At 48.5% G+C, this 57,671-nt stretch carries 46 protein-coding genes and 2 rRNA genes (2 of these 48 running past the window's edge); 26 read left to right on the top strand and 22 right to left on the bottom strand.

The annotated features are described in order from the left end of the window. A 23S ribosomal RNA gene (locus tag AB3G37_RS24035) occupies window positions 1-2,820 on the top strand; it begins 88 nt to the left of the window's first position. Between the two features lie 123 nt (window positions 2,821-2,943). After that, window positions 2,944-3,059 (top strand): 5S ribosomal RNA (gene rrf, locus AB3G37_RS24030). Between the two features lie 310 nt (window positions 3,060-3,369). Here rrf and mobB read toward each other — a convergent pair. Together mobB and mobA are read right to left on the bottom strand one after the other, a co-directional pair. Next, a complete protein-coding gene (gene mobB / locus AB3G37_RS24025; protein WP_369789286.1) occupies window positions 3,370-3,885 on the bottom strand; it encodes a molybdopterin-guanine dinucleotide biosynthesis protein MobB in 516 nt (171 codons plus the stop codon). Then, window positions 3,882-4,466: a molybdenum cofactor guanylyltransferase MobA gene (gene mobA / locus AB3G37_RS24020; protein WP_009638763.1), complete on the bottom strand. Its 585-nt coding sequence runs from the start codon at window positions 4,464-4,466 to the stop codon at window positions 3,882-3,884. The genes mobB and mobA overlap by 4 nt, the downstream gene beginning before the upstream one ends. 180 nt (window positions 4,467-4,646) lie before the next feature. Between mobA and AB3G37_RS24015 the strand changes: the two genes are divergently transcribed. The 4 genes from AB3G37_RS24015 (at window position 4,647) to polA (ending at window position 9,991) form a co-directional block, all read left to right on the top strand. Then, window positions 4,647-4,916, top strand: coding sequence for a YihD family protein (locus tag AB3G37_RS24015; RefSeq protein ID WP_369789285.1), 270 nt, complete (start codon window positions 4,647-4,649; stop codon window positions 4,914-4,916). 92 nt (window positions 4,917-5,008) lie between these two features. Further along, on the top strand, window positions 5,009-5,995 hold the full coding sequence (locus AB3G37_RS24010) for a serine/threonine protein kinase (protein ID WP_369789284.1): 987 nt from the start codon (window positions 5,009-5,011) through the stop codon (window positions 5,993-5,995). Between the two features lie 47 nt (window positions 5,996-6,042). Beyond that, window positions 6,043-6,684, top strand: coding sequence for a thiol:disulfide interchange protein DsbA (gene dsbA / locus AB3G37_RS24005; RefSeq protein ID WP_009638760.1), 642 nt, complete (start codon window positions 6,043-6,045; stop codon window positions 6,682-6,684). Window positions 6,685-7,192: 508 nt separating this feature from the next. Then, complete coding sequence (gene polA, locus AB3G37_RS24000; protein WP_369789283.1) at window positions 7,193-9,991, top strand: DNA polymerase I; 2,799 nt, start codon at window positions 7,193-7,195, stop codon at window positions 9,989-9,991. Between the two features lie 397 nt (window positions 9,992-10,388). Here the strand turns inward: polA and yihA are convergent, their stop codons facing one another. Beyond that, complete coding sequence (gene yihA, locus AB3G37_RS23995) at window positions 10,389-11,033, bottom strand: ribosome biogenesis GTP-binding protein YihA/YsxC (RefSeq protein WP_009638758.1); 645 nt, start codon at window positions 11,031-11,033, stop codon at window positions 10,389-10,391. 323 nt (window positions 11,034-11,356) lie between these two features. On the opposite strand from yihA, the gene yihI reads away from it, so the two are divergent. The 3 genes from yihI to hemN all read left to right on the top strand — a co-directional run bounded on the left by yihI (window position 11,357) and on the right by hemN (window position 14,715). After that, the gene (gene yihI, locus AB3G37_RS23990; RefSeq protein ID WP_369789282.1) at window positions 11,357-11,887 is read left to right on the top strand and encodes a Der GTPase-activating protein YihI; all 531 of its coding nucleotides are present in this window, start codon (window positions 11,357-11,359) and stop codon (window positions 11,885-11,887) included. A 525-nt stretch (window positions 11,888-12,412) separates the two neighbouring features. Beyond that, complete coding sequence (locus tag AB3G37_RS23985) at window positions 12,413-13,096, top strand: response regulator transcription factor (protein ID WP_009638756.1); 684 nt, start codon at window positions 12,413-12,415, stop codon at window positions 13,094-13,096. 245 nt (window positions 13,097-13,341) lie between these two features. Further along, window positions 13,342-14,715: an oxygen-independent coproporphyrinogen III oxidase gene (gene hemN / locus AB3G37_RS23980; RefSeq protein ID WP_369789281.1), complete on the top strand. Its 1,374-nt coding sequence runs from the start codon at window positions 13,342-13,344 to the stop codon at window positions 14,713-14,715. A 51-nt stretch (window positions 14,716-14,766) separates the two neighbouring features. On the opposite strand, the gene AB3G37_RS23975 is transcribed toward hemN, so the two are convergent. The 3 genes from AB3G37_RS23975 to AB3G37_RS23965 form a co-directional block, all read right to left on the bottom strand. Next, entirely contained in the window at window positions 14,767-15,900 is a 1,134-nt protein-coding gene (locus AB3G37_RS23975) for an L-dopachrome tautomerase-related protein (protein ID WP_369789280.1), read from the bottom strand. 168 nt (window positions 15,901-16,068) lie between these two features. Beyond that, complete coding sequence (locus tag AB3G37_RS23970; protein WP_369789279.1) at window positions 16,069-16,761, bottom strand: RraA family protein; 693 nt, start codon at window positions 16,759-16,761, stop codon at window positions 16,069-16,071. Between the two features lie 16 nt (window positions 16,762-16,777). Continuing rightward, window positions 16,778-17,746, bottom strand: a complete 969-nt coding sequence (locus AB3G37_RS23965; RefSeq protein ID WP_369789278.1) for a hydroxyacid dehydrogenase — start codon at window positions 17,744-17,746, stop codon at window positions 16,778-16,780. 94 nt (window positions 17,747-17,840) lie between these two features. Here AB3G37_RS23965 and AB3G37_RS23960 point away from each other — a divergent pair, with 94 nt between their 5' ends. The 4 genes from AB3G37_RS23960 (at window position 17,841) to AB3G37_RS23945 (ending at window position 20,752) form a co-directional block, all read left to right on the top strand. After that, window positions 17,841-18,731, top strand: a complete 891-nt coding sequence (locus AB3G37_RS23960) for a LysR family transcriptional regulator (RefSeq protein WP_009638751.1) — start codon at window positions 17,841-17,843, stop codon at window positions 18,729-18,731. 433 nt (window positions 18,732-19,164) lie between these two features. Further along, the gene (locus AB3G37_RS23955; protein ID WP_369789277.1) at window positions 19,165-19,593 is read left to right on the top strand and encodes a DoxX family protein; all 429 of its coding nucleotides are present in this window, start codon (window positions 19,165-19,167) and stop codon (window positions 19,591-19,593) included. 77 nt (window positions 19,594-19,670) lie between these two features. Continuing rightward, window positions 19,671-20,147 carry a heme-binding protein gene (locus tag AB3G37_RS23950; protein ID WP_009638749.1) on the top strand — a complete coding sequence of 159 codons (477 nt, stop codon included), beginning with the start codon at window positions 19,671-19,673 and terminating at the stop codon, window positions 20,145-20,147. 134 nt (window positions 20,148-20,281) lie between these two features. Then, window positions 20,282-20,752 carry a heme-binding protein gene (locus AB3G37_RS23945; RefSeq protein ID WP_369789276.1) on the top strand — a complete coding sequence of 157 codons (471 nt, stop codon included), beginning with the start codon at window positions 20,282-20,284 and terminating at the stop codon, window positions 20,750-20,752. An 82-nt stretch (window positions 20,753-20,834) separates the two neighbouring features. On the opposite strand, the gene AB3G37_RS23940 is transcribed toward AB3G37_RS23945, so the two are convergent. Both AB3G37_RS23940 and AB3G37_RS23935 read right to left on the bottom strand, forming a co-directional pair. Beyond that, a complete protein-coding gene (locus AB3G37_RS23940) occupies window positions 20,835-21,521 on the bottom strand; it encodes a TerC family protein (RefSeq protein ID WP_009638747.1) in 687 nt (228 codons plus the stop codon). Between the two features lie 8 nt (window positions 21,522-21,529). Further along, window positions 21,530-22,819, bottom strand: a complete 1,290-nt coding sequence (locus tag AB3G37_RS23935) for a CitMHS family transporter (protein WP_009638746.1) — start codon at window positions 22,817-22,819, stop codon at window positions 21,530-21,532. A gap of 804 nt (window positions 22,820-23,623) precedes the next feature. On the opposite strand from AB3G37_RS23935, the gene AB3G37_RS23930 reads away from it, so the two are divergent. After that, complete coding sequence (locus AB3G37_RS23930) at window positions 23,624-24,370, top strand: LuxR family transcriptional regulator (protein WP_009638745.1); 747 nt, start codon at window positions 23,624-23,626, stop codon at window positions 24,368-24,370. Here AB3G37_RS23930 and AB3G37_RS23925 read toward each other — a convergent pair. From AB3G37_RS23925 to glnA, 4 genes are all read right to left on the bottom strand, one after another. After that, window positions 24,342-24,974, bottom strand: a complete 633-nt coding sequence (locus tag AB3G37_RS23925) for an acyl-homoserine-lactone synthase (protein ID WP_369791024.1) — start codon at window positions 24,972-24,974, stop codon at window positions 24,342-24,344. The two genes, AB3G37_RS23930 and AB3G37_RS23925, sit on opposite strands and share 29 nt — an antisense overlap. A gap of 300 nt (window positions 24,975-25,274) precedes the next feature. Beyond that, window positions 25,275-26,687, bottom strand: a complete 1,413-nt coding sequence (gene glnG / locus AB3G37_RS23920) for a nitrogen regulation protein NR(I) (RefSeq protein ID WP_009638743.1) — start codon at window positions 26,685-26,687, stop codon at window positions 25,275-25,277. Between the two features lie 7 nt (window positions 26,688-26,694). Next, window positions 26,695-27,744: a nitrogen regulation protein NR(II) gene (glnL, locus tag AB3G37_RS23915; RefSeq protein ID WP_009638742.1), complete on the bottom strand. Its 1,050-nt coding sequence runs from the start codon at window positions 27,742-27,744 to the stop codon at window positions 26,695-26,697. A gap of 250 nt (window positions 27,745-27,994) precedes the next feature. Continuing rightward, window positions 27,995-29,404: a glutamate--ammonia ligase gene (gene glnA, locus AB3G37_RS23910; protein ID WP_009638741.1), complete on the bottom strand. Its 1,410-nt coding sequence runs from the start codon at window positions 29,402-29,404 to the stop codon at window positions 27,995-27,997. A 434-nt stretch (window positions 29,405-29,838) separates the two neighbouring features. On the opposite strand from glnA, the gene typA reads away from it, so the two are divergent. The 5 genes from typA to fabY all read left to right on the top strand — a co-directional run bounded on the left by typA (window position 29,839) and on the right by fabY (window position 34,781). Then, entirely contained in the window at window positions 29,839-31,662 is a 1,824-nt protein-coding gene (typA, locus tag AB3G37_RS23905) for a ribosome-dependent GTPase TypA (RefSeq protein ID WP_009638740.1), read from the top strand. A gap of 213 nt (window positions 31,663-31,875) precedes the next feature. Beyond that, window positions 31,876-32,478 (top strand): glucose-1-phosphatase, encoded by a 603-nt coding sequence (gene yihX / locus AB3G37_RS23900; RefSeq protein WP_369789275.1) that lies wholly within the window; start codon window positions 31,876-31,878, stop codon window positions 32,476-32,478. Window positions 32,479-32,496: 18 nt separating this feature from the next. Beyond that, a complete protein-coding gene (locus tag AB3G37_RS23895) occupies window positions 32,497-33,369 on the top strand; it encodes a virulence factor BrkB family protein (protein ID WP_037379315.1) in 873 nt (290 codons plus the stop codon). Window positions 33,370-33,376: 7 nt separating this feature from the next. Beyond that, the gene (gene dtd / locus AB3G37_RS23890) at window positions 33,377-33,814 is read left to right on the top strand and encodes a D-aminoacyl-tRNA deacylase (RefSeq protein ID WP_009638737.1); all 438 of its coding nucleotides are present in this window, start codon (window positions 33,377-33,379) and stop codon (window positions 33,812-33,814) included. A gap of 34 nt (window positions 33,815-33,848) precedes the next feature. After that, entirely contained in the window at window positions 33,849-34,781 is a 933-nt protein-coding gene (gene fabY / locus AB3G37_RS23885) for a fatty acid biosynthesis protein FabY (protein WP_009638736.1), read from the top strand. A gap of 135 nt (window positions 34,782-34,916) precedes the next feature. On the opposite strand, the gene AB3G37_RS23880 is transcribed toward fabY, so the two are convergent. The 7 genes from AB3G37_RS23880 to gmk form a co-directional block, all read right to left on the bottom strand. Further along, window positions 34,917-36,602 carry an AsmA family protein gene (locus tag AB3G37_RS23880; RefSeq protein ID WP_369789274.1) on the bottom strand — a complete coding sequence of 562 codons (1,686 nt, stop codon included), beginning with the start codon at window positions 36,600-36,602 and terminating at the stop codon, window positions 34,917-34,919. Window positions 36,603-36,759: 157 nt separating this feature from the next. After that, complete coding sequence (locus AB3G37_RS23875; RefSeq protein ID WP_369789273.1) at window positions 36,760-38,151, bottom strand: NCS2 family protein; 1,392 nt, start codon at window positions 38,149-38,151, stop codon at window positions 36,760-36,762. Window positions 38,152-38,313: 162 nt separating this feature from the next. Next, the gene (gene recG / locus AB3G37_RS23870) at window positions 38,314-40,395 is read right to left on the bottom strand and encodes an ATP-dependent DNA helicase RecG (RefSeq protein WP_369789272.1); all 2,082 of its coding nucleotides are present in this window, start codon (window positions 40,393-40,395) and stop codon (window positions 38,314-38,316) included. After that, on the bottom strand, window positions 40,392-41,087 hold the full coding sequence (gene trmH, locus AB3G37_RS23865; protein WP_009638731.1) for a tRNA (guanosine(18)-2'-O)-methyltransferase TrmH: 696 nt from the start codon (window positions 41,085-41,087) through the stop codon (window positions 40,392-40,394). Before trmH ends, recG begins: the two co-directional genes overlap by 4 nt. 4 nt (window positions 41,088-41,091) lie before the next feature. Then, complete coding sequence (gene spoT / locus AB3G37_RS23860; RefSeq protein ID WP_009638730.1) at window positions 41,092-43,200, bottom strand: bifunctional GTP diphosphokinase/guanosine-3',5'-bis pyrophosphate 3'-pyrophosphohydrolase; 2,109 nt, start codon at window positions 43,198-43,200, stop codon at window positions 41,092-41,094. A 14-nt stretch (window positions 43,201-43,214) separates the two neighbouring features. Beyond that, window positions 43,215-43,496: a DNA-directed RNA polymerase subunit omega gene (gene rpoZ, locus AB3G37_RS23855; protein ID WP_009638729.1), complete on the bottom strand. Its 282-nt coding sequence runs from the start codon at window positions 43,494-43,496 to the stop codon at window positions 43,215-43,217. A 54-nt stretch (window positions 43,497-43,550) separates the two neighbouring features. Further along, window positions 43,551-44,174: a guanylate kinase gene (gmk, locus tag AB3G37_RS23850; protein WP_009638728.1), complete on the bottom strand. Its 624-nt coding sequence runs from the start codon at window positions 44,172-44,174 to the stop codon at window positions 43,551-43,553. Between the two features lie 279 nt (window positions 44,175-44,453). On the opposite strand from gmk, the gene ligB reads away from it, so the two are divergent. Continuing rightward, window positions 44,454-46,175 carry an NAD-dependent DNA ligase LigB gene (gene ligB / locus AB3G37_RS23845; protein ID WP_369789271.1) on the top strand — a complete coding sequence of 574 codons (1,722 nt, stop codon included), beginning with the start codon at window positions 44,454-44,456 and terminating at the stop codon, window positions 46,173-46,175. Between the two features lie 4 nt (window positions 46,176-46,179). Here the strand turns inward: ligB and AB3G37_RS23840 are convergent, their stop codons facing one another. After that, entirely contained in the window at window positions 46,180-46,797 is a 618-nt protein-coding gene (locus tag AB3G37_RS23840) for a trimeric intracellular cation channel family protein (RefSeq protein ID WP_009638726.1), read from the bottom strand. A gap of 331 nt (window positions 46,798-47,128) precedes the next feature. Here AB3G37_RS23840 and AB3G37_RS23835 point away from each other — a divergent pair, with 331 nt between their 5' ends. From AB3G37_RS23835 to AB3G37_RS23825, 3 genes are all read left to right on the top strand, one after another. Then, window positions 47,129-47,749 (top strand): TetR/AcrR family transcriptional regulator, encoded by a 621-nt coding sequence (locus tag AB3G37_RS23835; protein ID WP_009638724.1) that lies wholly within the window; start codon window positions 47,129-47,131, stop codon window positions 47,747-47,749. 68 nt (window positions 47,750-47,817) lie between these two features. Then, complete coding sequence (gene fabF / locus AB3G37_RS23830) at window positions 47,818-49,092, top strand: beta-ketoacyl-ACP synthase II (protein ID WP_009638723.1); 1,275 nt, start codon at window positions 47,818-47,820, stop codon at window positions 49,090-49,092. Between the two features lie 134 nt (window positions 49,093-49,226). Then, window positions 49,227-50,402, top strand: coding sequence for an L-dopachrome tautomerase-related protein (locus AB3G37_RS23825; protein WP_369789270.1), 1,176 nt, complete (start codon window positions 49,227-49,229; stop codon window positions 50,400-50,402). 64 nt (window positions 50,403-50,466) lie between these two features. On the opposite strand, the gene AB3G37_RS23820 is transcribed toward AB3G37_RS23825, so the two are convergent. Then, window positions 50,467-50,892, bottom strand: coding sequence for a hypothetical protein (locus AB3G37_RS23820; RefSeq protein WP_009638721.1), 426 nt, complete (start codon window positions 50,890-50,892; stop codon window positions 50,467-50,469). A 335-nt stretch (window positions 50,893-51,227) separates the two neighbouring features. Between AB3G37_RS23820 and AB3G37_RS23815 the strand changes: the two genes are divergently transcribed. Then, window positions 51,228-53,066 (top strand): MrcB family domain-containing protein, encoded by a 1,839-nt coding sequence (locus AB3G37_RS23815; protein WP_369789269.1) that lies wholly within the window; start codon window positions 51,228-51,230, stop codon window positions 53,064-53,066. 11 nt (window positions 53,067-53,077) lie between these two features. Continuing rightward, window positions 53,078-55,522, top strand: a complete 2,445-nt coding sequence (locus AB3G37_RS23810) for a DUF2357 domain-containing protein (RefSeq protein WP_369789268.1) — start codon at window positions 53,078-53,080, stop codon at window positions 55,520-55,522. A gap of 497 nt (window positions 55,523-56,019) precedes the next feature. On the opposite strand, the gene AB3G37_RS23805 is transcribed toward AB3G37_RS23810, so the two are convergent. Beyond that, the gene (locus AB3G37_RS23805) at window positions 56,020-56,883 is read right to left on the bottom strand and encodes a YicC/YloC family endoribonuclease (RefSeq protein ID WP_009637686.1); all 864 of its coding nucleotides are present in this window, start codon (window positions 56,881-56,883) and stop codon (window positions 56,020-56,022) included. Between the two features lie 127 nt (window positions 56,884-57,010). Here AB3G37_RS23805 and rph point away from each other — a divergent pair, with 127 nt between their 5' ends. Next, window positions 57,011-57,671: the 5' portion of a ribonuclease PH gene (rph, locus tag AB3G37_RS23800; RefSeq protein ID WP_009637687.1), read on the top strand. The gene runs 56 nt beyond the window's last position; the window shows 661 of its 717 coding nt (coding positions 1-661); the start codon lies at window positions 57,011-57,013; the stop codon falls past the right edge of the window.

Raw genomic sequence — 57,671 nt, 5'->3', positions numbered from 1 at the left:
ATATGAACCGTTATACCCGACGATACCCGAATGGGGAAACCCAATGTGATACGTCACATTATCGCATGGTGAATACATAGCCATGCGAGGCGAACCGGGGGAACTGAAACATCTAAGTACCCCGAGGAAAAGAAATCAACCGAGATTCCCCCAGTAGCGGCGAGCGAACGGGGAACAGCCCAGAACCTGAATCAGTTTGTGTGTTAGTGGAAGCGTCTGGAAGGTCGCACGGTACAGGGTGATAGTCCCGTACACAAAAATGCACAAATTGTGAGTTCGATGAGTAGGGCGGGACACGTGACATCCTGTCTGAATATGGGGGGACCATCCTCCAAGGCTAAATACTCCTGACTGACCGATAGTGAACCAGTACCGTGAGGGAAAGGCGAAAAGAACCCCGGCGAGGGGAGTGAAATAGAACCTGAAACCGTGTACGTACAAGCAGTGGGAGCCTACTTTGTTGGGTGACTGCGTACCTTTTGTATAATGGGTCAGCGACTTATATTTTGTAGCAAGGTTAACCGTATAGGGGAGCCGTAGGGAAACCGAGTCTTAACTGGGCGTCAAGTTGCAAGGTATAGACCCGAAACCCGGTGATCTAGCCATGGGCAGGTTGAAGGTTGGGTAACACTAACTGGAGGACCGAACCGACTAATGTTGAAAAATTAGCGGATGACTTGTGGCTGGGGGTGAAAGGCCAATCAAACCGGGAGATAGCTGGTTCTCCCCGAAAGCTATTTAGGTAGCGCCTCGTGAACTCATCTTCGGGGGTAGAGCACTGTTTCGACTAGGGGGCCATCCCGGCTTACCAACTCGATGCAAACTCCGAATACCGAAGAATGTTATCACGGGAGACACACGGCGGGTGCTAACGTCCGTCGTGAAGAGGGAAACAACCCAGACCGCCAGCTAAGGTCCCAAAGTCATGGTTAAGTGGGAAACGATGTGGGAAGGCATAGACAGCCAGGATGTTGGCTTAGAAGCAGCCATCATTTAAAGAAAGCGTAATAGCTCACTGGTCGAGTCGGCCTGCGCGGAAGATGTAACGGGGCTAAACCATGCACCGAAGCTGCGGCAGCGACGCTTAGGCGTTGTTGGGTAGGGGAGCGTTCTGTAAGCCGTTGAAGGTGGTCTGTGAGGGCTGCTGGAGGTATCAGAAGTGCGAATGCTGACATAAGTAACGATAATGCGGGTGAAAAACCCGCACGCCGGAAGACCAAGGGTTCCTGTCCAACGTTAATCGGGGCAGGGTGAGTCGACCCCTAAGGCGAGGCCGAAAGGCGTAGTCGATGGGAAACAGGTTAATATTCCTGTACTCGGTGTTACTGCGAAGGGGGGACGGAGAGGGCTAGGCTAGCCGGGCGACGGTTGTCCCGGTTTAAGCGTGTAGGGGGTGTGACTTGGTAAATCCGGTTACATATCAACCCTGAGGCGTGATGACGAGCCACTACGGTGGTGAAGTAGTTGATGCCGCACTTCCAGGAAAAGCCTCTAAGCATCAGGTAACATTGAATCGTACCCCAAACCGACACAGGTGGTCAGGTAGAGAATACTCAGGCGCTTGAGAGAACTCGGGTGAAGGAACTAGGCAAAATGGTGCCGTAACTTCGGGAGAAGGCACGCTGTCGCTAGGTGGAGGAACTTGCTTCCCGAGCCGAAGACAGTCGAAGATACCAGCTGGCTGCAACTGTTTAATAAAAACACAGCACTGTGCAAACACGAAAGTGGACGTATACGGTGTGACGCCTGCCCGGTGCCGGAAGGTTAATTGATGGGGTTATCCGCAAGGAGAAGCTCTTGATCGAAGCCCCGGTAAACGGCGGCCGTAACTATAACGGTCCTAAGGTAGCGAAATTCCTTGTCGGGTAAGTTCCGACCTGCACGAATGGCGTAATGATGGCCAGGCTGTCTCCACCCGAGACTCAGTGAAATTGAACTCGCTGTGAAGATGCAGTGTACCCGCGGCAAGACGGAAAGACCCCGTGAACCTTTACTATAGCTTGACACTGAACATTGAGCCTTGATGTGTAGGATAGGTGGGAGGCTTTGAAGCGTGGACGCCAGTCTGCGTGGAGCCAACCTTGAAATACCACCCTTTAATGTTTGATGTTCTAACTCGGCCCCGTGATCCGGGGTGAGGACAGTGTCTGGTGGGTAGTTTGACTGGGGCGGTCTCCTCCTAAAGAGTAACGGAGGAGCACGAAGGTTAGCTAATCACGGTCGGACATCGTGAGGTTAGTGCAATGGCATAAGCTAGCTTGACTGCGAGAGTGACGGCTCGAGCAGGTACGAAAGTAGGTCATAGTGATCCGGTGGTTCTGAATGGAAGGGCCATCGCTCAACGGATAAAAGGTACTCCGGGGATAACAGGCTGATACCGCCCAAGAGTTCATATCGACGGCGGTGTTTGGCACCTCGATGTCGGCTCATCACATCCTGGGGCTGAAGTAGGTCCCAAGGGTACGGCTGTTCGCCGTTTAAAGTGGTACGCGAGCTGGGTTTAGAACGTCGTGAGACAGTTCGGTCCCTATCTGCCGTGGGCGTTGGAAGATTGAGAGGGGCTGCTCCTAGTACGAGAGGACCGGAGTGGACGCATCACTGGTGTTCGGGTTGTCATGCCAATGGCATTGCCCGGTAGCTAAATGCGGAAAAGATAAGCGCTGAAAGCATCTAAGCGCGAAACTTGCCTCAAGATGAGTCTTCCCTGGGACTTCGAGTCCCCTGAAGGGACGTTTAAGACTAAGACGTTGATAGGCTGGGTGTGTAAGTGCAGCGATGCATTGAGCTAACCAGTACTAATGACCCGAGAGGCTTAACCTTACAACACCGAAGGTGTTTTAGAGAGACGAGACGAAAGTTTCAATGAAAATCAGCTTGTTCAAAGATTGATTCTGATGGCTGCCCTGAATAATGGGGAAAGCGGTTGGAATGAAACAGAATTTGCCTGGCGGCAGTAGCGCGGTGGTCCCACCTGACCCCATGCCGAACTCAGAAGTGAAACGCCGTAGCGCCGATGGTAGTGTGGGGTCTCCCCATGCGAGAGTAGGGAACTGCCAGGCATCAAATTAAGTACGAAACCTCAGCGCAAGCTGGGGTTTTTTGCTGTCGATGATTTAAGAAAAAAGCGCGAGGGCGGGTCAAGGGCCGGTCAGGAACGCAAAAAAAGAGGGCCCCTGTCTGACGACAGGGGCCCTTTTGCTGTTGCGGAGGGCACAAACTCCGGTCAGCGGCTTCCCGCGGGGTGATAAAAGGCGCTGCGAGCACGAGATGAGGTAGAAAAAAGCGCTGAAAACAGTCGCGTCAGCCGTTATCGCTAAGCAAGCGGGTCGCTATGGAGGCTATTTCACCTAGAGAACAGAGGATTAGAAGCTAGCTTGATGACCGATCACTCAACCAGTTAACGATAAACTCGCCTATTTCGGCAATATTATTAAGATCCAACAGCGGCAAAGACCATTTGAAAAAAGTATCAGTGGCGATAGCAATGACAAAATCGTCTAAGATATCGTCTATTTCTCTGCCGCTTGCTGTTCTGAATAACGCGATTTTAGCTATCTTCTCACGCTTAAAGCCCTCAACCAGAATTAGATCCAATGTTGAATCATCGAATCTGCTGGCTAAATAGTGCAAATCTAACTCTTCAGCCTCTGGTGTTTCCGTCATTAGCGCCCATCGATTACTGCTTGCCACCATAGTTTGATCGGCGCCGGCTTTTCTCAGCTCATAGCTGTCTTTTCCAGGCGTGTCGATATCTACAGAGTGATGACTGTGTTTAATCAAACCTACACGAATCTGGCGATCGCGCAGATAAGGAATCAACTGCTTTAGCAGAGTGGTTTTCCCACTGCCGCTGTGTGCTACGATCCCCAATATTGGCGTCGTCATGGTGTTTTCCCTAAAGCACTTTGCCACTGAGCAAGGTCCTCGGGCGTATTCAGATTGGCAAAGTCTGCAGGATTAGCAAATATCGCCTTACTAGCTCTGCACTGGGTCAGGAAAAGCATCACTTTTCTCTCACCTTGTTCAAGATATTCCCGAAGGCTGGGTATTAGGCTTTTGTTAAGCAAACATACTGCAGGATGTGCGCGGTCTGTATCGCAGGCGTAGACCGCTTGGGCCTGATCTCTGGCTTGCCACAACCGCGCGACCAAATCATCAGGCAAACTTGGCTCGTCGCAGGGAACACATACGACCCATTCAGTTTCACTGGAGACTAGCGCAGAAAGCATCCCCGCTAACGGACCGGCAAAGCCGGGAATAAGGTCACCGATCACCGGATAATGCTCAGCGTATTGTTGCTGATTCTGGTTACTGTTCACCAAGATAGTACTGACCTGCGGGGCTAACCGCCGGGCAATGTGAACAAACAGTGGCAAGCCATCAGAATTCAGCAATCCCTTATCCTGCCCCATTCTTGAAGAGCGCCCTCCCGCAAGGATGACCCCTGTTATTGCATCCGCAATCATGTTATTTGACCTTAATTTGCATGACTTTATTATAGTGTGAAGGTTTAAGGGATAAAGCGGAAGCAAGACTGATGAAAGTTGTTCTAGATCATGCTCAGTTTTATTTCCCTGAGCCACTGCTGTTCAGCAACAAATAACCCTGTTAGCTTGAAGGATACTTCATAACTTCGAGACTTTACTATGGAAGATCATCGGGTCAATGAGCTGATAGAACTGTTGCATCCAGCCTGGAAACAGCAGCCTGATTTAAGCTTGTTACAGTTTCTCAACCAACTGGCTGGGGAGTGTGGGTTTAAGGATAAACTCGAAAATCTAAGTGATGACGCCTTGATTTATCAGCTTAAAATGCGAGACAGTGCCAGTACGGATGAAATTCCCGGTTTAAAAAAAGACTATGAAGAGGATTTTAAAACCGCGCTTTTGCGAGCCAGGGGCGTTATTAACGATTGATGTAAACTTATGTGAACTTCATGCGTCAGGCCAAAAATTGATGGTACTATTTCAGACTATCGTTTTGCTTTCTGGCCAATCTGAATGAAGTTATGAATAATTCTGCTTTTAATTTTCAGGCACTGTCTCCAGACCTTATCCTTGATGCGCTGGAAAGTGTTGGCTTGATTGCTGAGTCAGGGTTAACTGCGCTCAATAGCTACGAAAATCGGGTGTATCAGTTCCTTGATGAAAATCGCCAGCGTTACGTCGTTAAGTTTTATCGCCCTGAGCGTTGGAGCGCCGAGCAAATAGAAGAAGAACATCGTTTCTCCTTCGATCTCTCTGCTGCTGAAATCCCCGCAGTGGCTCCCGTTTCTATTATGGGGAATACCTTGCATCACCATCAGGGATATATGTTTACCGTTTTCCCAAGCATCGGTGGCAGGCAGTACGAAATTGATAATCTGGATCAGATGGAATGGGTTGGCCGTTTTCTTGGCAGGATCCATCAGGTCGGCAGTGAAAACTTGTTTACTCATCGTCCTACGATAGATCTATTAGAATATCTTACTGAACCAAGATCGGTACTGGCCAATAGTAAATTAATTCCTGCCAAACAACGCAGCACATTTATATCTGTTCTAGATGATTTAATCGTCACTATTACAGAATATTGGCACCACGATTGGCAACCGCGTCGTTTACACGGTGATTGTCACCCAGGAAATATTCTTTGGCGCGATGGTCCTATATTTGTTGATTTAGACGATGCGCGAAATGGTCCTGCTGTTCAGGATTTATGGATGTTATTGCATGGCGATCGTTCTGAGCAACTCATTCAATTAGATATTTTACTTGAGGCTTATGGCGAGTTTGCGGATTTTGACAGCCGCGAACTGGCGCTTATTGAGCCTCTGCGCGCGATGCGTATGGTCTATTATTTGGCCTGGGTAACACGCCGCTGGCAGGATCCCGCTTTCCCTAATAGCTTCCCCTGGATGAAGGATGAAGATTTTTGGCTGGGACAGGCAGCGGCATTTAAAGAGCAAATTAATAAACTGAGGGCACCTCCTTTACAGTTGATGCCAATGTACTGAGAAATAAATAAGCTTTATATAATTATTTAAACGGAGATGGATGAGTTATGAAGAACCTTTTTTCTGCCAGAAAGATAATGTTAGCCGTGTTTGGCATGGTGTTGGCGTTCAGCGCTTCTGCTGCCCAATTCTCTGACGGCACCCAGTACACGACATTAGACAAGCCGCTGGCAAATGAACCGCAGGTTGTAGAGTTTTTCTCTTTCTACTGCCCACACTGCTACGAGTTTGAACGCGTCTGGCATGTTTCCGATAACGTGCGTAAAAACCTGCCACAGGGTGTAAAATATGTGAAGTATCACGTCGAATTCCTGGGTCCATTAGGCAAGCAGTTAACTCAGGCGTGGGCTGTTGCCATGGCGCTGGGTATTGAAGATAAAATTAGCCCACTGATGTTTGATGCTGTTCAGAAATCTCAGACAGTAAAAACTGAAGCTGATATTCGTGACGTATTTATTAAAGCCGGCGTTAGCGGTCAAGACTACGATGCTGCAATGAATAGCTTCGTGGTTAAATCGTTAGTTGTTCAAGAAGAGAAGGCCGCCGCTGACTTTGGCCTGCAAGGTGTGCCATCTGTTTTCGTTAATGGCAAATATCAGGTTAAAAATGACGGACTTGATACCAGCTCAATGGACGCTTACGTAAAACAATTCTCAGACGTAGTTAATTTCCTGACTACCCAGAAATAAGATTCGAGTAGGTCGTTAATGAAACGTCAGTGTGATGCTGGCGTTTTTTTTTGCCTCAGATCTAAACAGCTATAAAACGTTCCGGCTATTAACATTGTCAATTACCTATTACTGCAATTGGTTTGGCTGCGTTTTAAGCTTTGTAATTTTACTTTTCCACAATTCATTTAGATTAAATTTTTACTGCTGTTAATTTGATAACGCATGATAAAAATCCTAAATAATGAGTAAGCATTCTAATTATATCCACAACGATGATTAAATTAACATGACAGCTCGATTGCAGTTAACACACCTATAACTTGATGATTAAACATCGTATATCGATCTGTTCTGCTATATGCAACTCAAATTCACGATCTGGCTGTAAAACTATTCACAAACTTATCCACAGGGACGATCCTGCGAGAAACCTCGCAGGATCAACATCAAATTCCCTTTCGAGGTTCGACTTTACCCTCAGCTATGGCATGCTTAGGGGATGACATGCCACGAATAAAGATGAGTTATGGCCAAGATAGCTGAAAACCCCCTGATCCTGGTAGACGGATCGTCTTACCTTTACCGCGCTTACCACGCATTCCCACCGCTGACCAACGCAGCAGGGGAGCCGACAGGCGCAATGTACGGCGTGCTGAACATGCTGCGTAGCCTGCTATTGCAGTATCAGCCAAGCCACGTCGCTGTGGTATTTGATGCCAAAGGGAAAACCTTCCGCGACGAACTGTTTACCGAGTATAAATCCCATCGCCCTCCGATGCCTGATGACCTGCGCGCGCAAATTGAGCCGTTGCATCAGATGGTAAAGTCTATGGGGTTGCCGTTGCTGGTAGTGCCTGGCGTTGAGGCCGATGACGTGATCGGCACATTGGCGCTTGAAGCGGAAAAAGCGGGCCACTCTGTACTTATCAGCACCGGTGATAAAGACATGGCGCAGCTAGTCACGCCGGGTGTGACGTTAATTAACACCATGAACAACTCGATTCTTGGTCCTGACGAAGTCGTGACTAAATACGGCGTACCGCCTGAATTGATCATTGATTTTCTTGCACTAATGGGTGACTCCTCGGACAACATTCCTGGCGTGCCGGGTGTGGGTGAAAAAACTGCTCAGGCCTTGCTGCAGGGCATCGGCGGATTAGACGCGCTTTACGGCGATCTTGACAAGATTGCAACGCTGAGTTTCCGTGGAGCCAAAACCATGGGCGTAAAATTAGCTGAAAATAAAGAGGTGGCTTACCTCTCCTATAAACTGGCTACGATCAAGACCGACGTTGAGCTGGATATCACCTGCGCAGAGCTGACTGTCAGTGAGCCAGACGATAGCGACCTGAAAACGATGTTTGAGCGTTACGAGTTTAAACGCTGGCTGGCCGACGTGGATCAGGGTGGCTGGTTAAACGGTAAGAAAGGTACTCCTGCGGTTAGCAAGAAAGGGGCAACGTCTAAGGCCGAAACCATTACGCAAACCGCCGTAGAGCGCGCTCAGCTCTCTCAGGACGGTTATGTGACTATCCTCGACCAGGCTACGTTTGATGAATGGAAGGTCTTACTCGAAAATGCCGAGGTGTTTGCCTTTGACACCGAGACAGATGGCCTGGACACGCTAACTGCTAATTTGATTGGTTTGTCGTTTGCAGTCGAGCCTGGCAAAGCCGCGTATCTACCGGTTGCCCACGATTATCTCGACTCACCGACGCAGCTTGATCGCAATGAGGTGATCAAACAGCTTAAACCGCTGCTGGAAAACCCTAAAAAAGCTAAAGTCGGGCAGAACCTCAAGTTTGATCGCGGCGTGCTGCTGAAGTATGACATCGACCTTAAAGGTATCGACTTCGATACTATGGTTGAGTCCTATGTACTCGACAGCGTGTCGGGGCGCCACGACATGGATAGCATGGCCGACAGGCTGCTGGGCCACAAAACCGTGACCTTCGAAGAGATTGCAGGTAAAGGTAAAAATCAGCTGACCTTTAACCAGATTGCGCTGGAGCAAGCGGGGCCGTATGCCGCAGAAGATGCCGACGTAACTTTACAGCTGCATCAGGCAATGTGGCCAAAAATTGCCAAAGAGCCGGGACTGAAGACAGTATTTACCGATATCGATATGCCGTTGGTTGCCGTGCTTTCGCACATTGAGCGCACCGGCGTGTTAATCGATCAGAACATTTTGGCCGCGCACTCTAAAGAGCTGACCATTCGTTTGAATGAGCTTGAGACACAGGCCCACGAGCTGGCAGAAGAGCCCTTTAATCTATCTTCAACCAAGCAGCTACAGGCAATTCTGTATGAAAAACAGAAACTGCCGATCCTCAAGAAAACGCCGGGTGGCGCACCTTCAACCAACGAAGAAGTGTTGGCCGAGCTGGCGCTGGATTATCCGTTGCCAAAAGTCATTCTTGAATATCGCGGTTTGGCCAAGCTGAAATCGACCTATACCGATAAGCTGCCGCTGATGATAAGCGCGGTCGATGGACGGGTGCATACTTCGTACCATCAGGCGGTAACGGCGACCGGCCGCCTGTCTTCCAGTGATCCTAACCTGCAAAACATTCCGGTGCGAAATGATGAAGGGCGTCGTATTCGTCAGGCATTTATTGCTCCTGAAGATTATTGCATCGTTGCAGCCGACTATTCACAAATCGAACTGCGTATCATGGCGCATCTGTCGAAAGATGCAGGCCTGTTGAAAGCCTTCTCCGAGGGGCAGGATATCCACCGCGCAACGGCATCCGAAGTGTTTAGCACCGCTCTTGAAAAAGTATCCAATGAGCAGCGTCGTAGCGCCAAAGCGATTAACTTTGGTTTGATCTACGGTATGAGCGCCTTTGGATTGTCGCGTCAGCTAAATATTCCGCGTAAAGAGTCTCAGCGTTATATGGACTTGTACTTTGAGCGATACCCTGGCGTGCTCGAATATATGGAGCGTACGCGTTTACAGGCTTCCGAGCAGGGGTATGTTGAAACGTTGGATGGCCGTCGTCTGTATCTGCCAGATATTAAATCCAGCAACGCCATGCGTCGTAAGGGAGCTGAGCGTGCGGCGATCAACGCACCAATGCAGGGAACCGCTGCCGATATCATCAAACGTGCCATGATCAAGGTTGCAGGCTGGTTAGAACAGGCCGATGCACCGCGTGCCCGCATTATTATGCAGGTACACGATGAACTGGTCTTTGAGGTGCATAAAGATGACGTCGAGCAGGCAACTGAAACGATTCGTCAATTAATGGAAGAAGCGATGACATTAGAAGTTCCATTAAAAGTAGATGTGGGAGTGGGCAAAAATTGGGATCAAGCTCACTAAGTGACGATAAAATAAGCTGATTTTGTAATTAAGCAACATCATTCGCGGGAAAAAGGATGAGGCTGATCGCATATCCCTCAACTTTTGTGTAAGTAAACTACAAAAAATACTTTTTCCCCGGAAAAAAATGAGGTAAAGTCTGAGTCGTAGGGTACAGAGGTAAGATGTTCTATCTTTCAGACCTTTTACTTCACGTAATCGGATTTGGCTGAATATTTTAGCCGCCCCAGGCATTTATGTCTGGGGCGTTTTTTATTGTATTTTTGGCAGAAAGTTACTGAAATTTGCTCTTTTTCTGAAACAAAAAAGGGCAGCCGAAGCTACCCTGTTTCATTGTGCAAAACTCGTGCTCAGCCAATGCCTTTAATAAAGTTCGAGGCAAATAGCGGCTGATGGCTTATTCCCCGGAGATAATATCTTCCAAGACTTCCGGTGGGATCTCGCTAAACCAGGTATTCAGTTTGGCTGTCAGTTTATCGACACCGATTTTCTTCAGTGAAGAAAAGGCTTCGACCTGAATATCGCCCATAAAGGACTCGACTTCATTGCGAACCATAGTGGTCTGCGCCTTACGCGCACCAGAAGCCAGTTTGTCGGCTTTGGTCAGCAACACCAGCACTGGTGTGCCAACGTCTACGGCCCACTGGATCATCTGTTGGTCGAGATCTTTTAGCGGGTGGCGGATATCCATCAACACTACCAGGCCCTTAAGACAGTTACGCATCTGCAGGTATTCACCCAGTGCGCGCTGCCATTTCCGCTTCATTTCTTCAGGAACCTGCGCATAGCCATAACCCGGTAAGTCGACCAGACGAATACCTTCTTCTACCTGAAAGAGGTTGATTAACTGGGTACGGCCCGGCGTCTTACTGGTACGGGCCAGGCTTTTTTGCCCGGTCAGCGTATTGAGCGCACTGGATTTTCCGGCGTTTGAACGACCAGCAAATGCGACCTCAATGCCCTCATCACTCGGTAGATGCCGGATATCAGGGGCACTGATGACGAAATGGGTCATATGATAGTTGTAAGTTTGGCTGGTCAAAACGTGTGTCTCCGTGGGGCTTCAGTAACTGGCTGGCGATTATAGCTGTAAGAGAGGCGAGATGTGGTTCTGTTTTACATAACGCATTCACTGCGGGCGTATATTGAGCCTTTAGCGCGTTAGGGTAAAGTTTTATTACTCGATGAACGAAAGCAGTAAAATAAGAGTATTATTGGCGCATAAGCACAGTAGTGTACAAAAAATCTTCCATGAAGATAAAGAAAAAGGTGCCAAGGTTAGCTTGCTGCCTTTTTTCTTTGCCCGCTTTCTGCTAGATTCCGCCGCAATTCTATACTAAATGAACACACCTAAGAGTACATGCTATGAACCAGTCAGCGAAAGCACCGCGTGCCAAAGCCGCGACGTCTAAAACGAAGAAAAAAAGTCGCGTTGAGCTTGATATCGAAGCGCGCGAACGTAAGCGTGACAACAAACGTCGTGGCCACAAGCCGGGCTCACGCGCCAATCCTGATGCAGATAAGAACCAGTCTGCATCAGCCAAAAAATCTGACCCACGTATCGGCAGCAAAAAAGCCGTTCCGTTGATCGTAGAAACTGTTTTCAATAATGCTCCAAAAGTTGAGAAAGCGCCTAAGCCGAAAAAAGAAGCCAAGCCGGTTCTGCCGCCAGAAGAAGAATTAACTCTTCTTGAAAACGATGCGCGCCTGGATTCATTGCTGGATTTGATCGATGACGGCAAAACGCTGAGTGCTGAAGATCAAAGCTATGTTGACCAGACGCTGGATCGTATCGACGTGCTGATGGAGCTGCTTGGAATCGAGCTGGGTGATGAAGATGACGAAGACGAAGAGCAGGGCGAAAATATGTATCGTCTGCTGAAAGGCGGTAACTGATTTTCGTCGCGCCGTAATTATAAAAATTACGGCCAGTAAAATGGCAGTCAGCAATAGTTGCTGGCTGTTTTTTTTCCTAATTTAATCAATTTTAACGTAATCCATCCTTTATACTGCTCGCTTAATAAATCACTATTAATAAACTTCGCTAAGTAGTTCAGCCCTAAATCACTTCAGTCCAAAATATAAACCACTAATAAGTTAAATTATTTAAAATACATCGCCATTTAATTTTAGTTTTTTTAACGTGCAACGATTGTAATAAGGCTGATGATTTTTATTGTTGATAATCAAAGTTGATACATTTATAAAAGAAATAGTTTACACTGAATATATATAATTATGATGATCGTTGCTGGTTTTTAAATATTTAATTAATGTGATTACTCTCGCAGATAACTCATTAAGTTGCTAAAACCAATGCAGCCCTGAGCTTTACCTAGTTGGACAACTCGGCTTTGAGAGCTCAGGTGAGGTGCCGACAACTGTATGTTTTAAATAAATTTAACCCTATTAAGGGAAACCATGCATATCAATATTGTGGTGGCTGACGAATTCCAACTTGTGCGTAAGGGCGTCATTTCTCTAATCAGCACTATGCGTAGCATTGAGCGGCTAGAAAATACGTCATCATTCAATATTGTTGCTGATGTCTCAACGCCAAATGAATTAATCACTGTTCTGTCTGGCAAACCTGTTGATTTACTTATTCTTGGATATTCGCTAGAGACTTTTCAGAATAATAGCCCGATTGCGGCTCTTGATGGTTACGCATTAATAAAATGGTTGGCTCGGAAGTATCCTGAATTAAAAATAATAGTCATCTCACCGTACAGGCACCCACAATTAATACGCATGGTGCTCGAAATGGGCGTTTTGGGTTATATCAGTTTAAACGTAAGTGAAAAGATCCTCGAGCGGGCGATTGTTTCAGTCATCAATAATGAAGTTTATATTGAAAAAGGTATGATGAAGACCCTGTTTCAAGGCGGAGACCTCAATGGAAAACCTATCTCGTTAAAAGAGTTGGAAGTCCTGCGTTTGCTCTGTAAAGGGCATAATCTCACCAGTATCGCTGGCCGAATGAACTTGAGTATCAAAACCGTCAGCGCTCATAAGTTGCGCGCTATGAGTAAACTTGACGTTAACTCCGACTGTCAGCTGTTTTGCCTACTGGCAGAAACTCGGCTTTTTAATCTCTCTTTTTAATTATTTTTCAGGTCTTCTTGATGAATATCATTGTATTGGTCATAAGCTCTTTCTTCGTGTGTTTTGTCGCCTGCTTGTTATGTAGACTGAAGCGCCTGTCGAGACAGAAGTCACGCCTGCGCAGGGCGAGCCTGGCTCAACCTCTCAGAAAACCTCTTCCATTGCGACGGTCAGCCCGGCATCGTAAAAACGATAGCCGATAACTGCTCGTATCTGCGGGCTTTTTATCCGCAATGGAGACAAGCATGGCGGCACAGCTTATCGAATGGGACAGAGGCCTGATTCAAAAGTACAATTATTCCGGACCGCGCTATACCTCTTATCCTACTGCGTTAGAATTCAGCCCAAGATATCAAAACGACGCTTTTATTCTGGCCACTGCGCGCTATCCTGAGCGCCCGCTTTCCCTGTACGTGCATATTCCTTTTTGCCACAAGCTTTGTTATTTCTGCGGCTGCAATAAGTTAGTCACGCGTCAGCTGCATAAGGCTGAAGAATATCTGAACTGGTTGGAACAGGAGATTATCCAGCGCGCCGAGTTATTCAAAAATCGGCAAGTCAGCCAGTTGCACTGGGGCGGCGGTACACCGACCTATCTTAATAAATCGCAGATCAGTCGATTGGTTAGTGTACTGCGCAATAATTTTGATTTTCTTCCCGACGTAGAGATGTCGCTTGAGATCGATCCTCGAGAAATAGAGTTGGATGTACTGGATCATTTACGCCATGAAGGATTCAATCGCCTAAGCATGGGAGTGCAGGATTTTAATAAACAGGTTCAGCAATTGGTTAACCGTGAACAGGATGAGGAGTTTATCTTCTCGCTGGTTGAACGCGCCAGGGCGCTGGGATTTCGCTCGACAAATATCGACCTAATCTATGGCCTGCCGAAACAAACTCCAGAAAGTTTTGCCCTCACGCTGCAACGTGTTGCACAGCTAAATCCTGATCGCCTGAGCGTATTCAATTATGCCCACATGCCACAGCTTTTTGCCGCTCAGCGTAAGATTAAAGAGGCGGATTTACCCAGCGCCGAAGACAAGCTCAACATCTTGCAGGGCAGCATCGCCTGTCTGACCGATGCCGGATATCGATTTATCGGCATGGACCATTTTGCTCGTCCTGAAGATGAGCTGGCTATCGCGCAGCAGAACGGTGAGTTGCATCGCAATTTCCAAGGCTACACCACTCAGGGCGACACCGACCTGCTTGGGCTTGGGGTCTCGGCCATTAGCATGATCGGGGATACCTATGCCCAGAATGAAAAAGACCTCAAGTCCTATTACTCCAAAATTGAGGACCAGGGCCATGCTCTTTGGCGCGGTCTCACCATGACGCGTGACGATTGTCTTCGTCGTGACGTGATTAAAGCGCTGATTTGTCATTTTAAGCTGGATTTCGCGACGATTGAACGCGAGCACGGCGTGATTTTTAAAGACTATTTTGCCGAAGACTTAGCGTTGCTCGAGCCATTGATTGAGGATGAGCTGGTGGAATTAACCGGTCATCAAATAATGGTAACGCCTAAAGGCCGTTTGCTGATCCGCAATATCTGCATGTGTTTTGATAGTTATCTGCGGCAGCAGGTTCGTCAGCGGCAGTTTTCCCGAGTAATCTAAATAAAAACAGCCGCAATGCGGCTGTTGTCAGATTCAAGTTATCAAAGCTGATTAAGGATGATCAATCGGTGAAGGTTTAATTGGCAGAGACAACTTGTAGATTTTGACCGGATATTCAACCGTTGATGGTTTGCCGCCAGTCGTGGCCGGAGTACGGTTAATTTGGCCTGAAGGCATATATAACGCGCCGTCACTGACCCACATCGCATCAATCCAAACCAGTCGCGGATCGGAAACTACGGTCGAAACCTTGCCTTCTGGAGTAATGCGTTTGATGGAACGAGTGTTGATATCCGAAGCGTAGATATTGCCGTCGCTATCAATTGCCGTACCGCCCGTGCTCCAGGTATCAAGGAATTTTTTGGCGTGTTTGTTCACTTCGCCGGCTGGCAGTGAAGCGTCATTCAGATAGCGAGTTTCGATACGTGCAAGAGGGCCAGGAATTGCCTGGTAATACAACCATTTGCCGTCTGGAGAAACCTCCAGTTGGTCGAGACCTACGCGTTTCTCTTTACCATTCGGTAAAATAAGTTTTTTGCCGTCAGCGTAGATAGGTGTGTGGTCAATCGAAAGCGGCTGATTATCCAGCACGCGGTGCGCTTTGCCGGTATCAAGATCCAATACCACCAGACCCACGGCACCCGGATCGGTCATATAAGCGTAATGGCCGTTGAAACGTACGTCATCAATATAGCTGGCAGGTTTAAGGACCGGCGGTTTGATGAGGTAAGTCTTGATGACCTTGTTGGTGGCTAAATCGATTTTCACCAATTTGGCAGCGCCGTCGACAGATTTTGCACCAGTGCCGATCCCCGTGTTACCGGAATCCATCGCCCAAAGATTACCATCGGGACCAATGCGCAGTGCGTTGACATGCAGAAAATGGTGTTCAGGATCAGAAGGTTTCCACTGATTCCATTCATTGTCAGGATAAGGCGTGATTTTGCCGTTTTCGCCAACTTCACCCAATTCCAGGCCCGGGCCTTCAGACTGAGTAAATGATGCGAAGATGCGTCCGTCTTTGGTGACCGTGACGCCGTTCCAAACGTGTGAGGAAGTTGCAACTTGCTGTAAGCGCGCATCCTGCTGCGTGGGTAATGTTGGCGGCAAGGTATCCTTTGCCTGTGCTCCTGCAGCCAGTAACAGGCCGATAGTTAAACTTAACGTTTTTACCACGTGTTTCATGCCAGCTCCTTTCAAGAAAATACCCAGAGATTGAGGGGAGTTCGCGTGTAGACAGGGGAATAAGCATCCGTTGCCCAAGCCGCGTTCTTACCGTGCCACATTGCGTAAGTTGTGCGGCAAAATGGGGTGTTGCCACCCCAAAAGATAGTCTAAATTTCAACAGGTTGATTAGAGCGGGCAACCTTTTGCACGCAGCAGACTATTGAAACGCTCTGGATCAGTCGTACCCGAAGCGTTGTGCGCGCGGATTTCCTCTTCGCGCTGGGCATGTTTTTGCACTTTCGGCAGCAGGTGTTCCAGCTCTTCGTAAGGGATAGCTATCACGCCGTCCGCGTCGCCGACAATCAGATCACCCGGATTTACCAGCAGACCTGCGCAAGAGATTGGAATATTAACCTGGCCCGGACCGTCCTTGCTTGGCCCACGCAGCGTATTGCCGCGAGCAAATACGGCAATCCCGCCTTCTGCCCATTCGTTCAAATCGCGAATCGCGCCATCAATCACGAAGCCTGCGATTTTTTTGGTTAAAGCAGAGGTACGCATCAGTCCGCCGATCAGTGCCTGAGTGAGGTCGCCTGAACCGTCCACAACAATAACGTCGCCTGGATTAGCCATCTCAATCGCTTTATGAATCATCAAGTTGTCGCCAGGGCGGACTTTAACGGTAATGGCTGGTCCGCAGAGTACGACTTTGTTGTCAGCATGATAAGGCTGTAATCCCAGCGCGCCCACGCTGCGGCCCATAGTGTCGCCAATGTTTGGTACTGGCAGGCGGCTAAATGCTTCAATAGTGGCTGCATCAGGAACGTTGTCACGTTGACCGATAAAATAGCCAGCTGGCCATTCGCTGCGAGATGTCATTCGTTATTCTCCTTTCTTAAAGAATTTCAGGATTTACGCAGGCACGCGCGTTGATACGCTGCTGTTGCAGGAAATCCAGACACTGTTGAGCGGCCGAACGCGATACGGCATCCAGTGCTTCAGGGGTGGTACCGCCTATGTGCGGAGTCATGACAATATTGCTGAATTGACGGAATGGATGGTCAAGGGGTAACGGCTCTACGGCCACGGTGTCCAGACCGGCAGCGGCGAGTTTTCCGTCAGTCAGAGCTTGCGCAAGTGCAGGTTCATCAATCAGCTCACCGCGAGAGGTATTAATAACGATAGCCCGATCGGGCAGCTGCGCCAGGGTGTCGGCATTCAGCATCTTTTCGGTTGCCTTGTTTACCGGGCAGTGCAGGCTCAGCACGTTACTGTTTTTCAACAGTTCTTGCAGAGAAGCGTACTGCACGGCATCGGTTGAGTCGGTTCCTAATGGAATAGCAGGGTCAAAAAAGGCGGCGCGCATGCCAATGGCTTTGGCAATGTGAGCAACGCGGCGACCAATTTCTCCGTACCCAACCAAGCCTAAGGTTTTGCCAAACAGCTCAATCCCTTCGCTGCTGCGGGTCCAACGTCCTTCGGCAATTTCGTGTTGGAAGAAAGGCAACTGGCGTGCGGCGCTGAGCATCAGGCCTACAGCAAGTTCCGCAACGGACTGAGCATTGGTTGCCGGGGTCGTCAACACTGGAATACCGCGCGCCGTAGCCGCCGCAACATCAATATTGGTGACGCCAACCCCATGTTTGCAGATGATTTTTAGCGAAGGGCAAGACTCGATGGCTTTGGCTGACAAAGTCACGGTACGAGAAATGACGGCATCATAGGCGCGGGTGGACATCAACTGTTCGACTTCCTCAAAATCATTGGCATTTTGCAGGTAATCTAGCTCGCAACCCGCGTCCGCCAAGACTTTGCGCCCAGCTGCACCCAAGGCCGGTGCGGTCATTAAAAATTTATAGGTCATACGCTACTCCAGTGCTATTTTTACCCATATTGGCACTGTTAAAAGATAAATCATAACGCCTGAATTTTATTTATTGATTCCTACGAGGAATGGAATGGAACTGAAATACCTACGCTACTTCCTGGCTATTCAGGATACCGGGCATCTGGGACGTGCCGCTATAACCCTTGGTATTACTCAACCTGCGCTTACAAAATGTATTCAGCGACTGGAGAAAATTTATAAAACCAGACTGATATTAAAGGTGGGGAGAGGGATCCGTTTGACCGAAGCGGGATTGCTACTTTGTGAGCGGGCTCAAAAAATCGTGCAGGATATGGAAGTTACTCAGCGCGACATGAGCGCTTTGGCCGATGGCACTGCGGGTTATATTCGTCTCGGTGCTGCGGCTACGGCTGCAGAGTTTATGTTGCCGCAGTTGGCAAAACGCTTATTGGAGGAAGCCCCGAGCGTGCGCCTGGATGTAAAAGTCGGGATGAACGACCTGCTGCAAAATACTCTGCGCGAGAAGCAGCTGGATATTATTCTGGGTTTTTTACCCGACAAGAGTAATGAATTTATTGCCCGGCCTTTACTCGACGATCCGGTGGTGCTGGTAGCGAGCAAAGATCATCCTTTGGCCGGTATTCACCCGACTTCAGAGCAGCTCGATCAATATAACTGGCTGCTGCCTTCAAGAAAGGTCGCGACCCGACAATGGCTTGAGCAGCGCTTGCAGACCGGTGGTTATCCACCCCCGCGTATTCAAATCGAAGCCAATTCAATTGCGACACTGCATTCAGTGATTGTCGAGACTAACCTGTTAAGCTTTATTTCGCGCCGTGCTCTGCAAGAGATCCAACATGCTATTCCGCTGGTGGAGATCCCAATGCCGCTGTTAGTCATGCCGCGTACCTTTGGTTTACAGTTCCACTCCTGGAGCGAGCTATCACCAGTTGCGCGGCAGTTTGTGCTGATCGCCGAGAAGATCTGGAATTATCACTAATCAGCGCTGTTTATTAAAAGAGTAATTGTTGATTAATTAATCTATCGATACCTGTCTACTCAAAAAATAAACAACCAGCGCTCTGATCTCTGAATATACCTCTTATATACCTTCTCAAAATTCAAGCCAATACGACTTATTGTTCTCTGGGTTTTATGCCAGAGAACAATAGGCGTGATTATCCTGCTATATTTTTACTTAAGTAATTTCGTCCGGTGATAAATAACCAAACTTACTACTAACTATAACCACTAGGCACTTTTTTTAATGATAATGGCGTGATAGAAATGTATATCAAATGTTATCAATTAGTGAGTAATGGTTTTAGTCAGTATATTTTTATCCTGCGAAACTTCTGATTGCAGCCAAATATACTGTCTTCAGAAAGGGCGAAAGGGTAGCTCAAATTAATTATCACCACGGCGAAACAATTATGAATAAATCTTTAGATCTTGCTTATGTTGTTGCGCGTATTCTGGCGGTTGGATTGTTCTTTACGTCAGGCGCAGAAAAGATATTTCAATACTCGGAAAACGTCTCTGTGATGGCACAGAATGGCGTGCCGAGCTTCTTTCTGCCACTGGTTATCTTGCTTGAAGTCGGTGGCAGCATTGCTATCGCTTTCGGCTTTTTGACCCGTTTTACCTCAGTATTTATGGCGGCGTTCTCTATCATTGCCGGTTTTCTTTTTTATCAAGGCTTTACCATGCCGCACCTGATTGTATGGTTAAAAAATGCCTCATGTGCTGCAGGATTCATTTTACTGGTTATCAATGGCCCGGGCCGCTGGAGCATTGACCACATGATTAGCCTGAAGCTGGGTAACAAGAAAACCGCTGGTGTACAGAAGAGCGTGGCCTGACGTTCAGAATTAAATCTGTAACTGCGGTTCCACGTTTATCGTGTCCGCGTAATGTGTCAAATAAAGTGAGATTTATTATGAAGAAAGTAAGTTGTGCATTATTGGTTTCTGGCCTGTTGGTGGGTTTTGCAGCACAGGCGGCGGACGACGGTATTACTCGCGTTCCAGTCATTACCCACGATCAGGCCAACGAATTAGTTAAAAAGGCCGAAGAAACCATTAAATCGCACCACATTGGTGGCGCAGTGGCTATTGTTGATGCTGCTGGTCAATTAATTACCTTCGATCGTTTAGACGGTTCTACACCTGCTAATATTGCATTAGCTCCTGAGAAAGCAAAAACCTCGGCTTATTTCGGACAGCCGACAGAGGCTTATCAAGACAAAGTTGCTAAAGGGAATATGCTTATTTTGGGTAACCCAAAAATTCTGCCTTTCGCAGGAGGGATCCCAATCAAATTAGACGGCCAGGTCGTTGGCGCTATTGGTGTGAGCACGCCTGATGGCAGCGTTGATGCAGAAGCAGCTAAAGCGGCTCTGACAGTACTGAAATAATAAAATAATAATAAGATTTAACTTTAGGCCGACCTGCCTGATATTGGGTCGGCCCGTATTTGGTGAGTAATGTTAACTATTCATAGTTCCAGCTATCAACAATGCTATTCATTAATCAATACGGGAATATAACAGTGAAAAAAATTCTGATGTTAGCGGCCTTATGTTCACTCGGCAGCCTGAGTGCATTTTCAGCCAATGCCACAATCACGCAAACTATTCTTTCAGCAGAAGATGCAGCAAAACTTATTACAGTGGCAACAGAAAAAGCGCAGAGCCTGCATGCCAATGTTTGTATTGCCATAGTTGACCAGGCTGGCCAGCTGATGTCATTCAAGCGTATGGATAACGCACCGGTAGGCTGCATTGATTCCTCAATTTTAAAAGCACGCGCAGGCGCGCTTTATCATACCCCGACTGACAAATATATGGGGCGTGCCAACGGCGCAGAGCCTGCTATTGCTACATTGCCTGGTATGGTGCCATTGGGTGGCGGTAACCCGATTGTGTTTCATGAGGCGGTGATTGGCTCTGTAGGCGTCAGTGGTTCTGCCAATCCGAATGAAATAGAGATTGCCAAGGCAGCCGCCGAAAGCCTGAAGTAAGCGGTAAGTCGGCAGAAAAAAAGCCTCAGGGATGAACTCCACTGAGGCTTTTTTTGATGACGGGATTCGAGTTATCGCACGTTTAGTGGCTGTTCTTCTCGGCCAGTTTGCTTTTACCCATTCCCACAGCCAAAACCAGCAATGCACCCACAATACCGGCAATGGTTGGCAGATGATTAATCGCCGTAATTTGCAGATGAGCTATTGCCGGGTCAGTCACGAACATGCTGCCGGCAATCCAGCCAATTAGCGCGCCACCGAGCATGATAACCACCGGGAAACGGTTGATGATTGCCAACACCAGTTTACTGCCGGCGATAATGATTGGAATGCTGATAACAACGCCGAGTGCAACCAACAGGTAATTTCCCTTACCCGCTGCGGCTACTGCCAATACGTTGTCCAGAGACATCACCACGTCAGCGACCACAATGGTCATCGCGGTTTTCCACAGGCTGGAACCGCCCTTGATATCGCTTTCTTCATCTTCATTGGCAACCAGTTTGATACCGATCCACAGTAGCAATAGCCCGCCGACTAACTTCAGATATGGCAGGTCCAGCAGCTTGACCGCAATGATCAACAAGACCACGCGCGCGACAATCGCCCCAATGGTGCCAATAATAATGGCTTTGTTGCGTTGATGCGGCGGCAATTTCCGGCAGGCCATCGCAATGACTACCGCATTATCACCGCCTAACAGCAGGTCAATTACGATGATTTGTAGCAGGATGACGATGAAGTCCCATTGATCAAATAACCAGGTCATAAAACACTCTATGCAGCGTAAAAAGGGAAAATCCCGGTCAGCAGCGAAACCGCTATCAAAATTAAACTACTGACCAAAGACCATTTAAAGGTGAAGTACTGATTCTCTGAATAATCGAGTTTCAGCATACTGACCACCAAATAAGTTGAAGCAACCAGCGGGCTCAGAATATGAACTGGCTGGCCCATCAACGCGGCTCGCGCCATTTCGATACCACTAATGCCGTGATGTTTTGCGGTATCTGCCAACACGGGCAGCACACCAAAATAGAACACATCGTTTGACACCAGCCAGGTCATCGGAATACTCAGCAAGGCCGTTACAACGGCCATGTATGGCCCTAGCGCGTCAGGGATGACATCCAGCAGCGCGCTACCTACCGCATTGACCATGCCTGTGCCGGTAAACACGCCGGTAAAGACTCCCGCAGCAAAAATTAGGCTGGACACGGCGAGAATCGGTGGCGCGTGTTGTTCCAGCTGTTCTTTTTGGGCTTGCAGGTCCGGGAAGTTAACGATGAGCGCCAGACAGGCGGCAATCATAAACAGATAGCTTAACGGTAACACTTCGACACATAAACCGATAATCAATAAAATGGTCAGTGCCCAGTTAAAATAGAAGGTTTTCGGGCCACGACAACGATGTTGCTCGTCGATTGCGTTCTCGAAATTTAGGTTCAAGTCTGATCCTAAGCGCGCTCGCTCGCGGCGGCCAAAGATATAGGCAAGAACAAAGGTCCATATCGCACTGGCCACCAAGGCAGGTAGCATCGGCACAAACATGGTACCAATATCAACGTGCATTGAAGTGGCCGCACGCGCCGTTGGGCCGCCCCATGGCACCATGTTGCCGAGACCGGATACCTGCAGCAGCAGGCAGCAAACCATCGGCAGAGACAGGCCCAGACGTTTATAAATCGGCAGGAAAGCTGAGAGTACAATGATATAAATAGTTGCCCCATCGCCATCCAGCGCGACAATAAACGCCAGCAGCACTGTGCCGAGAAAGATTTTTACCGGATCGCCTTTAACCGCCTTAATTACCCGTTTAACCAGCGGGTCAAACATGCCTGCTTCGGTCATTACCATAAAATAAAGCATGGCAAAGATAATCATCACCCCATTGGGTGCGACGGTTTTTATCCCATCCATCATAAATTTGCCGATGTGGGCATAGAAACCACCTATCAGCGCGAAAATGGTGGGAATAAGGATCAAGGCGGTCAGGGCTGACAGTCGCTTGGTCATCAAACAAAATATAAAGAAGATGAGCATCAAAACACTCAATATCACCAGCATCGCTTCATTCCTCGGTAGGGTAGAGATAAGTTGTAGGGGGTTGCAACAGTCTGTTAGCTGCTTGTTTCTTTTGGGTTATTTTCAAGGATTATGTCAGTAACAAGAGGTTAATAATGTCATCTGGTTTTATGAATTGATTCCTGTAGGGAATGAGAGGCGCTTAAAATTATGTTGATAAATTAAACTAATAATGTACCAAGAGGTTCGAAATTTGCTGTCGACCTTGATAATAGTGACTTTTAAGAAAATACGAAGCAGTCATTGTGGAGTATTTCAAAGGCAGCTTTAGGGCAAAAGCTTGAGTTGTGCGGGTAAAATGGTGTTTCGAGTTTGTGAGCAAGGACAAATATTTCTATTGGCTTTCTGAAAGAGTTATTGCCAATGAGTATGAAATTAGGCTGTTTCAAGCCTGTTTTCAGTCGCAATCGTCAATTTTTTTGAGCCGAATATCAGCATTGGCCGAGGAGAGTCTCTCCTGGGAATTGAGATTTAGAAAAAGTGATTAAAAAATGGACTTAATGATTTGGCAAACGCGGGTTTGATAGGAAATATAAGCGGTGTTAAAGTAAAAAGATCGGCCAGCAGAGACTTTATCAACGTCCTGTCTGACCGGTATAATTTTTCCCTGGTGTCGGCCAAATCGGCTACCTGACTGAGTCGTCGGGAGTTTTTTCGATTCGCCTAACGAGGTTTATTATATGTTGATCTTCCTAATTTGTAAGTTGTACTTAAGTATGATGCGCACCTGTACTTAAGTGCAGGTTGTCACGCTAAAAGGGAAAGTCTGACTGTAACGGAGCCTGCATGTTTTCTGCATTCAATGAAAATAAGACCATCACGGAAACACTCCGGGATCACATCGATAGAAAATTGTCCTCACTCGGCTGTGTGGAATACGCTTACACGGTCCTCAGCAAGAAAAAACCTTCAGATATGCTTATTATTTCGAGCTATCCTGACGAATGGGTGAATTTATATCGCACCAACAATTTTCAACTGACCGATCCGGTAATATTGACGGCGTTTAAACGCACATCGCCTTTTGCCTGGGATGAAAATATTACCCTAATGTCCGATCTGAAGTTTACCAAGATTTTTTCTCTCTCCAGGAAGTACAACATCGTCAATGGCTTCACCTTTGTGTTGCATGACCATATGAATAATCTGGCGTTGCTGTCGATCATTATTGCCAGCAACCAACAAGAGGAACTAGAAGCCCGGCTCTCTTCCGAGCGGGGAGCCATGCAGATGCTGCTCATCGATATCAATGAGCAGATGTATCACTTGGCTAGCGCTGCTTCATCGGGAAGGCAAAAAAATGCCGATACCAACAAAGCTATTTTCACCCCTCGTGAGAACGAGGTGCTTTATTGGGCCAGCATGGGGAAAACCTATGGCGAGATTGTCGGCATCGTGGGTATTTCCGTGAGCACGGTGAAGTTTCACATGGGTAATATTGTCAGCAAGCTGGGGGTCAGCAACGCCCGCCAGGCAATCCGGCTGGGCGTTGAACTAGAACTCATTACACCGGCAGCGACAGCGGCCAGGTAATCACCGAAGATTCAGCATGGCCAAGGTCGTTAACAAGCCCTGAGGCCATCTGTGACTGATCTTCGGCAGTGGTTGGCAGATATACAAGATAGATTCGCTCCCGCTCGCTGAGGTAAGCCTCTTTAAGCGGCTCTATCTGCCATCCTGAGCGTTTCAGGATAGTCAGCATCGGTCGGCTTACAATAGTATGGATCCCATCGCGGTTGTTTTGTCGTGCCCAGTTAATCATGGCAACAAACAGAATCTGACTAATCGGGAAGCGTTCGCCAAGCAGTTGTCGCGCACGCGTTTTATCGACAAAAAAACGGCTCGATTCCATGCCACCGAGTGGCAGCGGAACAGAATCAAAACATTCACGAAAAGTGTGAGTAATCATGTTGGGTTGATCGAGATCGGTAAAACGCACGCTACAAATCAGCTGGCCTTTACACAGACCCAGAATATAACGAGTGCTGGGGTTATCGAACTCATCGAACTCCATGTCGACGTTGCAAACCACATCCCATCCCAACCGATCGCTAAAGGTTTTTTTTCTTAGTCGATAAAGCTCATTCGAGTGCGTCATCTTCAGCTCTTCATAGCTGACGTCAAACAGTTCAAGCATCCCGTCGAAAGTGTCTTCTTCCAATACTGTTTTATTCATTTTTTATTGAGCCTCAGTTCCCCATAATCGTGGTGTTAATGATTAATATTATACGCAGGCTATGAATGCTCTCCAAGGCCGGTGAAATTCTCACTACACGGTTACCTAGAAAGAACATAGACTTGAACCCTATTTTGCCAGCAAAAAGGCAAAAAAAAGCCCGGCTTCAAGGGCCGGGACTATTTTGTTCGGGCTTCGCGACACTGCCTGAAACTTTAACATCTCTTAAGTTAACTTACCTTAAATCAAGATGCAGCGAATTTATTCCATGCCCAATTCTTTAAGCTTGCGGGTAAGCGTGTTACGTCCCCAGCCTAGCAGTCTTGCAGCTTCTTGCTTGTGACCTTGCGTATGGCGCAGCGCGGTGGTCAGTAGAGTGCGTTCCATTTCTGGCTGTGCTTCTGAAAGAAGGTTTTGATGACCGGAGCGCAGCGCGCGATCGGCCCACTGTGCCAGCAAGGTTGCCCAGCTGTCAGGCAGACTTTGCCCACCGGTCTCCGGCGCGCTGCTTTCAAACAACTCAGAAGGCAAGTCCTGAATCAATACTTCCTGACCGGCCGCCATCACTGTTAACCAGCGACAGGTGTTCTCTAACTGGCGCACGTTGCCCTGCCACGGTAAACGCGTCAGTGCCGTTTCAGTCTCTGGATGAAGATTCTTGGCTTCAACACCCAACTCTTTAGCGGCAACTTGCAGGAAATAACGCGCCAGACGTGGAATATCTTCACGGCGTTCACGCAGCGGTGGCAAATGTACGCGAATTACGTTCAGGCGGTGGAACAAGTCCTCACGGAATTTGCCTTCCTGTACGCGCAGCTCCAGGTTCTGGTGGGTTGCGGCAATGATACGCACGTCCACTTTCACTGGCGCATAGCCGCCTACGCGATAGAACTGACCATCGGCCAAAACGCGCAGCAAACGGGTCTGAACATCCATCGGCATATCGCCGATTTCATCCAGAAATAAGGTGCCGTTATCGGCCTGTTCAAAACGTCCCTGACGGATCTGATTAGCGCCGGTAAAGGCCCCTTTCTCATGACCAAACAGTTCTGACTCGATCAAGTCTTTGGGAATAGCCGCCATGTTCAATGCGATAAACGGCGCTTTGGCTCGTGGACTGTGACGATGCAGGGCGTGAGCAACCAGCTCTTTACCCGTTCCTGATTCGCCGTTGATCAACACACTTATTGATGACCGGGAAAGACGACCAATGATGCGAAACACGTCCTGCATCGCTGGCGCTTCACCGATAATATCCGCCGTTGGGCCACTGGCAGGCTGGCTCCGCGCCGGCTGCTGTTGTTCCTGATAATGGCTGATAGCACGTTCAACCAGGGCAACCGCTTCGTCGATATCAAAAGGTTTCGGCAAATAATCAAATGCGCCCTGTTGGTATGCGCTGACCGCCGCGTCCAAATCAGAATGCGCGGTCATGATAATCACCGGCAACATCGGATGACGTTGTTTGATTTGTTTTAACAGCGCCAACCCATCCATTCCGGGCATGCGAATATCTGATAACAAAACGTCAGGGGTTTGAGTCGCAATGGCTTCCAGCACTTCATTGCCGCTGTCGAACGTGGTGCAGTTTAAACCCGCCCCAGTGAGCGCGCGTTCAAGAACCCAGCGGATGGAGCTATCGTCATCGACGATCCAGACTATCCCTCGTTGCATAAGAACCTCACTGGCGAATAGGCAGGAAAACCGAGAATTCGGTGTGTCCTGGCCAACTGTTAAATTCAACTTTACCCGAATGCTGGTCAATCAAACTGCGCGCGATGGACAGGCCCAGACCTGTTCCCCCTTCGCGGCCACTGACCATAGGGTAAAAAAGTGTATCCTGCAGATGCGCAGGTACGCCGGGACCGTCATCTTCAATATCAATGCGAGCCACCAGGCGATAACGCACACCGTGCAAGGTAATCTGGAAAGCGGTACGCGTTCTTAGCGTAATTGTGCCGCCTTCTTCTCCCAATGCCTGCAAGGCATTCCGGGTAATGTTGAGCAGAATCTGCTCTATTTGATCCGGGTCGTGGGCCAGTTCCGGCAAGCTTGGATCGTAATCACGAACCAGTTGGACGTTGTCAGGTTTTTCCATCGACACCAGTTGGCAAACACGCTCGGCAACCTGATGGATGCTTTGTGTGATGTGCTGACTCGGGCGCTGCGGGCCTAACAGGCGGTCCACCAGATTACGTAATCTGTCGGCCTGCTCGATAATGACCTTGGTATATTCCAGCAGGGCAGGATCGGGAAGCGCTTTTGACAGCAGCTGCGCCGCGCCGCGTAAACCGCCCAGCGGATTTTTAATTTCATGTGCCAGTCCGCGGATCAGATCCCTTGCGGCAACCTGCTGCGCGTGCTGAAGCTGTTCCTGACTCAAGCGACGCTGGTTATCCATCGGCGCCAGTTCAATCAAGATAAAACCTTCCGGCAAAGACTGTGCGGTCAGCGACATAATATGCGCACGACCGTCGACCACCAGGGTGACTTCGCTGTCGGTAAACCCTTGCCCAGCCTCGATACTTTCACGCATAAGCTCGATATTGAGCGAAAAGTAGCCCACTAGATCGGGCAGTGGTGTCCCGAAAAGCTTGCGTGAACTCTGCGCTAATAATTGCTGAGCCGCCGGATTGGCGTAATGCACGGCCAATTCGTCGTCCAACAGCAGAACGCTGTTGATAAGAGAATTGAGGATCTGCCCAGCATCGGGCAGCTTGCCAGTTGCCATACAGCAGTCTCCCGCACCTGATTGGTGCATTTAAACCGCTACCCGCCAAACAGTCGGGTCAGAGGTGTCAAACAGGAAAGTAGCGTGGAGAAAAAAGCCCATCCGGAGATGGGCTAGAAATTTCCACGGCAACAAAAATATCTCGATATTTTTTGTTCTGCGCCGTCGTTGCCAGCAAAGGGCGGCGGCGCAGAGTAAAGCTCGGCTCAGGGAGCGAACCCATCCACTCCCGTTGCGCTACAACGTTAAATTAAACGCTGTAGTACAGTTCGAACTCTACTGGGTGTGGCGTCATGCGAATACGATCGTTTTCTTCAACACGCAGTGCGATGTAAGCATCGATAGCGTCGTTGGTGAATACGCCACCACGAGTCAGGAACTCACGGTCTGCATCCAGACAGTTCAATGCTTCTTCCAGAGAGCCTGCAACCTGTGGGATCTCTGCCGCTTCTTCTGGTGGCAGGTGGTACAGGTCTTTGTCCATCGCATCGCCAGGATGGATTTTGTTGATGATGCCGTCGAGGCCAGCCATCAGCAGTGCAGCAAACGCCAGGTATGGGTTAGCCGCTGGATCAGGGAAGCGAGCTTCGATACGCATGGCTTTAGGGCTGGAAACGTGTGGAATACGGATAGAAGCAGAACGGTTACGCGCTGAGTAAGCCAGCATAACAGGGGCTTCGTAGCCTGGGACCAGACGTTTGTAGGAGTTGGTAGTCGGGTTGGCGTACGCGTTGATTGCTTTTGCGTGCTTGATGATACCACCGATGTAGTACAGCGCAGTTTCAGACAGGCCGCCGTATTTGTCGCCAGAGAACAGGTTATTACCGTCTTTGGACAGAGACATGTGGCAGTGCATGCCTGAACCGTTATCGCCAAACATTGGTTTTGGCATAAAGGTCGCAGTTTTGCCAAATGCGTGAGCCACGTTGTGAACCACGTATTTGTAGATTTGGATTTCGTCAGCTTTTTTGGTCAGGGTGTTGAAGCGGGTTGCCACTTCGTTCTGGCCAGCGGTAGCAACTTCATGGTGGTGAGCTTCAACAACCAGGCCCATTTCTTCCATGGTCAGACACATGGTAGAACGCAGATCCTGAGCTGAGTCGACAGGAGGAACCGGGAAGTAACCGCCTTTAACTGCTGGACGGTGGCCTTTGTTGCCGCCTTCGTATTTGGTGCTTGAGTTCCATGCGCCTTCGATATCGTCGATAGCAACATGAGAACCAGAGATGCTGCTGCCGAAGCGAACGTCATCAAACAGGAAGAACTCTGGCTCAGGTCCGAACAGAACGGTGTCCGCGATGCCTGAAGATTTCAGGAAGTCTTCAGCACGTTTTGCAGTTGAACGCGGGTCACGGTCATAACCTTGCAGCGTGTTTGGTTCAACGATGTCGCAACGGATGATCAAGGTTGATTCTTCAAAGAACGGGTCAAGAACCGCAGTGCTTGGATCTGGCATCAGAACCATGTCTGAGTCGTTGATAGTTTTCCAGCCGCCGATAGATGAACCATCGAACATTTTACCATCTTCGAAGAAATCAGGGCTTACCTGATGAGATGGAATGGTTACGTGCTGTTCTTTACCCTTGGTGTCAGTGAAGCGAAGGTCAATGAATTTGACTTCATTTTCCTTGATAATCGCAAAAACGTGTTCAGCGGACATACTAGTTCTCCCGAATTTCTCATTATGTCATCGTCGTGTAACGAAACGAATAAACAAACATTGTTGAAAATGGCGTGTGGCTTAAACAGCTTTTCTAATTGCTCTGATAAGTCTCTTTTCACCCTTGGTTAACGGTTGCGAAATCTGTGCCAACTTTGATAAAGAGGTGTGAAAGCCATTCTATGCGGGTTGCATGGATAGTTAGTATGCACCATAACGGGATTTATGCACCATTTTGGTTCATCGTCACGCCAGTAGTGACCCAAATTGGTGCGCCATTTTGGGTCAGAGAGACTTTTGCACCGTGAAAGGGATCGTTAATTAACCAGACAGAACTTGTTTCGAAGAGAATCTTGTGAACTTGTTTAGAACCTAGCCTAATACGTGTACAATAGCGCGCTATTTCTATATTTCTAAATGCCTGAGGCAAAGCTGTGATCGAAAATTTGCGTAACATCGCCATTATTGCCCACGTTGACCATGGTAAAACTACCCTGGTTGATAAACTGCTGCAGCAATCCGGAACTTTCGGAGAGCGTGTAGAAGCCACCGAGCGCGTAATGGACTCCAACGATTTGGAGAAAGAGCGTGGGATTACCATCCTCGCAAAAAACACCGCCATTAATTGGAAAGACTATCGCATCAACATCGTTGATACCCCAGGACACGCCGACTTCGGCGGTGAGGTAGAGCGTGTGATGTCAATGGTTGACTCGGTGCTGCTGGTTGTGGATGCAATGGATGGCCCTATGCCGCAAACCCGCTTCGTGACCAAGAAAGCATTTGCTAACGGTCTGAAGCCGATCGTGGTAATCAACAAGGTCGACCGCCCTGGCGCGCGTCCTGACTGGGTTGTAGACCAGGTATTCGACCTGTTCGTAAACCTTGATGCTACCGATGAGCAACTTGATTTCCCTATCATCTATGCTTCTGCACTGATGGGTATCGCGGGTACCGACCATAACGATATGGCCGAAGACATGACTCCGCTGTACCAGGCAATCGTTGACCACGTATCTGCTCCACAGGTTGACAGCAATGGCCCACTGCAGATGCAAATCTCCCAGCTGGACTATAACAACTACGTTGGCGTTATCGGCATCGGCCGTATCAAACGCGGTGTAGCTAAAGTTAACCAGCAAGTCACTATCATTGATAGCGAAGGCAAAACTCGCAACGGTAAAGTCGGTAAAGTTCTGACCCACATGGGTCTTGAGCGTATCGAAGCTGCTACCGCCGAAGCGGGCGATATCATCGCAATCACCGGTCTGGGCGAACTGAACATCTCCGACACCATCTGTGATCCACAGAATGTCGAAGCGCTGCCAGCTCTGAGCGTTGATGAACCAACCGTTACCATGTACTTCAACGTAAACACCTCTCCGTTCTGTGGTAAAGAAGGTAAGTATGTGACTTCACGTCAGATCCTTGACCGTCTGAACAAAGAGCTGGTGCACAACGTTGCACTGCGTGTTGAAGAAACCGAAGACTCCGACGCATTCCGCGTTTCAGGCCGTGGTGAACTTCACCTGTCGGTTCTGATCGAAAACATGCGTCGTGAAGGTTTCGAGCTGGCTGTTTCTCGTCCTAAAGTTATCAACCGTAAAATCGATGGCCGCATGCAAGAGCCGTTCGAAAACGTGACTTTGGATATCGAAGAGCAACACCAGGGTTCAGTCATGCAAGCCATGGGTGAGCGTAAAGGCGACGTTAAGGACATGATCCCTGACGGCAAAGGCCGTATTCGTCTCGATTACCTGATCCCGGCTCGTGGCCTGATCGGTTTCCGTACCGAATTCATGACCATGACTTCTGGTACCGGTCTGCTGTACTCAACATTCAGCCACTATGACGACGTTCGTCAGGGTGACATCGGCCAGCGTCAGAACGGCGTGCTTATCTCTAACGGCCAGGGTAAAGCAGTTGCATTTGCTCTGTTCGGTCTGCAAGATCGCGGTAAACTGTTCCTGGGTCACGGTGCGGAAGTGTATGAAGGCCAGGTTATCGGTATTCACTCACGTTCCAACGACCTGACTGTTAACTGCCTGACTGGTAAGAAATTGACCAACATGCGTGCTTCAGGTACTGACGAAGCAACAACTTTGGTTCCTGCTATCAAAATGTCTCTGGAACAAGCCATCGAGTTCCTGGATGATGACGAATTGGTAGAAGTTACTCCTCTGTCTGTGCGTATCCGTAAACGCCACCTGACCGAGAACGACCGTAAACGTGCTAGCCGTGGTCCTAAAGAAGCTTAATCTTCTTCCCGGTTAAACGTTTGTTGTCATAAGAGCACCTTTGGGTGCTCTTTTTTTTACCTATTTTTTCATTAAACAAGCATCAAGCTTCTATCCGTGTCACTGTTCAGAGCCAAGATTTACCGCTAACCTCTATTTACCCATAACCTACTATTTACCAATGAAGTAAGTTATCAATAAAGTAAGCTTCATCTTTGAAATCAGGAGCGTGCAATGCTGTATATATTTGATATGGGCAACGTGTTAATTGATATAGATTTCAAACGTGTGCTGGGCGTATGGAGCAATCTCAGTGGAACCCCGCTGGCACATCTAATGGAACGATTCACTATGGGTGAGGTGTTTCAGCAGCACGAGCGTGGCGAAATCAGCGATGAACAGTTTGCCGAATCGCTGTGCAACGAGATGGGGATCGCCCTGAGCTTTGAGCAGTTCAGTGCCGGATGGCAATCGATTTTTGTCAGCCTGCGTCCCGATGCTATCGCTGTGATGAAAGACCTTCGCGAGCAGGGTCATCGCGTGGTGGTTTTATCCAACACCAATAACCTGCATCTTGAGCACTGGCCAACTCACTACCCAGAAGTTGAGCAAAATGCCGATGCGTTATACTTGTCTCAAGAGATCGGCCTGCGTAAACCTGATCCGGCAATCTTCCAATATGTGTTGGATAAAGAAGGATTCAGCGCACAGGAAGCTGTGTTCTTTGATGATGTAGCCGAAAACGTCAATGCTGCCAGCTCTCTTGGCATCCAGGCCATTCTGGTTTCAGATGACCAGACACTGCCGCGTCATTTTTCTGGAAACCAAATCACCTAAGTTTGAAAGGATGTAAGAATGCCGAGGCTCCATCCGAGACTGAAGTGTGCTGCCCGTTTTAGTCATATGTTGATCAAGCGCGCCGACAACGATGGACTAACCTTGTTGGCGGGCCATCTGGCCTATGTCTCTTTGCTTTCGCTGGTGCCGCTGATAGCCGTGGTATTCTCGCTATTTGCGCTTTTTCCGGTGTTCTCCGACATTAGTACTCAGCTGAAAGATTTTATCTTTGCCAATTTTTTGCCAGCAACCGGCAACATTATTCAGCACTATCTTGAACAGTTCGTTGCCAACTCGAGCAGAATGACGGCGGTGGGGACTTGCGGACTGATAGTCACCTCGCTGCTGTTGATTGCCTCGGTAGACAGCGTGCTGAACAAAATTTGGAACAGCCACACCAAACGGCCCATCGTTTATTCTTTTGCGGTGTACTGGATGGTGCTGACTTTGGGGCCAATCCTGCTGGTGGCCAGCGTGGCAGTCAGTTCTTACCTTTTATCGCTTAACTGGCTGAGCCTCAACGGCGTTCATTCCCTCGTTGACTGGATGTTGCGTGCACTGCCGCTGTTAATCTCGTGGATAACATTCTTCCTGCTGTATTCGATTGTGCCCAAAGCTCGAGTTCCTTATCACGACGCGCTAATTGGCGCGTTGGTGGCGGGTGCGTTGTTCGAGTTAGGTAAGAAAATTTTTGCCCTTTATGTTCAGCTATTCCCTTCTTATCAGCTGATTTATGGTGTATTGGCGGTGATCCCGATATTATTTTTATGGGTCTACGTGAGCTGGTGTATCGTATTGTTAGGGGCAGAAATCACCATCACACTGGGCGAGTACAGAGCTAAAGAACTCGAGGCGGCCGAAGCACAACAGGCCGCGACGCAGGAGAAATAAGGCAGTTATGATTGCACTAATTCAACGTGTTTTAGAAGCCAGCGTGACGATAGATGGCGAAGTCTGCGGGAAAATTGGCTCGGGATTACTGGTATTGCTGGGCGTTGAACAGGGAGACGACGAGCAAAAAGCCAAAAAGCTGTGTGAAAAAGTGGCGGCCTATCGCGTGTTTGCCGACAGCGACGACAAGATGAATTTAAATGTGACCCAGGCGGGAGGGAGTCTGCTGGTGGTTTCACAGTTTACCCTGGTTGCGGACACCCAGAAGGGCACGCGTCCCGGCTTTTCGCGTGGCGCAGCTCCTGCAGATGCCGACAGGCTTTATCAATATTTTTATGGTCAGTGCCGCGAGAAGGGCATCCATACCGAAACCGGCCGTTTTGCAGCGGACATGAAGGTGGCCTTAGTCAATGACGGGCCAGTAACCTTCTGGTTGCAGGTTTAAAGCAACGCCGCACTGCCTGAGAGAGAAAGCATCTATGTATCACCTTAGAGTTCCCGTTACTGAATCAGAATTAGCTGCTTATTATAAATTTCGTTGGGAAATGCTGCGCAAGCCTCTTCATCAACCAGAGGGATCGGAGCGTGATGCTTATGATGCCATGGCCCATCACCAGATGGTGGTCGATGAGCAAGGAAGAACAGTCGCCGTAGGGCGCTTGTATATCAATGCTGACAATGAAGCCTCTATTCGCTTTCTGGCGGTAGATCCCGACGTACAGGCGAAAGGGCTTGGAACGCTGGTCGCAATGACGCTGGAATCCGTCGCGCGTCAGGAAGGGGTCAAACGTGTAGTGTGTAGCGCCCGTGAAGATGCCGTCGAGTTCTTTGCTACCTTGGGATTCATTAATCAGGGCGAGATCACCACGCCGCAGACCACGCCGGTGCGTCACTTTTTGATGATCAAACCGGTCGAAACGCTGGATGATATTTTGCATCGCCCAGACTGGTGCGGGCAGCTTCAGCAGGCCTGGTATGATCACATTCCTCTGAGCGAGAAGATGGGCGTGCGGATCAGCCAGTACACCGGCCAGCGTTTTGTGACGACTATGCCGGAAACAGGTAACCAAAATCCGCACCATACACTGTTTGCCGGAAGCCTGTTTTCACTGGCAACCTTAACCGGTTGGGGCCTGATTTGGCTGCTACTGCGCGAACGTCATCTTGGCGGCACCATCGTGCTGGCCGATGCACACATCCGCTATAGTTCGCCGGTCACTGGGCGTCCAAGGGCGATAGCCGATCTCAGTTCAATTAGCGGAGATTTGGATCGTCTGGCGAAAGGGCGCAAGGCGCGGGTGCAATTAGATGTGCAACTGATGGGGGATGAAGGCGAGGGTGCGATATTTGAGGGGACTTATCTGGTTCTCCCGGCCTCCGCCGATGCTCCTCTTGAACCGGCTATAAACTGAAAGCCCCGTCGTACTTGAAGCTGTAGCTACACAGGCGCACCCCAGTTACTTACCTGTGTAAGCTCCTGGGGACTTGCCGCCTTGCTACAACTCCAATGACTTAGGGCGTTTAGCTGTTTAAAGAATAAATTTTATCTACTGAGCCGGGCCAGTCACACCTTGGCTCATCTGCTGCTGTATCTGCTTGCCCTCGTTTGCCGTGGCGTGCAGCGTGCCACTCAACGTTGGTTTGAAATCGACGTTGGCGGGCATCTGCCCTTGCAGAGTCAATTGCATGTTCACATTGCCCTGCAACGGGATCTGCGGCCAGCCCCAGTTTTGCAGTTCATTGGCAGGCACCGCGCGGCCGTTTAGATTCACGGTAAAATTACGCTGCGGCTGCTGGCTAATGGTAGCGGTGGCCTCAAGTAAACCTTCTTTGGTGTACGCGCTAAGCCCGGTAATGTTGAGCTTGTCGGCACTGGCTTCCAGCGCCAGAGAAGGGCGTCGAACGTCATTCTTGTTAAAGGTTGCGTCACCGGCATTAAGATTCAGTTTGCCCGACCAAATCCCCCACTGATGGTTTTCTGCCAGCTTAAGGTCAGTACCATAACCTTCAACACCGGTAATCTGCCACGGGAATTCCGGGGAAATATCGATGATCAGGTTACGGTTGGCCGTGAATTTGCTGACTGTGACGTCTGAAAGCCAATCCGGCAAAGCATCGAGCCACAGCTGACGCCAGTTTTGCGGCAGCGTGTACTCCAAGGCAGCAATGCTTAACTCATCAAGATTCAGATTGTGGCTGGCACGCTCCCAGTTGCCCGAGGTGCGCAGTAAACCGCCTTCCCATCGAGTCGAAAACTGCCTGATATTAATGCCTTGCGGCGTTAGGTCGAGATTAATATTAGGATCGTTGAAATGCAGATTACCGTCGATCAGGTCTGTGGCATTCAACGAAAGCTGGCCATCAGTGCTTTGCCAGTCTCCTTTTTCGAGAGTCAAATCGGTTACCGTCAAATCCAAATCGCTAAATGCCCAATTATTGCCCTGCAAACGGGCGTCAATAAGGTCAAAGCGTTTGATATCTACTTTCGGCAGTTTGATGAATTCCTGCCAAAAAGCGGAGAGCGGTAGCGAGCTTTGCAGTCGGACATGGCTCAGGCGCAGGTTGTCCAGAGTCCAGCTACCGTCACTGCCGCGGCTGGCCTTGCCGGTCAGTTGCCCGCGTGACATATCGGCACCAAAATTGCTCAGGGTCAGCTGCTGGTTATCAATTCTCCCTTGAATCAATACGTTGCTGGCCGGAATAGTGTCCAGCGCCAGCGTGTCAGCACTGAGTTGGAATTGCGCGTTATTGCCCAAAACTGCGGTTTTCGTTGGTTGCCAAGGCGTGATGCCGGCATTAACGTTGGTGCCAACGACTTTCCATTGCTCGATGTCACCGTCCAGCGAAATATTATTCAGCTGCAAGGTATTTGCCTGCAACGGAAGAGTCAGCGGATCGGGGGAGAGATTCAGCCTGCCGTTAACTAGCACCACGCGGTCAAAATAGTATGGATTTGTAATTTGACGCCAGCTCAGGTCTAAATCGACCTCACCTGCATCAAGAACATCAGGTTTATTTTTCTCGGCGAATTTCACACCGTTAAGCGAGATGCGCGAAGGAGCAGACCAGGAGTGATCGACTTCATCTATGGACAGGCGATATTGGCTGTTCTCGGTTACCCAACGGCTAATCGAGCCAGCGGCCCAGCGTGTTTGCAATAATAAGTACAGTATGACGATTGCCAGAACCAACAACATAACGAGTGTCAGCAGCAATTTACCGAGAAATTTCATCGTCGCAATCCATATCCGTTGGGTAAGTCGGAAAAACGTACAATTGTTTATGCCGTAATCAGCAATCTTTCTCAATAGGTTACCATGTTACAGGCAAAAAAAACGGCGGGAGGGATAACCCTGCCGCCGTGGTGGTATTTGCGTTAAGTTTTGAATCTCAAGGCTCGCGCGGGAAGATCAAATTCAGCACGATAGCGGTAATACCGCCAGCAGCGATACCGGAAGAGAGCAGCGTTTTCAGCCAGTCAGGAGCGAATTGCAAGATTAATGGCTGCTGCGATACGCCCATGCCGACGGCCAACGACAGCGCCATAATCATGATCGCGCGGCGATTGAGGCGTTCGCGTGAAACGATGCGCACACCCGAGGCTGCGATAGTGCCGAACATTACGATGGTTGCGCCGCCCAGAACCGGTTCAGGAATGTGCTGCACAAAACCCGCCACCGCCGGGAACAAACCGAGCACGATCAGCATCAATGCAACTACGAATCCGACATAACGGCTGGCAACGCCGGTCAGTTGGATCACGCCATTGTTCTGGCCAAAACAGGAGTTGGGGAATGTGTTGAACACGGCAGAAAGCATCGAATTAAGGCCATTGGCCAGCACGCCGCCCTTGATGCGCTTCATATAAATTGGGCCGCTGACCGGTTGCTCCGAAACGTCGGAGGTCGCGGTAATATCGCCAATGGTTTCCAGCGAGGTCACCATAAAGATAAGCATCAACGGAACCAGCAGATTCCAGTCAAACCCGAGTCCGTAATACAGCGGAGTTGGAATGGTGATCAGATGCGTGGCTACGGCTGGTGCAGACACAGGCAACATGCCCATTGCCCAGGCAACGATATAACCGACGGCCATGGCAATCACCAAAGAAGCCACTCGCAGGTAAGGATTACGCTGGCGGTTCAGCAGGATAATCACCACCAAAACGATGGCTGCCAGAATCAGGTTTTTCGGTGAACCAAAGGTGTGGTCACTCATTGCCGAGTAACCGCCGCCAATTGAGGTCAGGCCCACTTGAATGAGTGACAGGCCGATGATCATCACCACGATGCCGGATACCAACGGGGTGATGATACGGCGAGCGAGGTGTAACACCCGTGAAAGCAGGATCTCGGTACAGGAGGCGACCATGAGTGTGCCGAACAGCGCCGCCATCATGACAGGAACGGTGGCACCGCCATTTTTCAGCGCCATACCGCCCATGATCAAAGGAGAAACAAAGTTGAAGCTGGTGCCTTGAATCGACAGCAGGCCCGATCCGACGGGTCCCCAGGTTTTAATTTGCAGGATTGACGCTAAACCAGAGGCGAACAGCGACATGCTGATGATGTGCTGAGTATCCTGCGCTGGCAGGCCTAAAGCCTGGCAAATCAACAATGCCGGAGTAATCACCGCAACAAACATGGCCAGTAAATGCTGGCAGGCCGCAAACACTGTCTGTGGCAACGGCGGACGGTCTTCTAATCGATAAATTAATTCACTGCTGCGCGGCGTTTCTGCCGTCTGGCGCTGAGCTTCTGGCTCGGCTGGTTGTGTAGTCACGTTGGGCATTTCCCCGGTTAGCCGCAAAGCGGGCATTTTTCATGATATCGAGGATAAAAGCAATCGGTTGCTATCAGCATTTTTAGTGGATAATTAGAGATAAGCCAGCATGAAGAGGTTCAAAATTATCGCGCTGTGAAGATGTTTGCTATTGAGAGAAGATCAGGCGTTGGTATAGCGGGCACGTTCCGGGAGCCAGCGCTCGATCAACGCTTTGGCATGTTCAGGATACTGTTGCTGAATATGGCGGGCGATACGCTGAACTTCAGGGATCATTGCCTGGTCACGAAGCAGATCGGCAACTTTGAATTCAGCGCTGCCGGTTTGGCGTGTGCCAAGCAGTTCACCTGGGCCGCGGATCTCCAAATCCTGCTGAGCAATCACAAAGCCATCATTACTGTCACGTAAAACTTGCAGCCGCTTTTGTGCCGTTTTGCTTAAAGGCGTTTTATACAACAGCACACAGTGAGAGGCGATAGCACCACGGCCAACGCGGCCGCGAAGCTGGTGCAGCTGTGCTAGCCCGAGTCGCTCGGGGTTTTCAATAATCATCAGACTGGCGTTTGGCACGTCAACACCAACTTCAATTACCGTGGTGGCGACCAGCAGTTGAATTTCACCCTGCTTAAAAGCCTGCATCACTGCCTGCTTTTCCTGAGCTTTCATACGGCCATGAACCAGACCGATTTTCAGCTCCGGCAGGGCGACTTTCAGACCTTCCCAAGTAGCTTCCGCGGCCTGAGCCTCGAGCATTTCTGACTCTTCAATTAGCGTGCAGACCCAATAAGCTTGACGATTTTCTTCCACGCAGGCACTTTTCACCCGTTGGATAATGTCGCTACGGCGAGTATCGGGGATCGCAACGGTGGTCACCGGCGTGCGGCCCGGTGGCAGTTCATCGATCACCGAAGTGTCGAGATCTGCATAGGCGGTCATCGCCAGCGTGCGCGGGATTGGAGTGGCGGTCATGATCAGCTGATGCGGATGAAAACCCTGCTGTTTGCCTTTTTCCCACAGCGCCAGACGCTGGTGCACGCCGAAACGGTGCTGCTCGTCGATAATAACCAAGGCCAGTGCCGAAAACTGAATTTGTTCCTGGAAGATGGCGTGCGTGCCGACAACCATTGAAACTTGTCCGCTGGCAATCGCCTCTTGCTGTGCGATACGCGCTTTGCCCTTTTGCTTTCCTGCCAGCCAACCGACCTGAATGCCGAGCGGTTCAAACCACTGGCGAAAGTTATTAGCGTGCTGCTCTGCCAATAACTCTGTTGGTGCCATCAGGCCTACCTGCTTGCCCTGAGCAATTGCGCAAAGTGCGGCGAGAGCGGCAACCAGCGTTTTTCCCGAGCCAACATCGCCCTGTACCAGACGCATCATTGGATAACCTAAAGCTAGGTCATGCTCGATTTCGCCGACCACGCGACTCTGAGCGTTGGTTGGTTTAAACGGCAGAGATGCCAGAAATGCGTCCATCAGCTTGTGGTCTTTGACCAGCGGCAGAGCTTTGTAACTCTGTGTTCCGGCGCGAACCGCCAACATGCTGAGATTATGTGCCAGGAGTTCTTCCATAATCAGCCGACGTTGGGCAGGATGCTGGCCTTTTTCAAGATCGGCAAGCTGCATATCGGGCGGTGGTCGGTGCAGCAGATGCAATGCCTGCGATAGCGGCATCAGCGAACGGCTTAGCTCTTGTGGCAGAAGTTCGGCAATAGGTTGGGTATCAAGCAGTGATAACGCCTGATCGGTCAGTTTACGCAAGGTTGCCTGACGAATGCCTTCAGTAGTCGGATACACCGGCGTCAGCGATTCTTGCAACACTACTTCACTGTTCTCGCCCTGAACGCGATATTCAGGATGAATGATTTCTGCGCCAATCGTTCCACGTTTGATTTCACCATAAGCAGTTACGCGTCGGCCAGGTGCCAGGCTGTTTTTCATAGCTGCGTTAAAATTGAAAAAACGTAGTGTAAGCAGCCCCGTACCGTCGCTAATCTGACAGGTCAGCATGCGGCGACGACCAAAACTAATGTCGGTACGCAACACTTCACCTTCAACGGTGGCGTAAATCGCGGGCAGTAAATCATTGATAGCATAAAGACGTGTGCGATCTTCATAGCGCAAAGGCAGGTGAAGCAGCAGATCCTGAATAGTTTCGAGGCCGATTTTAGCGAGCTTTTCTGCCTGACTTGCGCCAACGCCGGTCAGGGACGTAAGCGGAACGGCATCGAGCAGGCGGCCCTTCATCTGGCAACCGTCATTTGCATAGCGGCCCACCAGGCATCGTCAGCGACAATACTGCCAGTCTCGTCAATAAACGGGCGAGGCAGTTTTTTTCGCTTGGCAACATTGGCCAGCACCGGATAACCCCCTTCGAACAGCAGGCGTTGCTGTTCTTTTTCTTTTAACAGGCTGGTTTCGCGCTGATACATCCCGGCATTTTCCCGTTGGCGCTGGGCCTCGTAGAGAATCAGCGCCGAGGCCACCGAAACGTTGAGTGATTGCACCATGCCGACCATAGGGATGATGATATCGCTGTCTGCCAGAGCTAAAGCTTCGGGGGTGATACCCGTTTTTTCCTGACCGAGGAGAATACAGGTCGGGCGGGTATAGTCGATGGCGCGGAAATCTACGGCTTTCTCTGACAAGTTGGTCGCTAAAATCTGCATACCCATTGCCTTCATTTTGGCAACGGCTTCCTGAATTGTTTTATGCGTTTTAACCTGCACCCAGCTATTGGCCCCGGCAGCAAAAGAGCCTTGGGTTTTCATTCTGCTGGTGGGCCAAACGGCGTGGACTTCATTGACGCCTACGGCATCGGCGGTGCGAATCACGGCTGAAACGTTATGCGGTTTATGTACCTGTTCCATACAAACGGTCAGATCAGGTTGTCGGGCTGCCAGCATTTCGCGTATGCGCGCATAACGTTCAGGAGTCATCAGGTCAGTTTCTATTACGGGTAACTTTAATCACATCCGGCATGATACGAATTTTACGCATAATGTTGGCCAGATGTACGCGGTCACGAGTACTCAGGCGAATAATCGCGCTGTAGACGCGACCGTCTTTTTCTTCGCTGCTCAGGCTCTGAATATTTGACTGCGCGGCATTAATCGCGGCGGTCAGATTCGCTAATCCACCCTGATGATTGAACATATCGACTTTAATTTCGGCGATAAATTCTTGCTCAGTTTCCTGGTCATCCCATTCCACAGCCATAAATTTCTCAGGCTCTTTCTGGTAGCCACGGATGTTACGGCACGATTCATGGTGTACTACCAAACCTTTGCCTGGACTGACGTGAGCAATAATCGGGTCACCCGGAATCGGACGGCAACACTTGGCGAAGGTGATAAGTACGCCTTCTGCACCCTTGATTGGCAGATTGCGAGAACCCGAGGTCGCCATTGATGACTGGTCGCCCATCAGGTTTTTAGCCACCACCAAACTCATGGCGTTGCCCAGACCGATTTCTGCCAGCAGGTCGTCCATCTCGCCGAGCTTCATGCGATCAAGCTCTTTGCGGATGTTTTCTGGTGGCAGATCGCTGATTTTACGACCGCTACCAAATGCGTGATTCAACAAACGGCGACCCAGTGAAACGGAATCGTCACGTTTAAGATTTTTCAGCATCTGGCGAATTTTTGCTCGCGCTCTGGAACTGACCACAAAGTTTAGCCACGCCGCATTCGGACGCGCGCCCGGAGCAGTAATGATCTCTATGGTCTGGCCGCTGGTCAGCGGCTGCGAAAGCGGATAAGGCTGTCTGTCGACGCGTGCACCTACACAGGCATGACCTATATCGGTGTGTACTGCATAAGCAAAGTCGACCGGTGTTGCGCCAGCAGGCAGCTCGACAATGCGGCCTTCCGGAGTAAAGACATAGATTTCATCAGGGAAGAGGTCAGATTTAACGCTCTCGATGAATTCAAAGGAGTTACCCGCGCTCTGCTGTAACTCAAGCAGGCTCTGCAACCAGCGCTGTGCGCGGATTTGTGCCGTTGTGCCGTTGCTTTCGCCGTTCTCTTTATAAGCCCAGTGCGCTGCCACACCCATTTCTGCCATCTGATCCATATCTTCAGTACGGATCTGTACCTCAACAGGCACGCCGTGCGGGCCTATCAAAGAAGTATGCAGCGATTGATAGCCGTTGGCTTTTGGAATGGCAATATAATCTTTGACTCTGCCCGGACGAGGCTTATAGAGGCTATGGGCCTGTCCGAGAACGCGATAGCAGGTATCGACTTCCTTTACGATCACTCGAAAAGCATAGATATCCATAATGGAATGGAAACGCTGCTCTTTCAGGTGCATCTTGAGGTAAATCGAGTAGAGGTGCTTTTCACGCCCGCTAACCCGACATTGAATGCCGGCTTCGGTCAGGCGTCCCTCAATCTCGGAGAGGATTTTCTGGATCATCTCTTTACGGTTACCACGCGCGGCTTTCACCACTTCTTTGATAACGCGATAGCGGTTGGGGTAAAGCGCCTCAAAACCTAGCTCTTCAAGCTCGGTTTTAAGGTGATGTATACCCAGCCTGTGCGCCAGAGGACTGTATATCTCCAGCGTTTCACGGGCAATGCGGCGACGTTTGTCTGGGCGAAGAGAACCCAGCGTGCGCATATTATGGGTGCGGTCAGCCAGTTTGATCAAAATGACGCGGATATCTTGCACCATCGCCATGATCATCTTGCGGAAGTTCTCCGCCTGGGCTTCCTTTTTGTCGCGGAATTTCAGCTTGTCTAGCTTTGAAACACCTTCAACCAGTTCGGCCACGCTTTTACCAAATAACTGCTCCATGTCTTGGTAAGTCGCAGGCGTGTCTTCAATGACGTCATGTAACAGCGCCGCCATCAAGGTCTCATGGTCGAGTCTCATTTCAGCTAAGATACAGGCCACGGCTACCGGGTGAGTAATGTACGGCTCACCGCTCGAGCGTGTCTGACCCTCGTGCGCGTCCCGCGCGACGAGGTATGCCTGCACGAGGCGCTTGATCTGGTCCTCTGGCAGGTATTTTTGAATCAGCTGATTCAGGCTTTCAAAGATGTACAAGATAGACCCGCTGATTAGGTTGGACGGCGACCTTCGGCGATAGCAGTAACCGCTTGAATTTCAGTGGCTTCTTGGTCTTTTTGCTCCTGACGATCGCGAGCGTCGAGGATCTGATTGGTGATCAGACCTTCTTCGATTTCACGCAGGGCAATAACGGTGAATTTGTCGTTTTCTTCAGCGACCAGTGGATCTTTACCACCAGATTGCAGCTGGCGAGCGCGACGAGCAGCCACCAACACCAGGTCAAAACGGTTACCAATTTTTTCTACAGCGTCTTGAACAGTTACGCGTGCCATATATGTGCTACTCCACAGGGTGACGAAAGACTGGGCATAATACTGAAAGTGTCTTCAGTCTGCCAATAGTTTGGTGATTAATCCGTCATGACGGAGCTTTTGACGGCTCAGACGAAGACGTTCTGCACGAATAATGGTTTTAAGATCGGATAAAGCCAAATCAAAATCATCATTCACAATTAAATAGTCATATTCAGCAAAGTGCGTCATTTCAGCAACGGCTTGAGCCATGCGTTTAGCGATAACTTCTTCACTGTCTTGATTGCGGCCACGAAGGCGGCGATCGAGTTCATCTTTCGACGGAGGCAGCACGAAAATACTGCGCGCCTGAGGCATGCGCTGGCGAATCTGCTGCGCGCCCTGCCAGTCGATATCTAAAAATACATCAACGCCAGAAGCTAAAACCTGCTCAATGGCTTTGCGGGAAGTGCCGTAATAATTATCGAACACTTGCGCATGTTCTAAAAACTCATCTCTCTCGATCATCTCGCAGAATTCGTCTTTGGAGACAAAATAATAATGCTCGCCGTGATTCTCGCCCGGCCTGACTTGACGGGTTGTGTGAGAAATCGAGACCTGCGTATCGTAGAGCGGTTGAGTTTTTAGGTAAGCCTGAATCAGACTTGATTTACCTGCTCCACTGGGGGCGGAGACAATATATAAAGTGCCTTGGACCATGTTGACGTTTCAGCTGATTGGGTTGAAATGAAAATACAGAAGAGTGATCTTCGGCACAGTATACACGTTCACCGCTTAGGGTGCAGCGTTCCGACACATTTGAACGCAAGTAATCGGCATAAAACAGCCCTGACTCATCTTTTTGCGAGGCTTATTCCATTAATAAATGGCAATTATGTAATTCTGAAATAAGTTTCCGCGACCTCTCGAAAGAATGTTCAATGCCGCTGGTTATGGCAAAGGTAAAGGCATTGAATAAGCGCAACAAGGAGAGTCGCCATGCGCTATTTGAATTTCACTGCTTTGTTTTTGGGATTAATTATTATTCGGAGCGCCTGTGGCGCTTCTGAACCTGCTTGCCCTTCGTGGTCCGAATCAAGATGGGCAAAAGAAATAAACCAACTGTCGGTGCAACTGAAAAGCTGGGATGTTCAATATCACCAGCTTGGAGTTAGTGCGATTGATGATGCTACCTACGATAGCCTGAGTGAGAAGCATCAATTTTGGCTGCACTGTGCAAGCCAGCCTTCTGAGCCACCGTCTTTGCCCAGAGGCACTGCAAAAATAAGTCATCCGTTTGCCCATACGGGTCTCAAGAAACTCCCTGATGCCGCGGCTGTTAATCGTTGGATGAACAACAGAAACAACCTCTGGGTGCAGCCTAAGGTGGATGGTGTAGCGGTTACCCTCGTTTATGAGCAGGGAAACTTGGTTTCGTTGCTGAGCCGGGGTGATGGCCTTTATGGCCAAGATTGGACTCATAAGGCGATGGACATAGCCGCAATCCCCCAAAAAATTCCTGCTACCTCTGAGCGGCTGGTTTTACAGGGCGAGCTATTTCTGATGATGAGCGGTCATCATCAGAATGCGTCAGGAGGGCTAAATGCCCGTTCGAAAGTTGCAGGAGCGATGATGCGTCGCTCTTCGTCACAGCGAATGCCGGAGATCGGAATTTTTATCTGGGAATGGCCGGACGGCCCGTTGGAAATGCAATCACGAGTTCAGCGACTAAAAGAGATGGGATTTCCATTAACTGCCGAATTTACGCACCCGGTTGAAAATTTTGAGCAGGCTAAGCAATGGCGAGAAAATTGGTATCAGGCGCCGCTGCCTTTCACCACTGACGGAATAGTTATCCGCCAGCAGGATGAGCCGGAAGGGCGTTTTTGGCGCAACCGCCCCGCCAATTGGGCCGTAGCGTGGAAGTATCCAGTCGTGCGCAAACTGACGGACGTAACGGGAATTGAAATGACAGTGGGTAGAAGCGGGAAGAGATCGGTAGTTCTGCATTTAAACCCGATCATGCTGGATGATAAACAGGTCTCCAGAGTCAGTTTGGGTTCACCTGCGAGACTGAAAAAGTGGGACATTATTATTGGTGACCGGGTGGCTATCAGTTTGGCAGGCCAGGGAATTCCGCGTATTGACGAGGTGGTCTGGCGGGTCGCTGTACGAGATGAAAAAAACCTTTCTAAATTCATTCCAGATTCGAAACTCGATGCCTTCACGTGCTTTACACCTTATAACCAGTGCCGCGAGCAGTTCCTGTCACGACTTGCCTGGCTCAGTGGACCACAGGGGTTAAATATCACGGGGCTGGGCTTGGCGACCTGGAGTAAATTACTGGATGCTAATCTGTTGCCTGGCTTAGTGAGTTGGCTTGAATTGACACATCGACAGCTGGTAGCCGTTCCGGGTATTAGTGAGAAACAGGCAGGTAAGTTATTGGCTCAAATAGAACTTGCGCGGCAAAAAAGCTTTAAAAAATGGATGGCTGCACTGGGGTTTCCTGCCGCGGGGCTAAATACAGGCAATGCAACGAATTGGCTTGAATTAAGAGCAATCACGCCAGAGCAGTGGCAGGCGATGCCGGGTGTTGGTGTAAAAAGTACTTCGCTAATCCGTCGGTTTATCGAGCATCCCGAGGTAGTCGCGATGGTTGAAAAACTGATGCAAGAAGGAATACCGGCCTTTAGCCAGGCCAGTAGCCTTGTAGAATAAACTGCTAGTGTTCAGAATCCGGGTAGTTAAACACAGGTAAGCCAAGCTTAAAGCGCAGCGCCAGCAGGCGGGCGGCAAAGCCAATTAACAGCGTTGCGATGACTACCAGATTTTGTGGTACGGACAGATATTGCAAGAAAATGTAGATCCAGGCTGAAGCAAAGGAGATGCCGCCGTAAATCTCTTTTTGAAACACTAAAGGAATTTGATTGCACAGCATGTCGCGAAGCACGCCGCCAAAAACGCCTGTGATGACAGCGGCGATAGAGGCAATCAGCGGGCCATGACCGGTATCCAGTGCGATTTGTGTACCTATAATAGAAAACACCACCAAGCCCAGAGCATCGAGCACCAGAAACAGTTTGCGCAGATGCTTCATCAAAGGTGCTAGCCAAGTGGTCACAATAGCTGCAGCAGCAACAATCAGAACATATTGTGGATGTTTCACCCAGCCTAGAGGGTAGTGCCCTAATACCATATCGCGCACAGTACCACCGCCTATTGCTGTGGCGCAGGCAATGATAATGACGCCGAAAACATCCATCTTTCTACGGCCAGCCGCAAGCGCGCCAGTCATCGCTTCGGCAGTTATGCCAATGATATAAAGAACAGTGAGCAACATAGATTTCGCCAGTCAAATACGCGGAAGATTACTCACTATAGAGTAATTAGCTTTGAGGGTAGCCTCGACTGAGTTTTTTTAAAAGAGCCAATTCAAATTATTTAATCTAATGTATAAGTCTAATAAGATGCTTATTTAATTGGATTTTTTAACAATTAATTTTACATTGGCATTACTTTTTATTGCATATAAATCCTCTTGAATATCTATTAATCCCTCGCAGTAAATCTCCTTGAATAAAACTTCTAGGGGTTATGGTGACGAATGTGTATATTTATCACCTGTAAACTCAAACTAAACATCTAGCTTTAATAATGCCCTGGAGTGCTGCATGAAACATGAAATCCCGGTTGTGTTGCCGCAGCGTGGTCCTGCGTTGCATGAACGCCGAGAGCAGATAATTCAGGCTGCGCTGGATCATTTTCGCCACTATGGTTATTCGAAGACTTCAGTGGCAGATTTGGCAAAGGCTATTGGTGTTTCAAGCGCTTACGTTTACAAATTTTTTGAATCTAAACAGGCTATTGGTGAGGCCGTTTGCACTCATTGCCTGGGACAAATCGACGATGCACTCAGAGAGATTGCGCAGAGCAAACAATCTGCATCGGACCGGTTGCGAGAGCTATTTGCCTCACTGTTAATCAAGAGTTTGGCGTTGTTTTTCGAAGAGCGGAAACTGCATGATATCGCTGCTGTAGCGGCAGCAAACCATTGGGATTCGGCTAATAATCACCGCGCTGCACTTTATAGTATTTTGAAACAGGTAATTTTCGAAGGGCGTGAATCAGGCGAATTCGAATCTGAAACGCCGTTGGATGAAGTCTGTATGGCGATTGCCAGCGTGATGACACCATTTTCGCATCCGCTAATGCTTGAGGAAAAGACCCCTGAGCAGTTGGAGGAGCGAGTTGTAGTAATTACAAATTTAGTTTTACGAAGTTTGGTGAAATGACCAGACTTATAAAAACGTGTGCTACTCACATCTAAACTTTTAATGGAATGATCCGTAGAGGAATATTTATGACTCATCGTCGCGTAGTAATTACTGGCATGGGGGCGGTGAGCCCGCTCGGCTGTGATATCGAAACCATTTGGAAACGACTGCTTGCCGGTCAGTCAGGCGTTGGTGTTCTGCCTGCTGAAATTTGCGAGACCCTGACTGTTAAAATTGGTGGCCAGGTATTATCGCTTGAGCAAGACCCTGAGTCTGGGTTCGATCCTGACTTACACGTTTTGCCAAAAGACCAGAAGAAGATGGACCGTTTTATTCTTTTCGCTATGGCTGCTGCAGACAAAGCGCTCGCGCAGTCTGGTTTTAAAGCTGAAACTCCTGAGCAGCAAGAGCGCGCAGCTACAGTTATTGGCTCAGGTATCGGTGGTTTCCCGGCAATTACCAATGCAGTAAGAACCAACGACCAGCGCGGTCCTAAGCGTCTGTCTCCATTTACTATTCCTTCATTCTTGGTCAATCTCGCTGCGGGTCAGGTTTCCATTAAACATCAGTTCAAGGGGCCAATTGGCGCTCCGGTAACTGCGTGTGCGGCTGGCGTGCAGGCAATTGGCGATGCTGTTCGTTTGATTCGCAATGATGAAGCCGACGTTGCCCTGTGTGGCGGCGCTGAAGCGACAATCGACACTGTGACCCTGGGCAGCTTCGCCGCGGCAAAAGCCATGTCTACTGGTCATGAAGATCACCCTGAAAAAGCGTCGCGTCCGTTTGACAGCGCGCGTGATGGTTTCGTGATGGGTGAAGGTGCGGGCATTTTGGTGATTGAAGAGCTGGAACATGCTTTGGCGCGCGGTGCAAAACCATTGGCCGAAATCATCGGTTACGGCACCAGCGGTGATGCCTATCACATGACTTCCGGTGCAGAAGACGGCAACGGTGCAGGCCGTGCAATGAAAATCGCTTTGCGTCAGGGTGGACTTAAGCCTGAGCAGGTCGATCACTTGAACGCTCACGCGACTTCAACTCCAGTTGGCGATCTCGGCGAAATCAATGCCATCAAAAATCTGTTCGGCACTGGTGACAAGCTGGCCATTACTTCTACCAAGTCAGCGACCGGTCATTTGCTGGGCGCGGCAGGTGGTCTGGAAACTATCTTCACCGTTTTGGCCGTCCGCGACCAAATCGTGCCACCAACGCTGAACCTGGATAACAAAGATCCAGCAGCAGAAGGCCTGAATATCATAGGTAATACCGCTCAGCCGCATGAAATTAACTATGCATTATCTAACGGTTTCGGCTTCGGTGGTGTTAATGCCTGCGTACTGTTGAAACGCTGGGAAGCTTAATTTTTTTCATTTAGTGCCATAAAGCCCGATAACTCGGGCTTTTTTATACAAAATTTTCATCTGTACATATAATTATTTCCGTTCGTTAAACTTTTGAAATAAAAATTCGAATTTTTTAACTCAGAGGAAATGGTATGAACAGAAGAGATTTCTTTAAAGCTTCTTTGCTCACAACGGGTTCCGTGGCATTACTTGGTACTAATTTGGCACAGGCATTTGCAGCAACGGATTATGGCCTAAGCAAGGGGCTTGGTTCTGAGCTAAAGCAGGTTGCCAGTCTGCGTTGGCTATCAAATGCTATAGCCGTAACCAGCACCGGTCGCAATTTTGTTGGCTTACCTCGCTGGCCAACCAATGAAAAAACCCCCTCAGTCGCTGAATTACTTCCTGATGGCACTCTCAAACCTTTCCCTGGCGGAAGCTGGAATGAATGGCAGCCCGGCCAACCCGGTGACGACGCCTTTGTTTTAATCAATACGGTTCATATTTTCGATGACGACACACTCTGGGTGGTCGATCAGGGCGATCCAAAACTCGACCGTAAGGCGCAAAAAATCCTGCAATTTGATACTAAAACAGGGAAATTGCTGAAAAAAATCACCTTCGACGAACACGTCCTTCCCAAGGGCGGTAACATCAATGATCTGCGTCTTGATTCTAAATATGCTTATTTCACTGACTCCGGACTGGGCGGTATTATTTATACCGATCTCGAGAGCGGTAAATCATGGCGTCGATTAGGAAATCACCCCTCGGTAAAAGCCAAACTGGAACGTCCGGCAATGGATGAGACCGGAACAGTGCTTCAGAAAGATGATGGCAGCCCGAAGGTGGTGAATTCCGATCCCATCGAGCTTAGCCCGGATGGTAAATGGCTCTATTACCAAACATTGTCAGGCCCAATGTATCGGGTTCCCACCGCGTCACTACGTGATGAAAAGCTTTCCGAACAGGCTTTGGGGCAACAGGTAGAGTTTGTTTACGATACCCCGGCACTTTCTGGCACAGCGATTGATAACAAAGGCAATATTTACATGGCTGAGGCCCAGCGACCAAGGGTGATCATGCTGACTCCAGACGGGGATTTAAAAGTGATTGTCGAGGATGACAGGATTTGGGGGCCGGACGCGCTGTTTATTAGCCATCAGCGTGAGCTATATATTCCGTGTCCGCAGACTGCCAGACTTGCTTATAACCGTGGGCCGGGAGGTAAAGATCTGGTGCAGCGGCCTTACAAGATTTATAAAGTCAAACTACCCGACTATGCCGGGGACCGTGAGCCAGTACCGCCGGTTTCTCAAAAAGCTTAATCGCAGACGCTTTAGCAGCTAAAAACAGCAGGCCTAGGCCTGCTATTGTTGTTTTTGAAAAGCGTTATAGTCCGTCTGGGCGAGGGATTTCAAAATACTGGCCAGATGGATCACGTTTGTAATAATGCCCGTGGCTGACATAGAAACGCTCGCCGTGGAAGTCGATAGGAGAAAGGTCTGGTGGCGCAGAGTCGTACTCTTCTTCCTCTTGAGGTGGCGGCGGGGTGTCATCCTGAGGAGCGGCTTCATCCTGAGATGGCTCGTAATCTTGAGGAGCAGCTTCACTCTGCGGTGGAGCTTGAACCTGAACATACTGATCACCATTTTTCTGATAATAGTTTCCGTTCAATGCCCAGTAAGTTAAACCGCCAATCACCACGGCCGCTGCGGCATCAGGCAAAATGTTGAATCCATGTCCACCCGGATGCGCCATCGCGAGCGTAGGTGAGAGCAGGCTCAGGGTTAATAGTGATGCAGCAAGCTTTTTCATTTCAATCCCCTCAGGGGTTAACTACAGACGATTACAAACTTCTTCCGACTGATATAAGACCTAAACCTATCGCCGTCAATCTTGTTACCGTTATTTACATACATGGTTACAACTACCTACGCGATCCTAACGGCGCTGCGCCATGCTGACAGAGGTTAACGGAAATTGATCTCGGATAAAGGATAACGAACTCAAGTGACTAGTCGGTTGTAAAAGGACTTAAAGTGAATAAGATGATTATCATTTAGATTTTCTGATTAAGATATCAAAAGAAGCCATCGAACTTATTGGCTATGAACGCATTACTTATTAATATTTGTTGCGCAGGGGGGGAAATGCAACTAAGTGAAATACTGCAAAAAATAAATCAAGGATGGGTTCAGGCGACTAAAGAACCGTTCACTGAGCATCCGCTTGCCATGCTATTTCGAAAAGAATTTCGACAAAAAATTGTGGATATAGTCGAGGAGTTTGATCCTTTTTATGAAGTGAAAGCAAGTGTTGGTGCGGGTAATTGGGCTAGTGTTCCCTGGTTATCTATCTTAAATCCAAATATGACGACGACAACTCAAGATGGCGTTTATCCAGTCTATCTTTTTAAAGCTGACGGTACGGGATTTTATTTATCTCTAATCCAAGGTACAACCAACCCGACTAAGAAACTGGGTAAGCGTCTTGCTGAAAAACAAGCGATTGAAATAAAAGAAAATATTCTAAATAAATTACCAAAATTAATGAGTTGGGGAAGTCGAGATATTCATCTGAACGCCAAAACTTCCTTAGGTCAATCATATGAAAAAGCTAATATTGTGGCAAAGTATTATGACGCCAAATCAATTCCCAGTGATGATCGGCTTAAGGAAGATCTTAATATCTTGTTAATGCTTTATAAGCAGCTAGAGGATTTTTCTTGGATGCCAAAGTCTGATGAAACAACAATTGAGCCTATAATTGGTCAAAATTTTGAATCACTCTCGAAACCATTCCTTCTCCTGGCAGGCATCTCAGGTACGGGAAAAACTCGTTTCGTACGTCAGCAAGCTCTTGCAAGCAGCTGTAATGGGTCGCTTGAAGACACTTACTGTCTAGTCTCCGTTCGTCCCGATTGGCACGAACCCTCTGATTTACTTGGTTATACCTCAAGACTTAGTGGTGATACTAATTACGTTACTACCGCAGTTTTACAGTTTTTAGTTAAAGCTTGGCAAGAGATCGAGAAGGCTGGTATTAATTTGGAAGGTAGGGCTGTCACGGGTGAAAAAACTCAGCTTGATAATGTCCGTCCTTACTGGCTATGCCTTGATGAAATGAATCTGGCACCTGTTGAGCAATATTTTGCTGACTATTTATCCGTTCTTGAAACACGTGAATGGATTTGGGCAGACAAAGATTTCACCTATTCTACCGACCCATTATTAACATCCAACGTTATCAAAAATCTTTCTCCAGAAGGTCAAGCTAAACTCCGCACAGATATGGCATTGCCCGAAGGAGCTTTGTGGGAAAGATTCCTTAATTTCGGTATCGGTATTCCATTTAATCTTATCGTTGCCGGCACAGTAAACATGGATGAAACAACCCATGGCTTCTCTCGCAAAGTTATTGACCGCGCATTGAGCTTTGATTTTGGTGAGTTTTTCCCTAATAACTACGATGAATATTTTTCACCGAAAAGTAAACCAAAAACCCTTTCATATCCAATTTGGTCTAGCGCTCTTGAAAGCAAAGAGCTACTTCCTGATATAGATGCCGATGGCGCGAAAAGTATAGAGTTCTTAAAGTCGATCAATATGGTCTTAAACAACTCACCATTTAAGTTAGCCTACCGCGCGCTCAATGAATTGTTGTTAAGCGTCATTAGTCATCAACCTCAAACCGATACAGAGCTTCAGGCGGTATGGGATGATTTCCTAATGTGTAAAGTATTGCCAAGAATTGAAGGCGATGTAGATAAGCTGGCCTCAACCCAGAGCAATAATTCTATACTGGGTGACCTTTTGCTAACGCTCAGTATACAATTAGATGATATTTCAGCTGGAGAGGTAAGGCGCGATCTGAGTCGCCAAAAACTGGATACTGAAGATAAAACAATTCTAATCGCATGCCGCAGTGTAGCCAAATTAACGTGGATGAAAAATCGGTTGGCTCTGGGTTTCACGAGTTTTTGGCCATAATGGGGCGAGGGATGACTGATTTAATACGTTTACAAACGGCTCATTTCGAACTGACGATTTGGTGCAGCGATATCGAGAAGCGTCAGGATATTTATACCAAGACCTTGGAAAAGCGCAGTGGGTATTTTCCTTTTAGTGAAATCCGATTTTACCCGCCATTGGAACTATTAAGTCAGCCCTTTATTGCCGAGTCACTTCAATCTCTTGATTATAAGGCAACGAGTAATGGTGCCATGTATGCGCTTATACTCAAAAAACCCCTATTCTTTGAAAATATTCAATACCAAATTGAATGGGAGTTCAAGGATATTAATGTCCAGAATGCTCAAGTTGCTCATCGATTGAATTCTGTCAATGATTGCTTTCGTTTTACAAAAAGCCATGGACGCAACGATGCTAGACTCACAGGTAGTATCAATACAAACAATGATATAGGTTGGTTTAAGCTACCTTTACGTTATCAGGTAGGTGATATAACTCACGAGTCTACTTTATCTTTTGAAGTACTGCCGACCAAAATGGATTTGCAAACTGATTTGGCTGCAATGTACCAGTCAATTGATGAACAATACCCCTTATGGCGTTTTAGTCTGGCTGAAAAGACAGAACAAGATGCGGCTAAGGGCAGTCAGCGAGGCAATTTCCCATTATTGTGGCTTGCGAACTTTAATAGTCTTCGCCGGCAGTTTGAGAATGGCCTAAAGGTAATCACACAGGCACCCCACAGTCGTTTAAAAAATACAGTGAGTTATACCAAAGCCGATCGTTTGAAAGGTCGCCTTTCTCATCGACTTTCGGAACGCGTCCAAGAAGATATTAGAGGCGGAAAGTTATATAAGCGCTATCGCGTTGAGAAAAAGCATTTAAGTGTCGACACGCCTGAAAATCGCTTCATAAAAATGGTAGTAAAACACAGTAAAGATTGTCTTGCCGGTTTTCATAATCAATTAACAGAAAATAATAAGTCTCCTGATAAACAGCGTATCTCCAAAGCCTTTTTAGATGAAATTACTAGCTGGGAACAGACTTTAACAAAAATGCATAATCAGGAGTTTTTACGCGAGGTAGGAAACTACAATGGCTTGTCTCGAGAATCTTTAGTGCTCCAGCAGAAAACTGGTTATAGCGCCGTTTATAGTGTTTGGCAGCAACTAAAGTTTTATCTGGATGTGTTTTCTAATCAGGCATCTGTTTCCATGAAGTCAGTTGCTGAGATATATGAAGTCTGGTGCTTCCTTACTTTACGTGAAATTCTTGTTGAGGACTTAGGATTCAAAGAAATATCTTCCAAAAAAAGTGCTTTGCAAATCAATAGTTATATGGAATATCAATTTAAAGATGGGCTAGGTAATGCTTTTAAATTCACTCGTGATGATGGCTTAAAAGCCAGGCTTGCACATGAGCCTATTTTTAAGGCTGACGGAAGTTACTTGCGCTCACATATTGTGCCACAAAAGCCCGATATATTCCTTGAGATCACGTTTCCTAATGGAAAGCAGTTTATCTGGTTATTCGATGCTAAATATCGGATTAAAACATTCGATAGTCGTTTCAATGAAAATATAGAAGCTAGCCAAGATTATGGTGATGATCTTGCGCCTGAAGACGCTATAAATCAGATGCACCGCTATCGTGATGCTTTGATAAGAATGAACAGTGAAGTATCAAAGACGACTCAAAAAGGTTATCAAAAAAGTCGCCCAGTTTTTGGCGCTTTTGCATTGTACCCTGGTTTTTTTAATCAAAATCTGGATCCAAACCCTTATGCTGAAGCCATTGAAGAAATAGGTATTGGTGCGTTTGCTCTTCTACCGAGTGAAGATCAACAAAATAAAAATCAAAAGATGGGTCGAGCTTGGCTGACAAATTTCTTGATCATGCAAGTTGGCCTGCCTCAATCAAAAGAATCTTCTGAAGTTAGACAGGAAAGCTTACTGCTAAATGACTCTGTTCGTATTCCACATTATGGAATGCAGCAAGCACTTTACCCGGACTTAGTCATGACAGCTGCTTTGGCAGGTACCAGGGGCCGCAAGAAAAAATATTTTGACGCTTTCGAGGCTGGTGATGCTAAGTGGTATCATGTTAAGGAAGCTACTTTTGTCAAAAAATATGCAGGACATGTTGTTCCCGAAATTAAATTTATTGCCTTGGCTTCGACATCGGCTCTCAGTAGCAATACAAAAAAAATGGATAAATTGTGGCCTGTAAATGGAGTGTCGGTTGTCTCTCGGCGGGACATTACTGAAGAGCAAGCTGGAAGCATTTCTAACTCCGAGGAACGCTATTATCTATTTAAACTTGGTAAACCGTTAACATTTAAAAATGCTATAGAGGGTGTACCTCATCAGCCGATAGTTAATTCTCTTCGTCTGACAACAATTAACAGATTGGAAAATTCCTCTGTTTTTTCTGACGTTCAAGAGGTGTATCCGGAGGTTCGTGTTAAATCTTAAAATGCCAGAAAATTGTAAGAGCGGCCAATGATTAATTTAATATTAATCATTGGCCGCTGTGTTTTACTCTTTGCTTAGATACGAATCAATACTCCGGCCAACTTAGCATCCGCTCCTGGCTCTTTATAGTCTTCGGTATCCGTCTTAAAATTACTTCATCCGCTTTTCTTAATCCGCATTCCCAAATTGTAAATACTCTCCAGCCTTGTTCGAGTAATTGAGCTATAGCTTTTTCGTCTCTATGAACATTAATGGCAAATTTTTTCAGCCAAAATTCCGTGTTGCTCTTAGGAATACCATTACTGAAATGCAACTCACCGCCTAAGTGTAAAATCTAATATTGAAATGGTCTTATCTGTGCAAGCTAGGTAGGCCATTAAGTCGCTATAGATTTTATGAGTATCGGATAGATTGCTGTTTTTAGGATAATAAAAAGCCCGCCTTATGGAGTCAGTCCATAGCGACGGGCTTCTAGAATCAAATTTTATAACCAGAAATTACTCTATATTCTGGATCTGCTCGCGCATCTGTTCGATAAGTACTTTCAACTCGATGGCGGAGGTGGTTACGTCGGAGTTGATAGATTTCGACGCCAGTGTGTTGGACTCGCGGTTGAATTCTTGCATCATGAAATCCAGACGGCGGCCGACGGCCTCTTCCTTCTTCAGGATTTTATGCGTTTCTTTAACATGGGCTTCTAGACGGTCGAGCTCTTCTGCAACATCGACGCGCTGCGCCATCAGTACCAACTCTTGCTCCAGGCGATTGTTTTCCAACTGCACCTGAGCGTCTTCCAGTTTGTTGACTAAACGCTCGCGCTGCCACAGCAAAACGTTCGGCATCTGGGCACGGACTTTAACAACTTCAGCACTGACACCATCAAGACGTTGTTCTATCAACGTTTTCAGTGATGCGCCTTCGCTTTCACGAGCCAAGATAAAGTCATCCAGTGCGCCATCAAGGGCAACCAGCAGTTCGTTGCTGATAGCATCAAGATCTTGTTCTTCGGCAACCATCACGCCCGGCCAACGCAGCACGTCGAGTGGATTGATTTCACCTTCATCACTTTGCATTTTGACCCACTGCGCAGCCTCAACCAGCTGTTTAGCCAGCTTTTCATTGAGTTGCAATGTACCTTGCGCACTTGGGTCAAGGTCGAAGCGCAGATTGCATTCAACTTTACCGCGAGTCAAACGAGCACGGACGCGTTCACGAATAACCGGCTCCAGACTGCGAAACTGCTCGGGCAGACGGATATAAGTTTCCAGATAACGTTGGTTAACGGAGCGAAGTTCCCACGCTGCGCTGCCCCAGTTACCCTTGATTTCACGTCGGGCGTAAGCGGTCATACTACGGATCATGTCTGTGTACCTGTTAATGTAAAGATGCAAGGATTATAGCCTCGCTGCATCTGTCATGATAGGCATTACCTCACGAAGCCCGTATAATGCGCAGCCAACTATGATTTACGAGCCGGAGAAAACCCCCATGCGTCCAGCAGGCCGAAATGCACAAGAAGTGCGCCCACTTACCCTGACCAGAAACTACACAAAACACGCTGAAGGTTCTGTTTTGGTTGAATTTGGCGACACCAAAGTCCTTTGCACCGCGACCGTTGAAGAAGGGGTTCCACGCTTTCTGAAAGGCCAAGGTCAAGGTTGGATCACCGCAGAATACGGCATGCTTCCTCGCTCTACTCACAGCCGTAATCCGCGTGAAGCGGCAAAAGGCAAGCAGGGCGGCCGTACTTTAGAGATCCAGCGTCTGATTGCCCGTTCTCTGCGCGCCGCTGTTGATTTGAAAAAGCTTGGTGAATTCACTATTACTCTGGACTGTGATGTGTTGCAGGCCGATGGCGGTACGCGTACTGCTTCAATTTCAGGCGCTTGCGTAGCGCTGGCCGATGCGTTAAACGCCTTGGTCGCAGCCGGTAAACTGAAAGCAAACCCAATGAAAGGCCTGGTTGCGGCAGTATCTGTCGGCATCGTTAAAGGCGAAGCGCTTTGCGACCTTGAATATGTAGAAGACTCTGCCGCTGAAACCGACATGAACGTGGTGATGATGGAAGATGGTCGTATGATTGAGGTGCAGGGCACCGCAGAGGGCGAGCCGTTCAGTCATGAAGAGTTGCTTAGCTTGCTCACCCTCG

It is taken from the genome of Rouxiella sp. WC2420 (assembly GCF_041200025.1).
Lineage (GTDB): Bacteria > Pseudomonadota > Gammaproteobacteria > Enterobacterales > Enterobacteriaceae > Rouxiella.
The sequence above is the reverse complement of the archived record's forward strand: the minus strand, read 5'-3'. Positions and strand labels throughout refer to the sequence as shown.

What these genes read in the sequence shown, in the direction of transcription:
- mobB (WP_369789286.1), bottom strand. Translation starts at nt 3,885, where the DNA reads ATGACGACGCCAATATTGGGGATCGTAGCACACAGCGGCAGTGGGAAA.
- mobA (WP_009638763.1), bottom strand. Translation starts at nt 4,466, where the DNA reads ATGATTGCGGATGCAATAACAGGGGTCATCCTTGCGGGAGGGCGCTCT.
- AB3G37_RS24015 (WP_369789285.1), top strand. Translation starts at nt 4,647, where the DNA reads ATGGAAGATCATCGGGTCAATGAGCTGATAGAACTGTTGCATCCAGCC.
- AB3G37_RS24010 (WP_369789284.1), top strand. Translation starts at nt 5,009, where the DNA reads ATGAATAATTCTGCTTTTAATTTTCAGGCACTGTCTCCAGACCTTATC.
- dsbA (WP_009638760.1), top strand. Translation starts at nt 6,043, where the DNA reads ATGAAGAACCTTTTTTCTGCCAGAAAGATAATGTTAGCCGTGTTTGGC.
- polA (WP_369789283.1), top strand. Translation starts at nt 7,193, where the DNA reads ATGGCCAAGATAGCTGAAAACCCCCTGATCCTGGTAGACGGATCGTCT.
- yihI (WP_369789282.1), top strand. Translation starts at nt 11,357, where the DNA reads ATGAACCAGTCAGCGAAAGCACCGCGTGCCAAAGCCGCGACGTCTAAA.
- AB3G37_RS23985 (WP_009638756.1), top strand. Translation starts at nt 12,413, where the DNA reads ATGCATATCAATATTGTGGTGGCTGACGAATTCCAACTTGTGCGTAAG.
- hemN (WP_369789281.1), top strand. Translation starts at nt 13,342, where the DNA reads ATGGCGGCACAGCTTATCGAATGGGACAGAGGCCTGATTCAAAAGTAC.
- AB3G37_RS23975 (WP_369789280.1), bottom strand. Translation starts at nt 15,900, where the DNA reads ATGAAACACGTGGTAAAAACGTTAAGTTTAACTATCGGCCTGTTACTG.
- AB3G37_RS23970 (WP_369789279.1), bottom strand. Translation starts at nt 16,761, where the DNA reads ATGACATCTCGCAGCGAATGGCCAGCTGGCTATTTTATCGGTCAACGT.
- AB3G37_RS23965 (WP_369789278.1), bottom strand. Translation starts at nt 17,746, where the DNA reads ATGACCTATAAATTTTTAATGACCGCACCGGCCTTGGGTGCAGCTGGG.
- AB3G37_RS23960 (WP_009638751.1), top strand. Translation starts at nt 17,841, where the DNA reads ATGGAACTGAAATACCTACGCTACTTCCTGGCTATTCAGGATACCGGG.
- AB3G37_RS23955 (WP_369789277.1), top strand. Translation starts at nt 19,165, where the DNA reads ATGAATAAATCTTTAGATCTTGCTTATGTTGTTGCGCGTATTCTGGCG.
- AB3G37_RS23950 (WP_009638749.1), top strand. Translation starts at nt 19,671, where the DNA reads ATGAAGAAAGTAAGTTGTGCATTATTGGTTTCTGGCCTGTTGGTGGGT.
- AB3G37_RS23940 (WP_009638747.1), bottom strand. Translation starts at nt 21,521, where the DNA reads ATGACCTGGTTATTTGATCAATGGGACTTCATCGTCATCCTGCTACAA.
- AB3G37_RS23935 (WP_009638746.1), bottom strand. Translation starts at nt 22,819, where the DNA reads ATGCTGGTGATATTGAGTGTTTTGATGCTCATCTTCTTTATATTTTGT.
- AB3G37_RS23930 (WP_009638745.1), top strand. Translation starts at nt 23,624, where the DNA reads ATGTTTTCTGCATTCAATGAAAATAAGACCATCACGGAAACACTCCGG.
- AB3G37_RS23925 (WP_369791024.1), bottom strand. Translation starts at nt 24,974, where the DNA reads ATGCTTGAACTGTTTGACGTCAGCTATGAAGAGCTGAAGATGACGCAC.
- glnG (WP_009638743.1), bottom strand. Translation starts at nt 26,687, where the DNA reads ATGCAACGAGGGATAGTCTGGATCGTCGATGACGATAGCTCCATCCGC.
- glnL (WP_009638742.1), bottom strand. Translation starts at nt 27,744, where the DNA reads ATGGCAACTGGCAAGCTGCCCGATGCTGGGCAGATCCTCAATTCTCTT.
- glnA (WP_009638741.1), bottom strand. Translation starts at nt 29,404, where the DNA reads ATGTCCGCTGAACACGTTTTTGCGATTATCAAGGAAAATGAAGTCAAA.
- yihX (WP_369789275.1), top strand. Translation starts at nt 31,876, where the DNA reads ATGCTGTATATATTTGATATGGGCAACGTGTTAATTGATATAGATTTC.
- AB3G37_RS23895 (WP_037379315.1), top strand. Translation starts at nt 32,497, where the DNA reads ATGCCGAGGCTCCATCCGAGACTGAAGTGTGCTGCCCGTTTTAGTCAT.
- dtd (WP_009638737.1), top strand. Translation starts at nt 33,377, where the DNA reads ATGATTGCACTAATTCAACGTGTTTTAGAAGCCAGCGTGACGATAGAT.
- fabY (WP_009638736.1), top strand. Translation starts at nt 33,849, where the DNA reads ATGTATCACCTTAGAGTTCCCGTTACTGAATCAGAATTAGCTGCTTAT.
- AB3G37_RS23880 (WP_369789274.1), bottom strand. Translation starts at nt 36,602, where the DNA reads ATGAAATTTCTCGGTAAATTGCTGCTGACACTCGTTATGTTGTTGGTT.
- recG (WP_369789272.1), bottom strand. Translation starts at nt 40,395, where the DNA reads ATGAAGGGCCGCCTGCTCGATGCCGTTCCGCTTACGTCCCTGACCGGC.
- trmH (WP_009638731.1), bottom strand. Translation starts at nt 41,087, where the DNA reads ATGACTCCTGAACGTTATGCGCGCATACGCGAAATGCTGGCAGCCCGA.
- rpoZ (WP_009638729.1), bottom strand. Translation starts at nt 43,496, where the DNA reads ATGGCACGCGTAACTGTTCAAGACGCTGTAGAAAAAATTGGTAACCGT.
- gmk (WP_009638728.1), bottom strand. Translation starts at nt 44,174, where the DNA reads ATGGTCCAAGGCACTTTATATATTGTCTCCGCCCCCAGTGGAGCAGGT.
- ligB (WP_369789271.1), top strand. Translation starts at nt 44,454, where the DNA reads ATGCGCTATTTGAATTTCACTGCTTTGTTTTTGGGATTAATTATTATT.
- AB3G37_RS23840 (WP_009638726.1), bottom strand. Translation starts at nt 46,797, where the DNA reads ATGTTGCTCACTGTTCTTTATATCATTGGCATAACTGCCGAAGCGATG.
- AB3G37_RS23835 (WP_009638724.1), top strand. Translation starts at nt 47,129, where the DNA reads ATGAAACATGAAATCCCGGTTGTGTTGCCGCAGCGTGGTCCTGCGTTG.
- fabF (WP_009638723.1), top strand. Translation starts at nt 47,818, where the DNA reads ATGACTCATCGTCGCGTAGTAATTACTGGCATGGGGGCGGTGAGCCCG.
- AB3G37_RS23825 (WP_369789270.1), top strand. Translation starts at nt 49,227, where the DNA reads ATGAACAGAAGAGATTTCTTTAAAGCTTCTTTGCTCACAACGGGTTCC.
- AB3G37_RS23820 (WP_009638721.1), bottom strand. Translation starts at nt 50,892, where the DNA reads ATGAAAAAGCTTGCTGCATCACTATTAACCCTGAGCCTGCTCTCACCT.
- AB3G37_RS23815 (WP_369789269.1), top strand. Translation starts at nt 51,228, where the DNA reads ATGCAACTAAGTGAAATACTGCAAAAAATAAATCAAGGATGGGTTCAG.
- AB3G37_RS23810 (WP_369789268.1), top strand. Translation starts at nt 53,078, where the DNA reads ATGACTGATTTAATACGTTTACAAACGGCTCATTTCGAACTGACGATT.
- AB3G37_RS23805 (WP_009637686.1), bottom strand. Translation starts at nt 56,883, where the DNA reads ATGATCCGTAGTATGACCGCTTACGCCCGACGTGAAATCAAGGGTAAC.